This window comes from Streptomyces sp. NPDC057694, assembly GCF_042799415.1.
In the GTDB taxonomy this organism is placed as follows: domain Bacteria; phylum Actinomycetota; class Actinomycetes; order Streptomycetales; family Streptomycetaceae; genus Streptomyces.
In genome coordinates, this window is record NZ_JBHVIX010000014.1 from 157,618 (window position 1) to 203,210 (window position 45,593).

The following is a 45,593-nucleotide window of genomic DNA, read 5'->3' on the forward strand; positions in this document are numbered from 1 at the left end:
CCACCCATGGGACTATCCCCCCCGCTCGGTCCACCTTCACCTCCTCCACCTTCCTCCCTCCTTCTCCCTTCCCCGTCCCGCCCCCTGTTCCCACCCGCCCCCTCGGCCCGGGGCGGATTGGGCCGGCCAGGGTGGTCGTGGGCGAGGCTCAGCCGGAGGGCAGCAGCGCGGTCACGGTGTCGCGGACGAACGAGGCCGCAGTGACCACACCGGGGATGCCGCCGCAGTGCTCGAGGAGATTGCGCAGAATGTAGCGCAGGGTCCGCGGGTTGGAGACGGGATCGTCCAGGTGGGGGATGATCTCTTCGAGGTCGGCCAGAGCCGTGTCGATCACCTCCACCTGGTCCGGGTACTGCCTGCGCAGATCCTCCAGCCGGGCGCGCAGCTGATCGACACTGCTGCGCGCATCCTGTACAGCCTGAGAAACGATGTTGTTGGTCTGGCTGGCGTTCTTGGAGAACGGTGCGGCCTGGACGGGGCCGTTGATGGTGCCGGGGTTGGAGACGCCGAAGTTCGCACCGGTCAGGTTCGGATCAGGCATGGTCACTCCTGTCGCTCATGCGGACGGACGCGCGCCGGCGGGCGCATTGTTCATCGAGGGACTGTGAGAGAAAGGCGCGGCCTGGACCGGGCCGGACATGGTGCCGCCGTTCATCACGCCGAAGTTGTAGATGGCGGCGGACTGCTCGCGATAGGACGCGATGTCGACGTTGTGGTCGCGAAGGAAGATCTCCGTGGAGTCGAAGACCCGGCGCTGCATCATCTGGACGTAGTAGCGGGCGTCGTCGTGCATGTGCATGTCCTCTATCGACCGCACGCTGTACACCTCACGCAGGCTCACCGGCCCTTTGCCCGGATCGAGTTCGGGACGTGGCCGGCGCTGGCGGCGCACCAGACGGTGCAGTCCGTCGAGAATGTCGCCGACGGCGTTCAAGCTCGCGCGGACGAGCCAGCGCGGCTTGGCCACCTGTGCGGCCACGAGGCTGCCGACCGCGGGGTTCAACGGCGTCATCACATGCGGGCGAACCGTCACCCGCAGGAAGCCCCCCTGGTAGGCGACGTGCACCAAAATGGCGACGACCAGTTCACCGTTCCACGCGGTCACCCTCGACCAGATGTAGCGCCGCGCCACCTCTTCGGGCGGCGGCTTCACCGTGCTGCTGGAGGCCAGTTTCTGCAGTTGGTCCCACGTTTCCTCGTCGATCGTGTCCCACCGGCTGATGTGGATACCTGCGATCCCCGCGACCTGCATCCGCGGCTGCGGATGGTCACGGTGATGCTGCGGCGCGGGATTGCTCAGCCGCTGCTCCACGTGCCGGTGCAGATCCACAGCCTCGAAGCGCTTCAGCCGCTTGCGGGCCACCGGCCGGTTCTGCCGCTGCAGTGCATCGAGCACAGCACGCGCGACCTCCTGCATCTCCGCCAGCTCATCCTCGGCGCCCGCCGAGAAACCGGCTGCAGGGTCCTCCTCCTCGTCCTGACCCTCCGGAGCAGGCTCCACGTCGATCCCGATGACCGCCTCCGGCCAGGCCTGCAGCCCCGCGCCCACGAACCGGTCCCGCGTACTGTCCAGATCCCGCACACGGTCATGCGCATACGGCAGAGCCGGCGCCGCCGGCCGCACCGGCACCCCCGACAGCACCCCCGCCAACACGGCGTTGAGCTCTTGCTGCGCCACCACCCGATCACCCAGGAAAAGCGCCCACACACCGGCCAGCGCCGCCACCAGGACCCACAACGGCTCGATCGCGCCCAGCCCCACGGCGACGGCCGCCACACCCGACACCGCGACGATGCCGCCGATCCGGCGGCGGCGCCGGCCCAGTGCGCGATCGGTGGCACTGAGGACGGGAGCCTGGTCGAACGCATAGACCGGCAGCGGCCGCTTCTCCTTCTTGATCCGCTGGCGCACCCATACCGCGTAGTCGTCGCCCAGCACCACCGTCGGAGCCGCCGGCGGTCCGGACTCCTCCGTCGGCGCAGCCGGTGGCGGGAGCAGCCACCGCAGCCAGTGCCGCACCTTCGCCTTGAGCAGCTTCCAGGCCTTCTTGACCTCGTCCTGCAGGACGGCGACCCAGTCCCGGCGCACGAACGCGGCCGCGCTCAGCTTCCGCGTGATCTGTTCGGTATAAGCGCCGTGCGCGACCAGCGGGCCATCGCCCACCGTCCCCACCGGCACGGCCGGTGCCGAGAAGAACGCATGATGCTCCGTGTACGACAACGAGCCCCCCCCAGCCGTAGCGCCCGCACCCGGCCATGCGTCATATGCCAGTGCGTGTGAGAGGCATCGTGCCTGCGACGCGCACGGCGATCCAGACCGCAAATCCACACGGACCGGGCACTCGTGCAGCCTGTCGAGAAGATGACCGAAACATTCCCCCCATCCCACAAAATGATGGACCGTCAACGAATGACGGACGCGCGCCCGTGATGATCGATTGATGTCGACACGCGATGAGGAAGAACTCACCGCCGCAGGCCAGGCCCTGCACACGGAAGAAGACGCCCTGGTGAACGCACCGTGCTCCTATCTCGCCCCGGACTCGGTCACCGGGTGGCCCGTCCGCGGCCGCATCGGCCGCGCCGCGCACCTGATCGGATGGGTTGAACACTGCGCCAAAGAACTGGCCAACTCTGCACTAGGGCTGTCCCGCGCCTTCACCGTCCGCCTGCACCAGTCCGGCTACGTGATGCCGTCGGGCAGCCGCACCGACTCGCCCGGCATCCGCCGCGACGTCATCCAGCGCACCGACCACACCGAAGAACGCTCCTACGGATCCGCATCCACCGGCGGCTTCGGCGCAGCCGACTTCGCCCGCCGCGTCGACGCGGCCGGCGGCGACGTCACGGCCGCCGTGCAGCAGTGGCTGATCGAGACCGGCCGCATCCAAAGCGACGCCCACATCATCCACCTCGAAGTGCGTACCTGGCGGCCACGCTGACCCTTCTGGCCAGGCTGCGTAAGCAGGTTCTTACCCGCAACCCAGCTGGACTTTTTCGGCACGGAGGTCTGAGAGCCTCTTGTTTACCGCGTTGATCTGTTTTGCAAGGTCTTTCATCTCAGCACGGTCTTCGGGGTTCTTAGGGTCCAGGACATCCCTGGCCCGCCGGAGGGCGTCGATTTCCGTACTTGCCGCGGAGATGTCGGCGCGCAGCTGCCCGCACGCCGAGGGTTCGGTCAGAGTGATTGTGACTAGCGGCGTACTCGTTCCGAACCACTCCACTCCGTCCTGCACCATGCGCCACTGCATCGCGACCCTGGAGGCGGCAGGTGCCTTGAGGCTGACGGAGAAGGTCACTTCGTCGCCGGGAGCGACGGGGCCAGGCAGATCTGCACGGCCCGTCCCCCACACCGTGTTGTCCTGGGGGGCTTGAGTGCCGAGGCGGTACTGCTCCTCGGGCCGCCATGTTGTTGTGCCCGTGTTGCGCAGTGTGAATGTCGCAGAGAAGGCGTCATGAGCGCGGACACTCGCGGGCACCGACTGCGTGACGAATACGGCGTCGTTTAGCCGTCCCATCCAGGGGTGCAGCTCCAAAGTTGAGCTCCAACGATCCATGCCATCAGGCATGGGGCCGCCGAGAACACGGCGAGCAGCCAGCAGATCTTTGAGACGCTGCTTCCCGGCGTCGATCGCGACTTGGGCGCTGGCGTCCGGAGCGGGAGTGCCGTCGGCCGGGTGCGTGGGGTCCTGCTGCCCGAACCGGCGGTTCTCGGCACGCCATGTCTCCAGTCGCGTTAGCGCGATGTCGGTTGCCGACCTCCAGCGTTCGCTGCGGTGGTCGGCACCGTCGAGTGTGTCTGCCGCACGCATCCAGCCGTAGTCCCGGTTGATCTGGATCAGCCCGGGGTCAATTGTGGTCAGGTCGTGAATGTCGACGTCTGGGGCGATCACCACGGTGCTGGGTGCAGGCGCACCCTCCTTCGCGCGAACAGACAGGTCGTTCAGGGTGACCTCGTTGAGGACCACTTCGACCATGGACCTGCTGAGCACATCGGCGAACCCGACACCCGCATAGGCTCGCGGAGCCTTACTGACGAGCGTCAGACGCGATGCGCTCACCACATAGATTTCCTCGGCTCCCGCGTCTGCAGCGGCTTGCGCCGGAATGATTTCGCGAACGCCGCCGTCGACGTAGCTCTCGTCGCCCAAGGAAACTGTGCGGAAGAGCGCCGGGATGCTGGCCGAGGCGAGTACACCCTCGCGGATGTCAACCACGAGCGGCACCTGGGGCTGCGCGGCGACGCAGTCCCGGAAGGCCATCCTGGCTTCATTCAGTGCCGCTTGCGCCTTCTTCACTTCGACTATGATCGTGGGCTTTTCCTTCGGTGCGGCTTGCTGCAGTTGATGTTGGTGCTCCCGAAGTTCTCGTTCCCGGTTATCCATCTCGCTCTGGAGCGTGCGGCAAGCTGTTGTCAGTTCTCCTGCCCACTGAGTTGGCGATCCGTCACGCTCCAGGACCGCGCCGCTCTCGGTCACGTACCGAAGATTCCCGCTCTCGAGAGCGACGGTGGCCATCCGCAGCTTCTTGCCCGTCGCCGCCCAGGCCTCGATTGCCGCCAAAACGACTTGGGAGTAGAGACGTTCGCGAATGGGAGTGAGGTTGAAGAGGCTCTTCGCGTCGACAACCAAGCGGAGCGACTTGAGCAGGGCCTGCCCGTCCCCGAGGAGGAACGCAGCGTTGTTGAAGAAGTTCAACACGGGCGCAAGGTCACCCCAACTGGCGCCGGCCTGTGTTGGGCCGGAGATCCCCAGGCCGCTGGAGCGCCCCGTCAGCGATTCACGGACGCGGGCGTCCATGTCCGGGTCGTACAGCCAGGGCTCCTCCTCGTACATGTCCGCATTCGACTGGAGAGATGCCCACAACCGCTCGAGTCCCTTCAGCCCCCGCTCGGGATGATCCGGATCCTCGCCCTCCGCGAGTTTGACGGCGTTGACCGACCCCACCGAGGTGCTCACGAGGATGTCGGGCCGTACGCCCCTGTCGTAGAGCAAACGGAGCACTCCGACCTCGAAATCCCCTTTGGCCCCTCCACCGCTTAGGCATATGGCGACGGACATCCCCCACCCCCTTTGTGCCCTTTCGGGCGTCTCGGAAAAGTCTGCTGCAAGTGGCGGTGCGAGGCCAGGCCGGAAGGGCACCTTTCACTAACCGGCCCGCGAGAGGGCGCCGTGTTCGAGCCGCCCTGCAAGGTGAAAGGTGAACCTGATCCAGTGGTGCTCCGCGACCTCTCTTTGAGATCTGGGCCAGGGCTCGCATCTCGTGAACAAAACCACCAGAGCCAGAACCCGGCGAAGCACCACCGGCCCCGTGCCGTACGGGAGGACGCGACGGTCTGGTTCATCCCGGCGGTGTCGCCGACGGCGACAAGCCGGGCAGCGATCTCGGCCCCGGTCAGGCCCGCACGGCAAAGCCGCGAGACCGCCTGCGGCGCGGTCAGGGCCAGAGCGTTCCACCGACCGTGAAGCGGCGCCTGGCTCACGGGAAGCGGACGTCAGGACTTGCCGTACTCAACCGGGCCGCTCGGACTGCCCCGTGGGCGGGCATGCGGCGCATCATGAACGGATACACGACGACCACGGCCCGTCCATCCGGCAGCTGCCTGCGCGCTTGCGCCGTCGGCCCCGGCTGGCACCGACTGCTCGGAGACCTTCACGAACAACTCCAGGCCCAAGACCCGGGCTATCAAGTCGGCGATCTGAAGGAGAAGCTCGGCGCTGTGCGGATCCAGATCATCGGGGGGTCCGACACAGCTCGCCCCCAAGTGCAGTCGCTCGTCGCAGATTTCGAGGCCCGATCGGCCGTCGTCTGCGAAATCTGCGGGGCGCCCGTGTGCCGTCGGCGCCACAACGACGCCCCGTCCGGCTGGATATCCCAGCGCCGCGGCGTACAGGTCCAGCTGTGCGCCGGTGACGGTTAGTGAGGTTGAAGCGGTGTTGTCGCCGAGCCTGACAGGCCGTGCTCGTCGCGGTATGCCCGATGTATGAGGTATCCGCAGGGTGGCGGGCTGACGGACCAGCGTCGGGCCTTCCGCGAGGGAATCCGCATGCAGGCGGCCGAGATGTTCGCTGAGGGGCAGGAAAACACCACCATCGCGAAGCGGCTGCGAGTGGATGTCCGGTCGGTGCAACGCTGGCGCCGCACCTGGCAAATGACCGGGTCTGACGGGCTGCGGTCAGCGGGTTCGCCCGGCCGTCCCAAGCTGAGCGAGAAGCTGTTCGCCACGCTGGAGGAGGAGTTGGACAAGGGCCCGGTGGCGCATGGCTTCAGTGACCAGACCTGGACCCTGGCCAGAATCAAGACCCTGATCGGACGGCGGTTCCATAGGACGATGACGCTGTCGGGGATCTCCCAGATGCTGCGGCGCCACGGCTGGTCGCATCAGGCACCTGCCCGTCGTGCAGCCGAGCGCGACGAGGGCACGATCGCCGGCTGGGTGAGGGAGACCTGGCCCCAAGTGGAAAGGCCGCGGCGGCCCCGGGAGCCTGGCTCGTCTTCGAGGACGAAGCTGGCTTCTCGATGACGCCGCCGACCCGCAGAACCTGGTCCAGGCGCGGCTGTACTCCACTGGCCCGGGTACGGGGCCGCTCACGACGTCGGATCTCGATTGCCGCGCTGGCGCTACCGGGCTGGGCAACGGTCCCGGCTGATCTACCGGCCGAAACACCATGTGGCGTGGAAGCGCAACACCCAACGGCGCAGCTTTACTTGGCACGACTACCGCAACCTCCTTGTCTCCGCCCATCAACAACTGAGCGGACCCATCGTGCTGGTCTGGGACAACCTCAACGTGCACAAGGACGCCCGGCTCCGGGCCTTTGCCGGGGCCCACGAATGGCTGACGATCTTCTACTTGCCGCCTTATGCCCCCGACCTCAACCCGGTCGAGGGCATCTGGTCCGTCCTGCGGAAAACCACCCAGGCCAACAGGGACTTCACTGATCCCGACACCCTTAGCCGAGCGCTCCGCAGCGGCCTCCGCACTATCCAGTACCGCAGCCAGACCATCGACGGATGTCTCACCGCGACCGGCCTCCACCAGACGACAACACCGCTTCAACCTCAGAACCCGTCTTTGAACCTCGCCAGCGCCCGAGCAAGGCCGCCTTGGCGCGGGCACCGATCCTGTCACGACCATCATCGGCATGTGGGCAGTCGGAGAGGCGGACCCCGGACATCCATCAACCACACTGCCTTCAGCACCAGTTGGGTAAAGTCGCAGCCATGCGCCTCACTGTTCTGGGTGGTTGTGGCGCCTGGCCCACCGTGCGGCAGGCGTGCAGCGGCTACCTCGTCGAGCACGACGGATTCCGGCTTCTGATCGACCCTGGCTACGCGACGTTCCCACGCCTGCTGGACCACATCACACCCGACCGTGTGGACGCCGTTCTCGTCAGCCACGGCCACCCCGACCACTGCGCCGACCTCAATCCCCTGCTGCGCGCGCGGGCACTGAGCGCCACTCCTCCGTCACCTCTGCCACTGCATGCTCCGTATGGCGCGCTGGACGCCGTGCTTGCGCTGGACAAGCCGAGCATGCTGGCGTCCTCCTATACGGTGCGATCGTTTTGGCCGGGCGAGCGGTTCGGCATCGGTCCGTTTGCCGTCGACACCTGGAATCTGCCGCACTTCGTGCCTAACGCGGGTCTGCGCCTGAGCGCGGGCGGCGCTTCTCTCGCCTACACCGGTGACACCGGGCCCAGCCCCGACATCAGCCGGCTCGCTGACGGCGCGGACCTGTTCCTGTCGGAGGCGACCTACCTCTACACCGTCCCCGACCCCAACGATGCCCCCTACCTGCTCACCGCGCGCGGAGCCGGACAGTACGCGGCTCGCGCCGGGGCTGGGCGGCTGCTGCTCACCCATCTGTGGCCCGGCACGGATGAGAACGCTGCGCTCAAAGCAGCCAGAGATGCCTACAACGGGCCTGTAGCGGTCGCCTCCACCGGCCTCGCTGTGGATGCAGCCGCATGCTGACTGCTGCACAACCCGCACCCTGCCAGATGTGCCCTCGCTGCAAGCCACGGCCGTCACCGGACTGATGTCCTGTAACAGTCTGTCCTCGAACCCTGAGCAGGTTTGGCCTCAACGAGAGCATCACCTGGGGAAGTTCAGAAAGCGCCATCAGCCGTTGAGGTAGCGGAACTGGGCATCCCTGTCGGGGTGCTGGGCACCTTCGATGGTCTTGGCGTTGGCCTGCAGGCTGAAGCCTTCCTCCCGCAGCAGGCCGGCGACGGTGTCGGCGGAGACCCGGTGCCCCTGGCGGGTGAGCTCCGCCGCCAGCTTCCGGGGCGACTTCGTCGTCCAGCGCAGCGGCGACATCGGGTCGCCCCGCTCGTCGGGCTCGACCAGCGCCAGCAGTGCCGGCCGCAGCCCAGAGTCCAGCTCGGCCGCCTTCTTCCGCCCTCCGCCGGGATGGCGCACCCGCCTTAACGGGGCCTGACCAGAGTCCAGTTCAGCCGCCCCACGCGAGACCATGGCCTCCCGGACCCCGGCTGCAGCGGCGACGATCCTGATGCCGCCATGCCCCAGCGACAGTGCTTCCGCCCCTATGGCCAGCCGACGCTGCCGCTCGTCCAGATGCGGCAACAACACCTGGAACTTCGCCGCCAGAACGGCCTCGATCCCCTCCGGTCTCCCTATACCAGACCAACGAGCCCCACAGCTGGAAGCCACGACTTGCTTCCCGTAAGCCCTTAGGCCGTACGCCGACAAGTGCGCGATCACCAGAACCCCGTCGAGATCCACGGTCACCGTCCCGCCCGCATCAGGCGCTTTCCGGTCGGCCAACCGCCAGACCTGCAGGAGGACGTCGGCCCGCGCGGAACGGATCGCGGTCAGGGCCTTCTCCCCGGAGGCGGCGAGGGTGTCGATGAGACGGGAGACTGTCGGGTCGGAGGCCACCGGCCGAACACCGCCGACTCGGCCCGCAGCATCCCACATCGGTCAGGCAGTCCCCGCCCAGCGCGACCGCCATAGCCACGTCCAGTCTTGCCTGGATCGTGCACGGCCCGAACCTTCTGCCACGGCGTCAGCGCCGAAGATATCGCGGTGTCCAAGCCGGCCTTGCGGACCGTCTCGACCAGCAGCACGCCCCCGGCCTCCGAGACCACCACCCGGCCACCACCCTCGATGCGGACAGGCGGATACGGCCCGATACTCTTCTTCACTTGAGAAGTGCCTCCGACTGAAGCAGGAACAAGGACCTCGACAATCCTCATTCTTGCTGGTCAGAGGCACTTTTCGCTTACTTGACCACCCGTCGGACGGCCCGCCTCATGAAAGCGCGAGGTTAGAGGGCTCTCGTCTCACAAAGAGACCCTCCGTGCCTAACTCTCCTAGTTCTCTACATCGAGATTATGCCAATTTGCGGGCTTTTCAGTGGGAGCTTCTACGGGCAGTGCGTTCGCTACTGAGAGCGTCGCTGAAGCGTGGGTTCCTCCGGACGAAGTGTGGGCCGAGGGAGCGGCCGACAAAACGATGCATACCGCTGCGGCGGTGAGTCCGGATGCGACGATGATCTTAATAATGTGCATTTGCAGTACCTCCTGCATCAGATAGGACTGCGAAGCCAGCGAGAGGGAGAGGCTGGCCTACGGTCCTCCGTTCGGGCACGTCTCGCCGGTGGGTATCGGCCGACCGGGATGGTACCCGATCAACATGGAGGCGCGTGCCGCCGGTCGAATTTCCGCCCGCCCGGCGACACGCAGCCACACGCCCCATCCAGTGTCGCGGGACAGCACAGTTGATCTGTGCTGCCCCGTGAGATCTGTGGTTCGCCCTGCCCCTCCTGTGCTGACGCCCGCAAGGGCGGCTGTCATTTCGTGCCGGGCGTTGTGCTGGCGCGGTATTCGGGAGCGTCCGCGGTGTCGGTGAATTCCAGAAGGTGCTGGCCCGCCAGGCGCTGGAGGGCGGCGCGCACCTCGGCGGGGGTGGTGTAGAAGAACTCGCGGCGCAGATTGACCCGGTTGACGCGGCGGTCCTCGAACTCCTGATGCAGCTGTCGTTCCAGGCTCACCGCGTCCTCACTGAAGATCAGTGCGTGGACGTCGAAGCGGAACGGCACCGAGGCATCCCCGAGTTCATTGACCCGGTCCATGGGATCCAGCCGACGGGTCAGCCCGATCTTGACCATACGGTCGCCGAAGGCCCCGATGTTGGAGATGACATACACATAGCCCGCCCGGATGTTCGCCTCGCGGGCCTCCACGGCCCGCAGGTCCTCACCTAGCTGGTGCAGCTTGTCCTCCAGTTCGGCGATTCCGGCAGGATCACCAGTCCCGGCGCGCAGCCGGCGCAACGCACTTTCGTAGTGACTGCGTTCTTTCTCCAGGCGCTGCCGCTCACGTTCGATCTCCCGCTGCAGGCGTTCCTCCTCGCGCTGGCGGGCCCGCAGCTCGCGCTGCTCCTCCTTCTCCGCTTCCTTGCGTGCCAGGTGATCGGCGGTCAGCTCCAGTTCCTGCACGCGCAGCCTGTGATAGTCATCGCTGATGCGGATGTGCATGGTGGCCCCGAGCCGCGCAATCGTCTCGCGAGTCTTGCTCAGCCGATCAATCAGCGAAGACAGGCGATGCGGTTTCATGCCGCGTACCGCGGTGTCGGCCTCGGCGTTGTAGGCGCGCAGCATCAGCTTGGAGAAGTCCCGCACCATCTTGCGGCCCTGCGTAAGAGAACCATTGACGGTCCAGTCCTGCGCCGCCAGCACCGCTGCGTTGTCCCGCGCCAGCTGCTTATACCGTGCTTTCAGCCCCTCCAGCTGCCCGGCGTAGGCGACCGCATCGGCCAGAGGATGCCGGTACTCGTAGATACCGGCCTCCTGCAGCATCCGCACCTCGTCGATGACCACCAGATCCGCCTGCGCGGAGGCCGCCTGCCGCCGCGCCTGCTCGGCCTGCTGCGTCAGCGCCTGTGCCTGGCTGCGCACGTCGACCAGTGCCTGCGCAGCCTGCTCCGCCGCGTGCTCCACCTTCGCGTCCAGCACCGCGTCGATCCGCTGCAACTCCTGCAGCTTCTCGCTGTGAGCCTGTTGCAGTCGCCCCTGCTCCGCGGCGATCGTCGCACTGTCTGCGCCCATTACTCGGGCCAGCTGGTCCGTTAGCTGATCCACTTGCGTCTGCAGAATCCGAGCCCGCTCTTCGCTGTTGGCAAGCTCGCCGGTCAGGCGCTCGGCTTCGGCCTCGGCCTGCTTGCGCCGCCGCCCGAAGAGTCCTCCAGGAGCAGTGCCAGCCGTTCCAGAGCCCGAGATCGGGGCGGCGGGCGGCGCCGCAGGTTCCTCTGGCACCCATAATTGCCACCCTTCAGGCACCGGCCAGGAAGGATCCGGCTGCCAGCCGGGCGGAGGGACCCATCCCGGAGCGGGTGACGGCCAGCCGGGCGGAGGGTTGAAGCGATACGCCATGCAGATCTGCTCCCAGGTGCGGCGGCACCCGGGGAACCTGTCCTGGCGAATCTTCCCCGAGGCCGGTGATGCGTATGGAGAGTATTCCTGACGGACGCCCTGGTTGTACGAGGCTGGAAACGCTGAGAGATCCGAGGTGAGCAGCCGAGTCAGCGACGTGCTTGGGGTATGACGCCATTTCAGTTGGGGTGATCTTGCTGCAGTCTGGGGTGATGGCTGCTGTGCTTGTCGAGCGGATGGCGCCGGTGTCTGCTTCCCGCATCCGCAAGGCTCTTGCCTGACAGCTACTTCCTTCTGCAGGAATGGGCCGATCGGCCACTGAGCGCATTCACCAGCGCAAGCGCCCTGCTCCTGTGCCGCACAGCTGCGACCCACCTCGTCCGACGCGCACGCGGCGGTGGTATCGACGAGGCCTCCCATTTCCTCGGGATCAGCGCCGATGGCTATGAACGTGAGTTGGGGAGTCGTTTCGCGATGAGTGCGGGCGGTCTCCTTCCGCACTCTGAACGTGCGGAACTGGGAGCGAATGGTCGACGCATGGGCGGCCGACGACGACGAGGCCATGGATGCCGCGTGGTTCGACGACATCACCGCCGACCTCGGCTTCGGCTACGGCGCCTACGAATACGTCATGAACATCGGCTTCGCCGCCTGAGTATCGGTGATGCAACGTAGACAGCCTCCACGGGTGTCCGAACCGGTTCAAGCACCGCCCCGGCCGGTTCGGATCCGATCCGGCGGAGGGGTCCATCGTGGTGGCTGCCCGTAGCCGGCTCAAGCACGACGCCGCCGCACCGCCCGACGTAGCCGTGCCCGCCGAGAAGCCGACGACGGCCACGCCGTATCTCACCCAGCTCCGCATCTTCCCCGCCAGGCATGGGAAGTTGCCTGTGCTGGGCCGTTCACTGCGGATCACCGGTGGCCGCAGAGGCCTGTTCCGGTGGGTGGGATCGGGGGAGACTGGCGGGATGTCGGGGATGGGTTCTCGCGGACGGTGGGCGCTGGTGTCGGTCGGTGTGATGGTCGTGGTGCTGGGGGCGGTGCCGTCCGGGGGGCCGGCTGTCGCGGACGGTGGTGGCCGGCTGGTGGATGTCAGTGATCCGGTGTTCTACGTCCCGCTCGGGCCGGCCACCGGGCAGACTCCGCAGGACGCGGCCGTCCGTTTCCGGTACACCGGGGACGGCTCGGGCGGCGGGCGGGCCGGGAAGGTGCGATTCGACGTGCGCGGGCTGGCGGGCGTCGCGGAGGTCACGGGCGTTCCGGACGGGTGCACGGGGGAGAAGACGCCGGTCGTCACGTGTGGGCAGACCATCTCGGAGGGGCCCGAGCCGTACCGCGCCGACACGGTCCAGCAGCTTGGCCTCGCGGCCGTCGCCGGTGCGAAGGCGGGGGAGACGGGAGTCCTGCGCTACACGCTCATCTCGGACGACGGCAGCCTCAAGGGCTCCGGGAGTCTCGACGTCGTCGCGGGCAGCCCGCGGCTCCTCGTCTCCGACACCGGCCCGCGGACCGCCGAGCGCGGCGAGGACCTCTCTATTCCCCTCTTCGTCCGCAACGCGGGCGACGTCACGGCCCGCGGCCTCTACCTCAGCCTGGATCCGACCGAGGCCATGGCGATCGTCGGCCGCGCCGCCAACTGCTGGTACGGGAAAGCGCAGATGTACTGCGTCCTGCCCGACATCCGAATCGCCCCCGGCCAAACCGTCAGGATCGATCCGCCCTTGCGCGTCACGCCGCGCCCCGAGGCCGTCGATCCCCTTGTGTCGTACGCGGTGGGCCTCGGCACGGAGTACGTCAACCGGGACCCGCTGCCCGACTACACCCGGGGCAAGGGGGCGCCGTTGCGCGCCACGCCCGCCGCCGCGCCCGACGACGTCGACTTCCTGGACCCCTCCAGGGCGCAGTTCGACGTGACGGTCGCCAACACGTCGGACTACGCGGCCATCGGCGCCGACATCACCGGCCGGGTGGGCTCCCGGGTGAACGTCGTCGTCGGCTACGTCAACAAGGGCCCCGGAGTGCCGAGGGACGCGGCGGTGAAGGCGGTCTTCACGGTGCCTCCGGGCGCCAAGGTCGTCGCGCCCCCGTACGACCCCGAGCTGGACGAGGAGATGCTCCCCCAGCACTGCAAGACCTCCGACAGGGACCGCACGTACGTCTGTGAGCTGTCCGACGGGCTGAGGAAACCGCAGGAGTTCGCGTTCGCCCTGCGGATCACGGGCGACGATGACCGGCCGGGCAGCGTGACGGTCCGGCGCTCCGGGAAGGCGCCGGAGGATCCCGTCTCCGCCAACGACCGGGCGCCGGTGCGGCTGACCGTCACAGGCCCGGCCCCCGCGACAGCCGCCACCGCGCGCTCTGACACGAGCCCGGTGGTGTGGGCGGCCGCGGTCGGCGGCACCGCGGTGCTGCTGACCGCGGGGCTTGTCCTGCTGCGCCGCCGCCGCGAGGCCGCACGCACGAAGGACACCCCGTAACTGCCGTGTGCTTCAACGGAGGTGCTGGGCGAGGCCCACGATGACGCCCTCCGGGCCGCGGACGTAGGCGAGCAGGTAGTGGGTGTCTGAGAAGTTCCGTTCAGGGCAGGTGAGTTGGTAGTTCCTGCGCTGATGGAGGCCGGGATGGCCGGGGAACGGCGCGCGTATCCGACCGATCTGTCCGAGATGGAGTGGGCGGTACTGGAACCGCTTGTGCCGCCGCCGAAACCGGGCGGCAGACCACCGAAGCACCCTCGCCGCGAAATCATCGACGCCCTGGCCTACTGGGTGCGGGCCGGCTGTGCCTGGCGGCTGCTGCTGCACGACTTCCCGCCATACCAGACCGTCTACCACTACTGGCGGCAGTGGCGCGTCGAGGGCCGTTGGGAAGAGATCCTTGCCGCGTTGCGGACCAGGGAACGTACTGGCCAGGGCCGTGAACCCACCCCGAGCGCCGGAGTGGTGGACAGCCAGAGCGTCAAGGCCACCGAACGCGGCGGCTGGCACGGCTACGACGGCGGCAAGAAGGTGCTGGGCATCAAGCGCCACCTCCTCGTCGACACGCTCGGCCTGGTTCTGGCGGTCGGTGTCAGCCCCGCGAACATCAGCGACCGCGACGGTGCCGCCGTGCTGCTGGCCCGGTGCGCAGGCAAGTTCCCGTGGCTGCGGCACGTGTGGGCTGATCAGGGCTATCGCGGCCGTGACTTCTTGGACTGGGTTCAGCAGGAAACCGGGATCACCATCCAGATCGTGCAACGCAAAGACGGCAGGTTCCGGCGAACCTGGGCCAAAGCCGACGCGCCACCGCGCGTGGTGCCGATGTTCGCGGTGGTCCCGCGGCGCTGGGTGATCGAGCGGAGTTTCGCCTGGCTGGGCCGCTACCGGCGGCTCTCCAAGGACTACGAATACCTGGCGAGCAGCCAGGAGAACGCGATCTACCTGGCCACGATCATGCTGCTACTCCACCGCGCAGCGGCAAGATCCCTGCCCTGAACGGAACTTCTCAGACACCCACTAGTCACGTTGAGACGCTGATGAAGCGGTGGGCGGCGAGCGGCGAAGCTCTGAAACGACGCTACTTCTGGTGCTCGGACGGGCTCATCGTCCGCGACGCCGGCATCAGCAACATGATCCAGGTCCTCACCGGCCTGGTCGAGAACGGCGAGTTCACGCAGATCCTGCAACGCCTCGAGGACTGACCCCACTCAGCCCGCCACTCTCATTCTGAAACGATCAGTTAGGCCTTCTGGTCCTGCGCAGCCATCCGGCGTGCATGCCCGAGGACAGACAGCCTGATCTCGGAATCGGATGGCGGTTTTCCTGAATCGCCCGCTGGCCTGGGGAGACGGCGGTGCGTTCCGTTCCTGCCCGGTCGCACCATCTTGTCGCTCGCTGCGGCGTCAGATGTGGATCTGGGCGGCTGGTGCCCGCTAGAACGGCACGCCAGTTCCTACCGCGCCTTCGTCTTCCGCAGGTGGCTGCGGACCGCGAAGAAGACGGCAACACACAGAGCGAGGAACCAGACCAGCAGTTCGCGCGCGCCGAACCCGGCACCGAAGGTCGTCAGGATCGCCAAGAAGGCGAGCATGAAAAGAACCAGAGTCAGTACCAGTTGCTTCATCGGGAACTCCTCACGAGGCACCGCTGCCCGCAATTCCGGGAACTGGAGGCTGCCCAGCTTTCCATGCACGCAGGACCTGAACGCACGCCGGCACCGACTCAACCTCCATCCGCCACGCTGCTGCAGCAGCCGGACCGAGTGTGAACGCCTACATCGTCCGCGCCGCACGCCGCGCCGCCACCCTCGACACCGCCCAGCAACTCGCCGCGCTCGGCCTCGGCCAGGACCTCGGCGGCGAGGACGACACTCTGTGAACCCGGTCCTGATCGACATCTTCACCGGCCTGGACGAGGCGTACGGGGCCGTCCTGGCGATCGTGCTGGCACCCGCCCGGCTGCCACCCCGACACCGCCATGTCGGTAGAGATCACAACTCCGGTGCACTGCACAGATCGCCGCGAAGCGGCGACTGCTCATCGAGCACCGGCGGATGGTGCGTCACCCGCGACGTACCGGGCAGCATCCAGGGGCGTAGGTACGGCTACACCACCCCGCGCCTGCTGGCTGACCAGGTTCTGCGGCGGCGGGGTCTGCTCGGTGTCCACGTCCATGCCGTCGACCTGCTCGCAGTCCGCGCCGATCGCCGCCGTGGAGTCAGCCCATGCTCCGGCCACGATGCAGCGCGCTGCGAGGGACAGGGCGGAGGCTCAGGTTTCCGCCCTCAACGACTCCCTCTTACGCGTCGACGTTGCCGTTGTTCGGCGCCGGCTCCAGGCCGAACTCACCGTCGCGCGCGCCGAGCACGAACGCGGTCCACTCTGCCTGGGTGTATCGCAGCACGGTCTCCGGCTCCAGCGACGAACGCATTGCTACGGCGCCGCCCGGCAGATACGCGATCTCTACGCGCTCCTCGTCCTGCTCGGTACCGGGTGCACTGTGCCACTCGACACCGGAGAGGTCGAGCGTGTACAACGCGTTCCTTTCAAGCTCCTTACGGTTCTTCGTCTCTGTCGGTGTCTCTTTTGGCACCTCCCCTGTCGTCCCTCCGGTGCGGCCGCTACCTGACTTCGTCGACTCCGTGACGGAGGCCAGGGCTACGCCCCCGTGTCCGGGCTGCTCGGTTCCGGTGGTCTGCCGGGACGGGGTGCTGCCGGCTGCCGTCGCTAGTCGCGTCCAGGCTGAAGGGGAGGATGCAGCGGACGCTGAACGGGCTTTCACCTGTGCCAGACGCGCGGCCAGTGCCTCGGGTGAGTACGCAATGTCCTCGACCGCGGAGCCGAGAAGACGGGCAACCTGGTCACTTTCGTCCTGACTCATTGGCTCCTCCCTCCCCTTCCTGCTGTACCGCAGTCTCTGCCATCAGACTGGCCAGGGTCCGGCGGCCGTCGTGAAGTTGCGACTTGACCGTTCCTTCGGCTATCTCCAGCGTAAGGGCAATGGCAGCGACCGGCAGGTCGACGATGTGATGCAGCACGATCACCTCACGTTGTCCTCGGGGAAGCTGCTCCAAGGCGCGTACGAGGTCGATGCGTTGCTCTGCTCGTGTCAGTTCGCGGCCCGATGTGTCGGCGAACACCGGAGCTTTCCGGTCCAGGATCTGTGCGCGCCTCCTGGACGTGCGGCAGTGCTGAAGCGCCAAGGCGGATGCAGTCTTGGCCACCCAGGCCAGTGGGTTGTCGTAGCCGCCGATCTCGTTCCACTTCTGGTGTGCGAGGCCGAAGGCTTCCTGCGCGAAGTCCTCCGAGGCGGTGCGGTCCAAACCCAGCAGCATCAGCGCACGGACGGTCCGAGGGAAGCCCATGGTGAACAGCTCATCAAAATCGTTGAGGCGCGCAGGCGCTGGTTCCTCGGAGAGTGATTCGATCATGATCCGGTCACGGGGTCGGGAAGGGAGGCGATCGTCGGGTCAGCGAAGATCCGGATGTCGCAGGCCATCGGATCGTGGTGCACGAGCAACTGAGCCGCGCCCGGGCGGGTATACCTGAGCACCTCGACCAGCGTCGCACGGCGCTCCCGCTCGTACAGCACTGTCGACAAGATGCGCACGACGCCGGGACCCAGATTCACCACGAGCACGGTGCAGATCATCAGGGCAGTGAGGTCCATGGGGCGGATTCCTTCCCACAGCAAAGGGGGCGAGTGGAGGTCCACGACGTCGTCACTGGTAACTGCCACCACCCTGCGCCCCGGTTGGGTCCGCGCGCCAAGTTCCGCGGATGAACCGTCGTCGCTGACTACGCTGAGCACAGGCGTACCTTCCCGACCCGCGCTGCAACGCGGGCCCACTCGGAGACCTTCCGGATCATTCGGGAAAGTACGCCCTCCGCATGCCCTCCCAGAACTGATCCACAAGTCCTGAGCATTGCTCGAGTGAAACCTCCTGGCAGCCTTCAAAGACGGACGACCGCCGACGGCGCTGAAGGCATGACCGAGCCTCCAGGCGGGGGCCAGGGGTGGACGTCACCGTCGGCGGCGTCCCGGGAGCAACGGTCACCGGACCGGGACTGACTATCGTGCCGTCCGTGTCCGCGCATCAGCGTGGCCGACGCAGTGTTGCGGGACTCGACGTCGGTGACGACCGCTGTGGCGCCTGCCTGCACGAGCCGCTCGCAGCACCGCTCGACCAATCGGCGGGCGAGGCCCTGACCCCGGTAGGCGGGGTCGGTGGCGATCCATTCGAGGTTGCCCCAGTCGGCGCGCTGGTCGAAGCCCATCGAGCCGAGAACGAACCCGGCGAGCCGCCCGTCCGCGCCCCGGTCGAGGGCAGCCCAGCAGGAGGAGTCGATCGCGTCGAGGTGGTGCGCGACCGCCGACAGGGACCAGGACGTGTACGGCTTCAGTGACGTGTCGAAGACGCTGTGCCTGAGGCCGAGGACATCAACCACCCGCTCGACGGGCAGCGGCACAAGATGCGTCCAGGAATCCGCGAACCCGCGCACTTCGCTGATGGACGCTGCAGGGTTGCAGCGTGCTCGGCTGACCGGCATGAGCGTGCGCGGCGAGGACCTGGTGTCGGCCGCCGTCGCACCGCAGCAGATCACCTTCGACCCGGTCCGGGAGGCGAGACTGCGCGCGGAACAGGTCATCGACCGCGTCAACCGCCGCTTCGGGCCGGGCGCGGTCGGTCCTGAGGCCGTGCTAGGCAAGGCCTCATGAGGTCCGACGACCTGCTGCTCGGATCTACCGGGCGAGGGTGATCTTCACCGGTTTGTTGGGGCACTGGGCGAGTTCGTCGTACAGTTCGGTCTTCTCGGCCGGGTCGATGGTGAGTTGCCAGCGCATTTTGGTGGCGATCCAGTCGGTGACGTACTGGCAGCGGTCGCCGGCGAAGGGCGGTAGCCAGGTGGCCGGGTCCTGGTCGGCCTTGGACCGGTTGGTTTTGGCGGAGACGGCGATGAGGGAGCGGTCGTCGCCGAGGTCGTTGGCGTAGGCCTCGCGCTCCTTGGCGGTCCAGGTGCCGGCGCCGGAGTCCCAGGCCTCGGCAAGCGGCACGAGATGGTCGATGTCGAGCTTCCCGGCCTCGTCGATGTAGGTGTTGTCGTAGGCGCTGAACCACTCACCACCACTGATCGTGCAACGACGTCTGCAGCGGGCCCATTCCGATCACTGCGGCATCGTCGACGCCATCTTGGACCGTAACCCCGAGACGGCCGCCCGACTGGCCCACGAGCACGTCGCCACCGTTCAGGCGGAGCTGCAGAAAGCCTCTGGATTTCGCCGCTGACAATCGATTGCTTCTCGGTGAGGCGCAGCCCGCGCCTCAACCGGTGAATGCCTGGTCGCTGTCGCGGTGCGCGCCCCAGCCATGCCAGCGTTCGACCTCGATCCAGGCGCTGACGCGGGTGCGGACCCGGTCCGGGTAGGGCTTGCCCGTGTAGTGAGTGGCGATGCGGTCGGCATCGACGAGACCCTCGTCCTCATACGTCTCGACGACGCGGCCGATGAGCGTGACGTGGGTGTACCAGTCGTCACCGTCGAGGACGGTGAGAGTGATCAGCGAGTCGCGGCGCAGGTGCTTCAGGCGGACGCGGCCCTCGTCGAGGCTGATCAGGGCCCGGCCGTTCTCCCACACGTACCAGGTGGGGGTGGACACGGGCGCGCCGTCGGAGCGCAGGGTGGCCATGATTGCGGGGTTGGGGCCGCGCAGCAGTTCTTGGGCCTCGGGCGGCAGGGGCGGCCTGGACATATCGTGCTCCTTCTCAGCGGTGTGGGGCGGGGCGAGGGCGTCGGGTGCGTGCTTACGCCGAGGCGGCGCGGACCACTCCGTCCAGCCACGCCTGGTGGCCGTTGAGCATTGGATTGGGGCGTTCGTTCGCGAGGGCGGCCGCGGGCTCGCCGATCTGGCTCTCCTGGGTCAGGATGCGCACCCGGCCGCCGGGCAGGTCCTCGACCAGCCAGGCGTGCAGTACGTCCAGCCGTTGCTCGGGCTTTCCGTCCTGCTTGGCCGTCCAGGACAGTCGGCCCGGGACGTCCTGGTCCGGGGTCTGGAATTCGACGACCCGGGCGGCTAGGGGCGGGAAGCCGAACGTGCCGAAGCTGAAGGCGAGTTCGCCCGACAATTCTGGCCCGCCGCTCTCGGGGAAGGAGATGTCGGCGACGTTGTCGTAGTACGACTCCCAGGTGGAGGTGTCGGTCAGGTAGTGCCAGACACGGGCGGCCGTCAGCCCTTTGACGATGACCTCGTTGGAGACGAAGTTGTCGCCGGTGCCGGGGAGGTACTTCTCGGGCCAGTTGATCGCGTTCTGCGTGGTCATGGGGTGTCCTTGATGGGGTTCGAGTAGGGGGTCAGGCGAGTTTCTTGAGCAGTTCGGCCGCGAGCGGGCCGGACGAGGCGGGGTTCTGGCCGGTGACGACATGGCGGTCGACCTCGACGTGCGGAGCCCAGGGCTCACCGACCTCGACCTGCAGTCCCGCCTCGGTCAGCCGGTCCTGGAGCAGCCACCTGGCCTTCGCCGCGCTGCCCGCCAACTGCTCCTCGGCGTTGGTGAACGCGGTGATCCGGTAGCCGGCGAACGCGTTCGCGCCGTTCGCTCCCACCGCCGCGAGGAGGGCGGCCGGTCCGTGGCACACCACGCCGAGCGGCACACCGGCCGTCACGGCTCGGGTGAGGAGGCGGCCGGAGTCAGCGTCGACCGCGAGATCCTCCATCGGGCCGTGGCCGCCGGGGACGTACACCGCGTCGTAGTCGTCGAGTCGCACATCGGTGAGCGCCATGGGGCTGCGGAACTCCGCGGCGGTCTCCACGAGGGCCCGCACCGCGGCTGCCTGCTCCACCCCGCCGTTCGCCTCCGGCGCGAGACTGGCCGGGTCCACGGGTGATACGACACCGCCCGGAGTGGCCACCACGACCTGGTGTCCCGCGTCCTTAAAGGCCTCGTAGGGCACGATCGCCTCGTCGGCCCAGAAACCGGTGCGGTGCTTGCTACCGTCGGCCAGCGTCCACGCGTCGGCGCCGGTCATTACGAAAAGGATCTTCGCCATGTGCTCTCCTGTGCTCCTCAGTACATCGTTGCCCTGGGGCGTTCCGTCTGTGCGGTGACAGTGCCGAAGGTAGGCGGGGGACTCATCCGAATGCCAATAGGTGAACCGATATCCGCTATAGAACATCCGATGTCAAAAGGCGCTACGCTCGGGTGCATGAGCGACCAGAGCCTCGCCGCTGAGGAACGCCCGGCCGCGGGCGGGAAGCGGCTTCCGCCCCATGCGGACCTGAATCTGCTTCGCACCTTCCTGGGCGTGTACCGCTCGGGCTCGTTCACGGCGGCAGCACCCGGGCTGGGGCTGTCCCAGCCGACCGTGACCGCGCAGATGCGCACCTTGGAGCAGCAGACCGGGTGGGAGTTGTTTACCCGGCTGCCGCGCGGTGTGGAGCCCACGCCGTACGCGCACGAGCTCGCCACGCAGATCGCCGGTCCGTTGGACTCGCTGGCGGTCCTGGAGGACTCCGGCGCCACGGCGGCACCCGTTCATCTGGCCGGGCCGTCGGAGCTGCTGTGTGTGCGGGTACTGCCTGCGCTGGCGCCGTTGGTCGCCGACGGTGTCCAACTGCGGGTCACCCAGGGGCTGCCGGAGCCGCTCCTGGACGACATGCGCGCGGGCCGACAGGACCTGGTGATCACCACGCGCCGTCCGCGCGGCCGGGCGCTGGAGTCGGTGCCGCTCGCCGACGAGGAGTATCTGCTGGTCGCGAGCCCGGCGTGGGCGGAGCGCGTCGAGAGGGCCGACGACCTGTGCGCGGCGTTGAGCGCGGTGCCGATGGTGACGTACGCCGAGGACCTGCCGATCCTGCGGCGCTACTGGCGCACCGTGTTCGGAAAGCAGCTCACCGCCCGTGCCGCGGTCACCGTGCCGAACCTCTATGCGGTGCTCTCGGCGGTCAACGCGGGGGCGGGCTACAGCGTGTTGCCCCGCTCGCTGTGCGAGGAGTACCTACGTGCCGACCGCCTGGCCCTGCTGCACGATCCGGAGGAACCGCCGCTCAACACGTTGTTCCTCGTGCAGCGCCCCGGGGCCGGCACCAATCCCGATCTGGTCCGCGTCCGCGACCGCCTCCGGCAGGCCGCGCTCGACTGGTAGGTGCCGTCCGGGGGGCAGCCGAAGACGAGCTCAACGTTCTTGTCCACGCAGCACCGCAGGACGGCGACCAACTCGCTGATGTCTTCGATGCGCCGTCGTTGGACGGGGTTCCAGTCGTCAGCGTGACGTCGGTCGAGGATGGCTTCCAGCCGGGGCGGCATGGCAGCGCATTGGGCGGGCGTGAGGCAGGGGCCGTCGTCGTCCGGATGGTTGAGGAGCGGCGTCAGTGTGGTGTAGACGCTGGACCACTGGCGTTCTCCGCCGAACCCGTCCATCTCGGCGAGCGCGAACCCCTCGGCCTGGGCCAGCCACTTCCTGAACATGCCGAAGCCGGAGTAGGACCAGGAGACGTCCGGGCTTGCCACGTAGTCGTCATTTGGAAAGAGCATGAGCCCCATCGCGTCTCCCTTGCGTGCCCGGTATAAGGGATCACCGGAACCGAACGCCGGGCCACAGCCGGCGGCCAGGACATCTACGCCGTCACCGCGGGCGAGATCTTCGATGCTCCCGGCTTTCTGCGCGCGCTGGCCCCGCGCATCGCCCTCGACCTGCACCCACAGAAGCCGATCGGAACGTCTTTTGTAGGCTGAAGCAAGGGGGTTCGGGGGGCTTGAACCTCCCCGGACCCGCCTTCCGTTCACGGCTCCTCGTGCCGCCCCAGAACGTAGCTGAAAGAGGTGAAGGCCCGTGCGGGCTCTCGTACTGGATCGCCCCGGCGGTCCCGACACACTCCGCATCGCCGAGCTGCCGTTCCCCGAACCGGACGTCGGACAGGTCCGCGTCAAGGTGGCGGCATGCGGGCTCAACCCCGTCGACTACCAGCTCGCCAGGGACGGGCACCGGGACTGGACGTGGCCGCATGTCCTCGGACTCGACGTGGTGGGGACCGTCGATGCACTCGGCCCCGGCGTGACCGGGGCACGGCTCGGCGCACGGGTCGCCGTGCATGCCGACCTGCGTCGCCCGGGCGGCTTTGCCGAATACGCGGCTGTGGACGCGGCCGCCTTGGCCGAGGTGCCCGCCGGGGTCGACGCGGTGACGGCCGCGGCGCTGCCGTGCGCGGGTATGACGGCGTATCAGGCGGTCGTGCGACGACTGCATATCGGAAAGGACGACACGGTCCTGGTCACCGGGGGCGCAGGCGGCGTCGGAGGCTTCGCCGTGCAACTGTCCGCCCGCGCCGGAGCCCGGGTGCTCGCCACGGCGTCCGCTCACAATGCCGACCTCGTAAGGGCGCTGGGCGCTGACGAAGTCATCGACTACCGGACACAATCCGTCCCGGAACGGGTACGGGAACTGACCGGCGGCCGTGGTGTGGACGCTGTCGTCGACACCGTCGGGCCTGAGTCCGCCACCGCATACCTGCGCCTGCTGGCCCATGGCGGCGGGCTCGCCGCGATCGCCGGACGCCCCGACCTCACCGCGGTTGAGCCGTTCACTATGGCGCCGTCCGTGCACGAGATCGCCCTCGGCGCGGCCCACAGCCACGGCGACACACGCGCCCGCGCGGACCTGTCCGCCATGCTCACCGAGCTGCTGAGCCTCACCGCGCAGGGCCACCTGGACCCCCGGGTCATGCGCACGCTCACCCTCGACGAGGTCCCGTCAGGCCTCACCGAACTGGCCGGACGTCACGTGCGCGGCAAGTTGGTGGCGGCGGTGGCATGAACCGTCTCCAACGCACCCGCCTTCAGCCGGCGTTGATGACCAACGCCTTCACCTGGGTCCAGTCCTCCAAGTAGTCGGGCCCCATGGACCGGCCGAAGCCGCTGTGCTTGTAGCCGCCGAAGGGGGTGCCGATCGATCCGTCGGGGCCGCCGTCACCCACCGTGTTGACGGCTATCTGGCCGGCCTGGACACGCCGGGCGAGGCGGATCGCGCGCCCGATGTCCTGGGTCCAGATGGTTGCGGTGAGTCCGTAGCGAGTGCCGTTGGCGATCGCTACGGACTCTTCCTCGTCGTCGTAGGCGAGGACGGACAGAACGGGGCCGAAAATCTCCTCCTGGGCGATGCGCATGTCGGGGGTGACCCGGTCGAAGAGGGTGGGTTCGACGAAGAAGCCGTCGTCGTACGGGGCCCCGGTGAGTCTGCCGCCACCCACGACGACTTCAGCACCTTCTTCACGCCCGATGGCCAGGTAGTCCAGTACGCGTTGCTGCTGGCGGGCGTTGATGAGCGGGCCCATGTCGACGGGCTGGTCCCACAGGCCGACCCGGACGGCACGGAAGTGCTCGGCGAGCTCCGCGACCAGCCGGTCGTGGAGGGAGGAGTGGACGAGGACGCGAGAGCCCGCGGCGCAGACCTGGCCGCTGTTCATGATGATGCTGCGCACGATCGCGGGCACGGCCTGGGCGAGGTTCGCGTCGGGCAGCACGATCTGCGGGGACTTGCCGCCGAGTTCGAGCTGGAGCGGGATGAGGTTGCGGGCGCATGTCTCCATGACCGCGGTGCCGGTGGCGGGCGAGCCGGTGAAGCTCATCTTGCGGATGCCAGGGTGGGCTGGCAGGGCCGCACCCGCTTCGGCGCCGTACCCGGTGACGACGTTGAGGACACCAGGCGGAAGGCCGGCCTGCGTCGCCAGCCGGGCCAGGTAGAGGGCGGTGAGCGGGGCGTCCTCGGCCGGTTTGAGGACGACCGTGTTGCCGGCTGCGATGGGGGCCGCGGTGTTGAAGACGGTCATCGGGCCGGGCGCGTTCCACGGGATGATGGCGCCGACGACGCCATACGGTTCTCGCAGGGTCAGGCCCAGGACGTCGGGAGAGCGTGTGGGCAGGGTGTCGCCGAAGATCTTGTCGGCCTTGCCCGCGAGGTAGGTGAGTCGTGCGGCGATGGGGGAGGGGCCGACGGGGTGGCCGACCTCGATCGCCTCCAGGCGGTTGATGGTGTCGTCGTGCTCGCGCACCAACTCGGCCCAGCGGTACAGAAGGTCGCCGCGTGTGGCCGGGCTCGTGTCGCGCCAGGCGGGCAGCGCTTCCTCGGCGGCGCGTACGGCTTGGTCGACGTCCTCCGCTGTGCCGCGCGGGACGCGGGCCAGCAGGGCGCCGGTGGCCGGGTTCAACACGTCGATGGTCGACTTGGTAGCGGCGGGCACCCACTCTCCGGCGATGAGGTGCGTGCTGTCGGGCAGTAGCGCGGCGATGTCGAGCGGGACGGGGGTGGTGGTCATCTGAGTCCTTGTGTCGGGGAGTTGAAGGGTGCGGGACGGGCGGTCAGGCGGCTCCGGCCGGCGTCTGGACCGCGATCTCTTCGTGGCGGTGGCAGGCGACAAAGACCCCGTCGTGGTCTACGAGTTCGGGCTGGGTGGACCAGCAGGTCTGCTCGGCGAACCGGCAGCGGGGCGCGAAGGCGCAGCCGTTGCCGGCCCGCCCCTGTGCCGGGGTGGCCGTGACCGCACGGCGCCGTTCGGCCTGCCGACGGCGTTGGGCCACGGGGTCGGGGACCGGCGCCGCTGCGAGCAGTGCACGGGTGTAGGGATGCGCGGGCCGTTCGGCGATCAGCGCGGCCGGTCCGTGCTCGACGATCCGGCCGTTGTAGAGGACGACGATCGTGTCGCTGAGGTAGCGGACCACTGCCAGGTCGTGGGAGATGAACAGATAGCTCAGGCCGCGCGTGCGCTTGAGCCGGGCCAGGAGGTTGAGGACCTGGGCCTGGACCGAGAGGTCGAGGGCGCTGACCGCCTCGTCGCACACGAGGAAGTCGGGTTTCATCACCAACGCCCGCGCGATGGCGATGCGTTGGCGCTGGCCGCCGGAGAACGCGGCGGGATAGCGGTGCAGGGCGCCCGGCGGGAGACCGACGTCGTCGAGAGCGCGCAGCACGCGTTCACGGATCTCGTCCGGCGGCAGGGCCAGGTTGTAGCGCAGGGCCTCGGCGAGGGTGTCGCCGATCGTGTGGGCGGGGTTCATCGAGCCGTACGGGTCCTGGAAGACCACCTGCATACGGCGGGCGAGGAGTCGTCGGTCGGCGCGGGAGCTGTGCGTGATGTCCGCGCCGTCGAACTCGATCGTCCCCGTGGTCGTGGGGACGAGGCCGAGCACCGTGGCGCCGATGGTCGACTTGCCGGAGCCGGACTCGCCGACCAGGCCGACGGTCTCGCCGCGCCGCACGGTCAGGTCCACGCCGCGTACGGCATGAACGTCTCCGCCGCGCAGCCGGGAGCGGTGGTAGGTGACGCCGAGTTCGCGCACCCGGAGCAGGGGAGTGTCTGCGGTCTGTTCAGTCATGGGTCGGTCCTCCGGCCTGTGCGAGCGGGCGGATACAGCGTGTCGACCGTTCGAGCTCGACCAGATGGGAGACCACGACGGGCTTCTCCTTACAGGCGTCGGTCACCCGTGGGCAGCGGTTCTGGAAGTGGCAGCCGACCGGCCACTGCGTGGGCGGCGGCACGGCGCCTTCGACAGAGGGCAGCGGCTGGCCGGGCAGGGCGTGATGGGGGTCGGAGCCGAGAAGCCCGGCCGTGTAGGGGTGGGACGGCGCGGCGACCAGTGCGGTGACTTCGGCCTCCTCGACCACCTCGCCCGCGTACATCACCACCGCGCGGTCGCACAGGTCGGCCAGCACACCCCAGTCGTGGGTGATGAGGACGATCGCCGTGCCGGAGGACCGGAGGTCGCGGAGCAGATCGAGAATCTCGGCCTGTACGGTCACGTCGAGCGCGGTGGTTGGCTCGTCGGCGATCACCAGGGCCGGGTCGCCGGCCAGCGCTATGGCGATGCCGACGCGCTGGGCCATGCCGCCGGAGAGCTGGTGGGGGTAGCTGTTGGCCACGCGGGCCGGGTCGGGAAGCCGTACCTGCGCGAAGAGTTCGAGCACACGCTCCCTGGCCTGCTTGCGGGAACAGCCGGTGTGCAGACGCACGGCTTCGGCCACCTGGGCGCCGGCGGTGAAGGACGGGTCGAGACTGGAGATAGGGTCCTGCGATATCCAGCCGATCCGGCGCCCGCGGACCCCGCGCAGGGTCGCCGCGTCCGCCCGGGCCAGGTCGGTGCCCTCGAAGAGGAGAGTGCCGGCGGTGACGCGGCCGCCCGCGGGCAGCATGCCGAGGAGCGCGGTGGCGGTGACGGTCTTGCCGCAGCCGGTCTCCCCGACGATGCCGAGGACTTCTCCCGCGCGCAGGTCGAAGGACACGTCCCGGATGACCTTGGTGGGCGTGCCCTCGATGCGCAGGGCCACCGTCAGACCGCGCACCGACAGCAGGGCGTCGGCGTCCGGTTCCTCCGCTGCTGCCTCGGAGGTGTCGCCGCGCGGCCACGTCGTGCGCCGGGACGGAGCCTTGTCGGCTGGTGGCGCGTACCGCTCGGCCAACGTGTCGCGCAGCCCGTCGCTCAAGAGCCCCAGCGCCAGAATGAAGCTGATGATCATGAAGCCGGAGGGGACCAGGAGCCACGGATCGACACCGATGTTCTTGGACGCCTCGGCGATCATGCTGCCCCAACTGGCCTCGCTGGTACCGAGACCGAGGAAGCCGAGCCCGGTCTCCAGCAGCACCGCGTACGCGCCGAACACGGAAGCCTGCACGAGGACGACTCCGGTGACGCGCGGCAGGACGTGCCGCCGGATGATGACCCGGTCGCGGATCCCGCCCGCGACCGCGGCACGGACGTACAGCTCCTCCGTCACACCGAGCGTGGCCGAGCGGACGACCCGCGCCAGCAGTGGCGCTGCGAGCAGGCCGTTGGCGGCCATGGCCGCGCTCTCGTTGTTGGTGAACACCGAGAGGACCACAAGCAGCACGATGATCACGGGGACGGCGGAGACCAGATCGGCGGTCTTGATGACCAGCCGGTCGAACCAGCCGCCGCGGTAACCGGCGATCATCCCGGCCGGGACCCCGAGCGCCAGATAGACGACCAGGGTGATGACGACTCCGAGCAGGGTGATCTGCCCGCCATGCAGCAGTCGGCTGAGTACGTCGCGGCCCAACTCGCCGGTTCCGAGCCAGTGATGGCCGCTGGGGCCCTGGAGCGCGGCCGTCAGATCCTGCTCGTCCGGGTCGTAGGGGGAGAGCGCTCCGGCCAGCACGGTGGCCAGGACGACGAGGAGGAGGTAACCGGCGGAGACCGCCGCCGCGGGCTTGCGGAGCAGCCGTGCGGCGAAGCCGCGCCGTGTGCTCGTCATCGCCGGGGCCTTCATGTGCGTACCTTCGGATTGAGCATCGTGTACACCACTTCGATCAGCAGGTTGATCAGCATCACGGTGACCGTGAAGACGAGGGCGACGCCCTGCACCATGGGAATGTCCTGGGTCTGCGCGGCGGAGACGGCCAGGCCGCCGAGCCCCGGCATCACGAACAGGGTCTCGGCGAGCATGGTGCCGCCGAAGAGCGTCACCACGACCACGCCGAGGACGGTCACGACGGGGGCGGCGGCGTTGCGCAGCACGTGCCGGAAGACGACCGACCGCTCCGGGACACCGCGCGCCCGCAGCACTCGCACGTACTCCCGGTCGAGCTGGGTCAGCACGCCGTCACGGGTCTGCTTGGCCACCGGTGCGGTGGCCGGCACGCCCAGGGTGAGGACCGGCAGCACGAGCGACTCGAACCACTGCACCGGAGAGTCCGTGAACGGGACGTACCCCGACACTGGGAAGAGCGGCAACTGCACGGCGAAAGCCGTCATGAGCACTAGGCCGAACCAGAAGTTGGGCACGGCGAGGCCGACCAGTGAGAGCCCGTCCACGGTCCGCCCCAGCCAGCCGCCCTTGAGCGCGCTGAGGACGCCCACGGCGACTCCGGCGACGGCGGCCACCAGGATCGCGCCCCCGATCAGTGACAAGGTGGTCCCGAGGCGGGACAGCAACTGGTCGCTGACGGGGACGCCCGACGTGATCGAGTCGCCCAGGTCGCCGGTCAGGGCTCCGGTCAGCCAGTCCCAGTAGCGCACCGGCAGCGAGTGGTCGAGACCGAGCTGGGCATCAAGTGCCCTGACCTGGTCGGGACTTGCGTTGGTGCCGAGAATGGTGCGGCCCGGATCGCCCGGGACGAGGCTGGTCAGAACGAAGGTCAGAACCGTGACGCCGAACACCACCGGGACGGCTCCGAGCAGCCAGCGGAAGAGGATCCTGTGCATCTCACCTCACTCCTCTACTTGGTGGCGTAAATGGCCAGCGGGTTGATGAAGGGAGAGCCCGCGCTGACCTTGGCCCCGCTGATGCCGGGGCGGACGTAGTAGTTGACCGGGGTGAAGGCGACCGGGGCGAACCAGGCGTTCTTCACCAGGTACTCCTGCATCTGCCGGTCAAGGTCGGCGCGTTCGTCCGCGTCGGTGGCGGCAGCGGCCTTGTCGAAGAGCTCGGTCAACTCGTCCGAGGAGCTGCCGAAGCCGTTGAAGACCTTGGAGCCCGGCATGAACAGGTCCAGGCCCTCCAGATACATCGGCTCCACGGTGAAACCGCCGGAGACCGCCGGATACTTGCGGTTCGTCTCGTTCTCGACGAAGGACGTGATGCTGGTGACCGAGGTGACCTTCACCTTGATGCCGACCTTCTTGAGCTGGCCGGCGATCGCCTGCGCCATCGTGTCGAAGCCGACGAACGTGGCCGCGAGCACCGGCAGTTCGAAGCCGTCCGCGTAACCAGCGTCCTTCAGCAGCTTCTTTGCCTTCGCAGGGTCGTACGCGTAGTAGTCGGCGAACTCCTCCGAATAGCCGTCGGCGCCCTTGATCACAGTCTGCGCGGTCGGCGTCCCGGCGTCACCGAGCAGCGCCTTGGTGACCGCGTCCCGGTCGATGGCGTAGTTGATCGCCTGGCGGACACGGACGTCGCCGAGAGGCTTGCACACCTCGCCCTCGCGGTCGATGAGGCTGAGCCCCTGCATGATGCACGGCAGGCCGACGGTGGACATGCCGGCCGCCTTGGCCGAGGCGGCCGAGGTGTAGTCGCCCTTGTAGACGTCGAGCTCGCCCGTCTTCATGGAGTTGATTCCGGTCTGGCCGTTCTGGACGATCCGGATCACGATCTTCTTGAAGTGCTGCTTGGACTTGTCGTAGTAGGCCGGGTTGGCCGTGTATGTGTAGTGGTCGCCCGCCACGCTGTCGGAGGGCTCGTAGATGTAGGGACCCGCGCCCTGACTCGTCTTCGTCGGCGTCAGGTTCTTCACGTCGGCCAGGCCCTTGGGGCTGATGATCTGGCCGATGCCGTAGGCCTGGGTCAGCAGGGTGGGCAGGATCGGGTTGGACTTGGTGAGCTTGATCGTCAGGGCCAGCGGGCCGGTGGCCGTGACGGTGGCGTCGGCCAGATAGTGCGCCTGGTTGCCCTGGGCCTTCTTCGCGTAGTCGAGGGACGCCTTGACCGCGTCGGCGGTGACCGCGGTGCCGTCGGCGAACGTCACGCCCGGACGGAGGGTGACGGACAGCTCCTTGTTGCCGGTGCCGACGTACTTCCACGACGTGGCCAGCGCGGGCTCCACCTTGCCCTCGGGGGAGAGGTAGAACAGCGACTCGTAGGCCAGCATCGTGAAGTCGACGAAGCCGAGGTCGAGGGAGCCCGGGTTGAGTGTCGGGGGAGCCTGCTGCTCGGCGATGGTCAGTGTGTCGCCCTTCACGGCCTTGCCCGTGTTCTGGGCGCCTGCGGTGCCTTTGCCGCCACCGCAGGCGGCGACGGAGAGCGCGAACGCGGTGGTCAGGAAGCCGCGGCGGGTGAGTCGGGCGGTCCGCTGCGCTCTCGCGTGGGGCCGGTCGGGACGTGCGGAAAGGGAATCGGGGTGGAGCATGTCTTCTCCTTGCGCCACGGGTGGATCCGCCATGGCGGCGGGGCCGCAGAGGGCGGGCAGCTGAAGGTGATGAGAGACCTCCGCATGTGCCGGGCGCGTGTGGGAGCAGGGCCCGGGTGGCGCCCGCGAAGGGGATCCACCGGTGCACGGACGAGGAGGGGTGTGAACCGGCCGACGGAGGACCGGAGGAGAGGAGACGGGGCGGGTACGTCGCTGGCTACCGCCGTGCGGTGACGGCCGGGGAAGAGGCCGTAGGAGACCGACGGTCTTCGGGGTGAGCGGCGACGAACCGGAGGTGCTCCCGCTGCTCGCGAGGATCAGACTCAGATGCTGAAGTACTGCTGGCTCACCGGGGGCTGGCCGGTGAACCCGGGCATGGACGTCTTTCGGCCGCGGTGCGGACGATACGCGAATGGCCCGGTGCCGTAACCCTGCTGAAACGGCGTCCCGGTGTCCAGCGTTCGCGCAAGACGAATCGGGTGTCGGACGCGCAAGCTAAGCGTGCGGATCATGCAACGGTGTCACTGATGTGCTGGCGCAGGGGTGGCCTCAGCCCAGCAGGCCGTGCAGTGCCTCCGCCGTCGTCCGCGCGGCGTCGACCTGGCTCAGCAGGGCCTCGCGCGTTTCCAGGAAGGTGACCGTTGAGACGTTGACGGCACCGATGACCGAGCCCTTGACGTCACGGACCGGCACGGCGAGGCAGCGTACGCCGGGCTCGTTCTCCTCGTCGTCCAGCGCGAATCCCTGCTCGCGGACCTTGGCGAGTTCCGCGCGCAGTTCGGCCGGATCGGTGAGCGAGTGCTCCGTGCGGGGCTCCAGGCCCAGGCGCTCCACCAGGGCGGTGAGCTGTGTGTCGTCGAGGTCAGCCAGGACGCATTTGCCGATCGCGGTGGTGTGCAGAGGCAGTTGCATGCCGACGCGGGACGAGTCCTGTACCGGGTTCGTGCCCGCCACCTTGATGAGCAGAGTGACCACGTCGCCGGTGCGTACGCCGATGTGCACGGTGTGGCCGATGCGTCGGCCCAGCACCTCCAGCTCGGCGCGCATCACCTGGTCCTCTCCGCAGCCCTGGGTGATGCGGGCGGCGAGCGCGCGGATCCGCGGCCCGGGGCCGTAGCCGCCGGCGCCGTGGGAGGCCAGGAAGCCGGTCGTCACCAGGTTCTGAACGATGCGGTGCGCGCTGGCCTTGGGCACTCCCGCGGCTGCGGCGATCTCGCCGAGCCGGTGCGGATGGCCGGGTGCCGAGGCGGCCTCCAGCAGATTGAGGGCTTTGTCGGTGGCGTTGCCCGCGAGCGAGCTGCGTCCCGAGAGGCCGCCCGTCTGTGAGTCCACCGAAGTTTCGTTCCCGGCCATTGACAGGCTCCTGTCCCAGGGTTTCACTGAGCAGCGTTCCACAACAGAGTACACCATTCTACGTAATGGAACGTCCGGGTGGTGGAGGCGGAGGGCTGCCGCACCCACCTCGGAGGCCCCGGACGTACCACGCACCGTGAACATCCCGAAAGGACAAGCCCCGTGGCAGAGAAGGTCCACAAGGTACGCACGACGCCCGAGCAGATGGCACAGATCGAACAGATGTGGATCGACGAGGTCCGCGAGGACCAGGAGCTCACCACCTTCGGTCTCTACCCGCAGCCCTCCCGCGGCGGCGCGGACGCCCAGGGCAGCTATCAGCTCTACCTGCCGCCCCAGTACGAGACCGAGCCGGCCCGGCGCTTCCCCGTCATCTACTGGCTGCACGGCGGTTTCGGCAATGCCCGTCAGGGTTCCGAAATGGTTGCGCGGATCGACAAGGCCATCCGCAATGAGGTGATGCCCCCGGCGATCGTCGTCGTCCCGCAGATCCTGCCGGTCGGCTGGTACGTCGACTCCAAGGACGGCGCCCGCCCGCTCGCCCAGATCACCGCCTTCGACCTGGTCCAGCACATGGACTCCACCTACCGCACCATTCCCGAGGCTCAGGCCCGTACCGTCGAGGGCTTCTCCATGGGCGGCTTCGGCGCGCTGCACCTGGGCCTGAAGTACCCGAAGGTCTTCGGCAAGGTGTCGGCGGTCGCCCCGGCGATCCTGCGCGACCTGAAGGACGAGCCGGCGGACCGGGTGAACAACACCTACTTCGGCGATCAGGAGTACTACGACCTCTGCCACCCGTGGAGCCTGGTCCTGGCCAACGCCCCCGAACTGCGGCGCACCAGCCAGGTCCGGCTGCTGTCCGGCCGGCTCGACACCCGCCTGGCGCCCACGATCCGTGACCTGGACGCCCGCTTCACCGCCCTCGACGTGGACCACGACTTCTTCGAGTTCCCGGACGCGGACCACGAGTACCCGGACATCATGGACGGCTACGGAGACACGTACTACGCCTGGTGGCGCACCGCCTGACGGACCCTTGGCCGCCACCACCGCCTCCCCGTGTCCTCGAAAGGTCCCGCTCCATGCGCCTGACCCCACTGACCGGCCTGACCTCCCAACAGACAGAGCTCCTCGAGACCATCGTCGGTCCGGCCGTCGAACCACCCCCGCCCTTCCTCGCCTGGGCCCGCAACATGGAACTCGCCCACTGGGTCGAGAACCTGGGCCGCTACTGCCGCAACGAGTCCCGATTCCCGCAGCGGCTGAGGGAGCTGAGCGTGCTGATCTGCGCCCGCCACTTCGACAGCCAGGCCGCCTGGAACGCCCACATTCAGCAAGCCGTCGAAGAAGGTGTCCCGGCCGAGTGCCTGCACCGCCTCGCGCGCGGCGAGGACCCCGGATTCAAGGCCGAGGACGAGCGCGTCTTCCATGCCTTCGCCCACGAGATGCTCTACGACCACTTCGTCACGGACGCCACCTATGCCGAGGCCATCGCCCTGTTCGGCGAAGCGGGTGTGCTCGACCTGATCGGCTGCATCGGCAGCTTCAGCATGTCCGCGATGATGCTCAACACCTTCCACATCCCGCTGCGGCCGCACCTGCCCCGCCCCTTCGCCGACGTCGACGGCTTCCGACGAGTCCCCGCGGACGACTGACCAGCCCGCGGGGCGCCCCGGACACAAGGAAGGTTCACCTCGACATCGAAAGGGTGTGGCCGATGCCGCATTCCCCCCTGCAGCCGCTCGACGGACCGCTCGACAGTGAGAGCGCGGCGCGCGGCGCGCGCCGGTTCGTTCTCGGCGGCCCCTTCGGCGCGGAGCCCGCCGAGGCCACCGCCGCACGCCTCGCCCACTTCGCCGACACCGGCGGCGTCCTCGTCGAGACCTCGCACAGCTATGCCCGCGGCCGGGCCGAGGAGGCCGTCGGCCAATGGCTGCGCGGCAACCCCGGTGCCCTCAGCGTGCTCACCAAGGTCGGGCACGACACAACGGGTGAGGACATCCCGCTGCGCAGAGACACCGTGTTCGAGCATGTGCAGTCCGCGCTGCACAAGCTCGGCGTCGATGTCATCGACGTACTCCTCTACCACTGCGACGACCTCGGCCGCTCCGTCGCCGAACTCGCGGACACCCTCGTGGGGCTCGTCGACGCCGGACACGTCCGCCGGGTCGGCGTCTCCAACTGGCGGGCCGAGCGCCTGTCGCAGCTTGCCGACGCACTGAATGAACGAGGCCACACCCTCGTGGCCAGCTACCAGTTCAGCCTCGCCGAACCCGACCCGACGCTCCTGGAAGGCAGCCTGCACGCCGACGACGCCGTACTCGACGTCGTATACGCGCACCGCCTGCCCCTGATCAGCTGGTCCTCCCAGGCCCGCGGCTACTTCGCGCGCAGCGGCCCCAAGGAACACCACGGCAAGCCCGATCCGTACGACACCGAGGACAACCGCGCCCGACGGCAGCGATGCCGGGACCTCGCGGAGCAGCTCGGCACCCGGCCCGAGACCGTGGCCCTCGCCTGGACGCTTCAGCACCCCGGCGTGTGGCCGTCCATCGGACCGAGAACGACCGCCCAGATCGACAACTCGCTCCACGCGTGCCGCATCGCGCTCACCGCGGAGCACACGCACTGGCTCCGGCACGGCCGGTGAACCCCCAGCGTCCGGCCGGCCCAGGAGCCTCCCCGCGCCTGGCCGGCCGGGTGTCCACGAAGGTCGCCGTCTGCGGGGTGTTCGTCGCCGCGAACTTCATGGCGATCATGGACACCACCATCGTCAACGTCGCCCTCCCCGCCATCGGCCACGACTTCGGCGTGGACCTCTCCGGCCTGAGCTCCGTCAACATTGGCTACCTCGTCGCCCTCGCCGTCTTCATCCCTGTCTCCGGCTGGCTCACCAACCGCTTCGGCACCCGGCGCACCGTACTGACCGCGCTGCTCCTGTTCACCGTGGCCTCGGGGCTGTGCGCAACTGCCGACTCGCTCGAAGCGCTCACCGGCTACCGCATCCTCCAAGGTGTCGGCGGGGGACTGCTCGCCCCCGTCGGCATGACGATGATGCTGCGTGCCTTTCCCGTGGCCGAGCGGCTGCGCGCACAGCAGTACGTCATGCTGCCGACCACCGTCGCTCCCGCCCTCGGACCCGTCCTGGGCGGCTGGCTCGTGGACACGGCCTCCTGGCACTGGGTGTTCCTCGTCAACCTGCCCGTCGGAGTACTCGCGTTGCTCTTCGGAGCGGCCGCCCTACCGGACTTTCCCGGCCCGGGGACGCCCCGGTTCGACGCGCTCGGCTTCGTTCTCGCGGGCGGTGGACTCGCCGCGGTCCTGTACGCCCTGACAACGGCTCCGGATCGGGGCTGGGGAAACGGCGGCACACTGGGTCCCCTGGCCGGCGGAGTCGCGTCCCTGGCCGTGATGGTGGTGTGGGAGCTCCGCTCCCGGCACCCGCTGATCGAACTGCGCGTCGCGAAGGACCAGTTGTTCCGCACGACCCAAGTGGTCCTGCTGCCCACCGGAGCCGCCTTCATGGGCGTCCTCTACCTCTATCCCCAGTTCCTGCAGACAGGTCTCGGATACGGCGCTCTCCACTCCGGTCTGGCCACCTTCCCGGAAGCACTCGGCATGCTGACCGCTTCCCAGATCGTGCCCCGCGTCCACGACCGACTCGGCCCCCGTCTGCTGATGGTCGTGGGCGGCATCGGGGCAGCGCTGATCATCTCCGTCCTCGCGACGCTGATGACCACGCCGCACCCCCTCGCCCTGTACCCCTCCATGTACCTGCTCGGGACGTCCGTCGGTCTCCTCTTCGCGAGCGCCCAGAACGCGGCCTTCGTCACCATCCCGCCCTCGCGCACGGCCGATGCCACCACGCTGCTCAATATGCAGCGCCAGACCGCGGGCGCTTTCGGAGTGGCCCTGGCGGGCACGCTCACCGCCTCACTCGCCCGGCCGACCGGAGCCACCGGCGCCTACCCGACCGCCTTCCTCGCCCTGGCCGGCCTCTGCCTGGGCGCCTCCCTGCTCGCTCTCCGTATAAGCGACCGCAGGGTTCGTGAGGCATACGAGGCCGACGCCCCGGCATCCAGCAGCGCCAAAGCCTCGCGGCTTGGTCGGAATGTGGAGCGATGACGCCGTACCCGAGCGGGGATCGGGGCCGAGGCTGCCGACGTCCTTGGCTATGCCGCGACATGTGCGCTCAGGACCTGTCGAGGGTGCTGCTCCCGCAGGAGGGGATTCGGCTGATGGCGGCTCTACGAAGCGGTTGTGGACGGCCTCTCAGCCGAACTTCGAAAATGATGAGATTGTCGATGAAATTGTTGACGATTTTTAGTGTTGAAACCTAGCTTCAAGTCCCGTCGCCGAGAGCTAGGAGCTCACCAGAATGAAGCGCAGGACCGTCATCACAGGACTAGCCGCGGCCGCTGCCGTGCCGGCCACGACCGCACTCACCGCTGGTACGGCGCACGCGAGCACCGGATCGAAGGCGTCTGCGTCAACCGCGGCCTCCGCGAACCGCAACGTCTCACTGCTCTTCGACCGTGACGCCTACTCAGTCCTGACCACCTCGGTCACCACCGGCAGTGGTGACCACACGGTCACGTACCACTTCTACAAGGCGCTCACCTACGTGGCGAAGCCGGTCGACGCCGCCTACCAGAGCCTCAACATCAGCGTCCCGGTCTCTATCGACGGCAAGGCGGTCGACGCCTCACATGCGCCGATCATGCTGGCCAACACCATGGGCGGGTACTCCGCATCCTCGGTCGCGGCCGCTACCGGGGTCGGGGCCAATAACGGTGGCGGTCCGCCAGCCGGCGGCATGCCCACCGACGCCACTGGCGCGACCGCCTCGCCCAGCGCATCCAACTCCACCGGCACCACGCCGGACGCCGGAAACGCCGCAGGCCAGGGCAACACCGCGCACGAGAACAACGCCCTGTACGCCCTGGCGAACGGATGGGTCGTGGTGGAACCGGGCGTTCGCGGCCGCGAGAACGTCACGTCGGACGGCACGTACTACGGCAAGGCGCCGGCCTGCATCGTCGACCTCAAGGCCGCTGTCCGCTACCTGCGTTTCAACAAGCACCGTATTCCGGGCAACACCGACTGGATCGTCTCCAGCGGCGGCAGCGCCGGCGCGGCCCTGTCCTCACTGCTCGGCGCCTCCGGCGACAGCGCGCTCTACCACTCGTACCTGAAGGAGATCGGTGCGGCGGACGAGAGCGACGCGGTCTTCGCCACCACCGCCTACTCTCCGATCGCCGACCTCGAGCACTCGGACATGGCCTACGAGTGGATGTTCGGCAGCCTCCCCCTGCAGAACGGCTCTGTCGTCGACCAGACGTACTCGACCCAGCTGCGAGACGACTTCGCGGACTATCTGAAGTCGCTACGACTGCGGGGCGTCAAGGGCTACGGCACGCTCACCGCGGACAACTATGCCGACTACATGGTCAAGGTGTACCTGGAGCCCTCGGCGACCGAGTACCTGGCGGGCCTGTCGGCCGAGGACCGTGCGGCTTACCTGGCCGACAACACCTTCATCAACTGGTCCGGTGGCAAGGCCCGCTTCAGCTGGGACGGCTTCCTCTCCCATATCGGCAGCCGCAGCAAGGACGTGCCGTCGTTCGATGCCCTTGATCTGAGCAACCGGGAGAACGAGGAGTTCGGCGACGCGACCACGAACGCCCGGCACTTCACGCTCTACAGCCTCCGTGAGGCCACCGGTGACGCCACGGCGCCGCTCGACGTGGACCTGCCCAAGAAGATCAAACTGATGAACCCGATGTACTTCGTCGGGCAGCGCAACCCGGGGCGTTCGAGGCACTGGTGGCTGCGTACTGGTGCCCTGGACACCAACACCTCGCACCCCATCGTGCTGAACCTCGCTGCAGGCCTCAACAGTCTGGGCGACGACGTCAACTCGTACCTCTACTGGGACGGCGGTCACGCAGTGAACGAGGACGCCGACGACATGATCGCCTGGGTGAACCGCCTCACCGGTCACCGCCTCGCGTAACCCTGATGGGAGAGACGACGCCATCGTCAGGCGATACCGGTGCTCCGCGTACCGGTCTGAGAAGGAGGAAGTAACTGATTCCTCAAGTCGTCTGTCAAGTCGCGACGGCGACGGGAGGTGTGAGTTCGTAGCATCGCCGGTCTCGCAGGAGGTCCCAGAGACCATGGACGCGGCGTCGCTCCGGCGGAGATCCGGGCGACGATGATCGACGTCGTGGTCCGTAGGCCCTTTCGGTGCAGGGCGGCAACCCGCCCTGCACCGAGTCCTGTTGTCCGGCGCGAACCGAGCCCTCTCGGCTGAGCGTCCGGTCCGGCAGGGTCTACTGGTCCGCTGTGATCGGCATCTACGGAGCCCGCCTCGGGGCCGAACCGCCCGCCGCCTGCGGCAGGCCGAAAGGCTGCCCGGAGCCTACGGATCCCGCCGTCCGTCAGCCGCCGTTTGCGAGGACGTGCCGCTCCCGGCTGGCGAGTACCCCCGCCCACAGCTGGAGGGCGAGCAGGCCGATGAGCGCCAGGAGGGGGACGGTCCAGCCGCTCGTCGCGGTGTAAAGCGCGCCGAGGCCGATGGGGCCCAGTCCGGCCAGGAGGTAGCCGAGCCCCTGGGCCATCATGGAGACGTGTCCGGTGTGCCGGGCGTCGGGCGAGCGCTGGACGATGTAGGTGAGGGACAGGCTGAGGGAGGCGCCCTGGCCGAGCCCGAGCATGGTCATCCAGAGGTACGCCGCTGAGGTGGGGGCGGTGGCCAGACCGGCGAAGGCGCCGGCGGTGAGCACGGCGGCGACCGCGACGGGGAGCCACACCGGGCGGATCCGCCTGGCGAGCGCGGGCGTCACGAGCGAGCCGGCCATGCCGATGAGGGCGGAGTACGACAGCATCCAGCCCGCCGTGTGGGCGTCCGCGCCCGCGTCCCGGAACAGGGTCGGGACCCAGGTGAGGGCGGCGTAGTAGCTCATGCTCTGCAGGCCCATGAGCGCGGTCACGGCGAGGGCGACCGGGTCGTGGAGGAGGGATCGGAGGGAGGGCTCGCCAGCCTCCGGCGGGGCGTCGGTGGCGGCGTGGGTCCGGGGGTCCCGGGCGGGGGCCTGCCGCAGTTGCGGGACGAGGACGAGGAAGGCGAGGAGGGCGGGGATCGCCCACAGTGCCAGGGTGGGCCGCCAGGCGCCGACCCGGGACAGCAGCGGCACCGTGGTGCCGGAGGCGACGGCGGCACCGACGGAGAGCATCGTGGAGTACAGCCCCATCATGAGGCCGACGTGACCGGAGAAGTCCCGCTTGATCGCCGCGGGCATGAGCACGTTGGCAATCGCTATCGCCGCGCCTACGACAACGGTCCCGGCGAACAGACCGGCGAGGCCGGGCTGGAGCCGCAGGGCGATGCCGGCGGCGAGCGCGACCATCGTGGCGGCGAGGAGCCGGTGCAGGCCCAGGCGGCGACTGAGCGCCGGGGTGAGAAAGGCGAAGACGCCGAACGCGATGACGGGGATGGTGGTCAGGAGGCTGACGACGACTTCGGAGAGTCCGAGGTCGGCGCGGAGGTCCGAGAGCACCGGGCCGACGGAGGCGACGCCGATGCGAAGGTTGAACGCGGCTAGGAGGAGGCTGAGGGCGAGGACGGCGACGCGGATACGGCGGCGTGGCCGTGGGCGCGGTGCCGGTGCCGCCGGGGCGGGGGCGGGGTCTTGGAGACGGACGGGGTGGTTCATGCCTCCAGTTCAACTGGAGGCCGTGTGGGCGGCCAACTGATAATCTGCCGGGATATGCCTGAAAACCGCCAGGAGCCGCACGACCAGTTGCTGCCGCTCGACCGCTCGCTGCGTGAGCACGTCTTCAAGCTCGGCCACGACGAGCGCACCCCCGAGCACGTCCATGCCCGCGGACACCTGGTCTACCCGGCCACGGGCGTGCTCTCGCTCGTCACCTTGCTGGGTTCGTGGATCGCCCCGTCGAACCGGGTCGTCTGGATCCCCGCGGGCTTCGAGCACCGTCACCGCGGGCACGGCGAAACGGACATGCGCGTCGTTTTCATGGCACCGAGCCTGGCCACGCTGCTGCCCCCGCACCCCGCGGTGCTTGTCATGACGCCGCTCGCGCGGGAGGCCACGCTGGCGCTGACCGGATCCGAACGCCGCTCCGCGGGCGCGCGCTCCCGGCTGCGTCGGGTGGTCATCGACGACATCACGACCGCGCCGGAACAGCCACTGCACCTTCCCGAGCCCCACGACGACCGCCTGCGCGCCGTCGTGGCCCTGGTCGAGGAGAACATGTCGGCTCCGCTCACTCTGGGCCGCTTGGGCCGTCAAGTCGGTGCCGGCGAGCGCACGCTCAGCCGCCTGTTCCAGCAGGAGACCGGCATGAGTTTCCCTCAGTGGCGCACCCAGCTCCGCGTCCACCACGCTCTGCTGCTTCTCGCCAGCGGTGTCTCGGTTATCAACACGGCGACGGCCTGCGGCTGGGCGAACCCGAGCGCGTTCATCGACGCTTTCACGTCGCTGGTGGGGCAGACTCCGGGGCAGTATCAGCGGTCATTGCGGGGCGATACGAGGTAGACGGGCACCCCCGATGGAGCCCCGGCACCCCGGTGTTGTCCTTCTGGTATCGAGTCCCGGGCGGTCGGTCCCGGGCCGGCAGCGGTGATTTTGAGGGTTGCGGGGCCTGCCGGGGTGTGGGTGGTGCGCCACCAGGTGCCGTCCAGTTCCTGCCGACAGGTGGGATCGCTTCTGCCGCGGCGCAGCACCCGCAAGGTGCGGGAAAGGTCGTAGGGGATGGGCGGTGCCCAGATGCGGCGGGCCATGCCTTCAGGCTAGGCGTCGGCCGCGCTCCCGGATCCCGGAGCGGTGAGGAACGGGGCCGTGACGCGCGTCAGACCCGCGCGGGGGTGGCAGCGGGTCTGAGGGTGATCACCACGGGGGACGTGGTTTCCCAGTGAAACGACCGCAGTCGATCCCGGATACGGCTCCCAAGAGCCTTTAAGCGGCGCGGTGGCCTCCGTGACGGCGGCGAGCCGGCGCAGGTACGGCGACGGCCGCCTCGTCGGCGATGTCGTCGAAGTAGCCGTCGCCGTAGGCGGGGGCTACGAACAGGTTTTGCCACTGCGGCTTCGGCCCGGCAGTTTCCGCATTGCCCACCGTCTCCACCCGCCGGTGCTGCACCATTTCGCGCACGCGATCCCTCACTCATCCATGAATTTCGAGCGGCCGCGGACTTTCCCACGCGGCCCCGGCTGCAGGGCAGCCACCAGTGACAGTGTCCTGTCGCACCCCAGAACTAACATCACATCCCTGACCGACGCACCCGACTTCCCCGCGCCGCTCATCGACGCACAGCGGGAAATCCTCCAGATTCAGACCGACCTCCATGCGCTGCAGACCAAGCTGGCCTGGTCGCGCGAGCCCAACGACGCCATGAAGATCGATGGATGGCGCCCCTTCGAGCGGCCCGCGACCGACGGCTGGAGCGAGCAGGACGCCATCAGGGTCGACGAGCTGCGCGGCCGGGAGCGGGAACTTGCCACGTTCATCGTCTGCCACCGGCACTGGAGCTCCTTCAGCGGTCCCGATCGGGTCACGCAGCGCAGCGTGCTCAAGCATCTCCCTCAAGCTCAGCCGTTGCACGACGTGGATGCCGGCGCGGACGCGCCGCAGGTCGTCGAGGCAGCCTGAAGCCACAGACCCGCTGCGCCCCGACATGCCTGCCCGGTGTCCGAAACGCGGCGCATCCACTGCTGCGCGGGGACGAAGCACCGACCCTGTGGCTAACGTGAGGCCCGATCTTCACGACAACGGGGGTGTGCGCATGCTGCCAGGGAGAGGACGGGCTCTCTACCGCGGAGTCCTGAGCACTGCGGCGGTGCTTGTCGCCTTGGGACTGACCGGGTGCGGCCAGAGCGCCACCGCTGACAAGGACCACGAAGCTGCCTCTGCCGGTGACACACCCGTTGGCGGCCAATCTCCCAGCACCTCAATGACGCCCGGCGCCTGTCCGACGTTGTCCGACCGATCAGACGCGCCGCTGACCACAGCCCCCTCCGGCGTGACGTGGTCGGTGTTCAAGACCGCGGCTCTGCCTCGGGCGAAGGCCGCCGGCCCTGCCGTCATGGAGCACGATCTGGCGCGGTGCTACGCGCACACCCCCACCGGCGCCCTGATCGCCGCGGTTCAGATCTCCAGCAGGAGCATGACTGCGGACAACTGGCAGGACGTTTTTGAGCGGCAGACCTACGGCGTCGACCGGGCCTCGACGCTCAAGCAGTTGAAAGATCAGTTCGGCGAGGCGCCGCTGCCTGCACCAGAGCCCGGTGAGCTGGGACAGGTGGCAGGTTTCCGCTATGTCACCTACAACCCGCAAACCGCCGTGGTCGAGGTCCTGTACCGATACCCGGACGGCTCGCATCAGTTCCAGCCGATGACCACGCGCTGGCACGGCGGGGACTGGCAGATCGAGATCAACAACAATGTGAAACGCCGTGACGCGTCGTCGACCGAGGAGTTCGTTACCTGGGGCGGTGTGTGAAAACGCTGGAGCGCGCGGGACGATAGCTTCCCGAGGTTCGAGGAGTTCGGCTCCGAACATCCGGGCTGGAGTTCTGCGAACAGGAGGAGGCCGTCTCGTCCCAGCAGTCCGCGCAGCACGTTGAACCGGCTGACAGCGGCCGTGCACCGGCGGCGGAGCCGCAGCTGACAAAGGTGCGGTGCGGGCCGCAAGTCTCGTCGATGGCCCGCACCGCAGGAACAGGGTAATAGCCGCGCCCTTGCCTCCTCTGCGAGTTCAGCGCTCCCGGGCGGTCAGCGGGCGAAGGTGACGGTCAGTGGGGCGTTCGGGCACGAGGCGAGTTCCTTGTCCAGGGCCGTCTTCTCCGCGGGGTCGACGGTGAGCTGCCAGCGCATCTTGGTGGCGACCCAGTCGCTCACGTAGGTGCAGCGGTCGCCCTCGAAGGGCGGCAGCCACTCGGCGACGTCCTTGTCGCCCTTGGACCGGTTCGAAGTGCGCGGGTTCGCGGATTCCTGGACGCGTTCGAGTGGGAACTGATGGCGTAAGGCACGGTAGTCATGTTTGAGGGCCTGGTTCCCTCCCTCTGGCTGTAAAGGTGTGAACGGGCTTTGGCCCACTTCCTGTGGAGCAGGCCACGAGCACCTCCGTACGGTTCCGTAGGAGGCGCTGTACCTGCGCCGTATCGGCCCGGCGCCGCTCGACAAGCCCGATGTCGCGCAGCTCCACAAGAAGTGGGCCAGAGCCCGTAGAGACGTGCACAGTCAACAAGTCCCGGCCCCACAACGTGCCTCAGCCCAAGGCCAGATCGACAGCAACGACTGGCTAGGGCTTGCGTGTAGGGGTCTTCCGCTTCGGGTGCTCAGGGCTGTGGGGTGTCGTCGTTGAGGTGCAGGTGGTGGGCGAGGACGTCGCGGGCGACGTCGAGGAGGGGTCGTTCGTGGCTGAAGGCGTGGCCGCGCAGCAGGATCAGGGCGTGGTCGCAGTCGGTGTCGAGTTGGGCGGCGAGCATGCCGGTGGCCTGGTGGACTTCGGCGAAGTGCAGGCCGGGATCGTCCAGGAGCGCGGTGGGTGCGAGGTCGGTGGCGGTGGCGATGGTGAGCTGGGCCAGGGTCTCGGCCAGGCCGAAGGCATCGGCCAGTTGTTCGTCCGACATGGGTCCGGGGTGGATGCGGTAGCCGCTGAGGGCGCCCAGGCCGATGATGCCGATCCGCAGGGGGAAGGCGAACACGGCGTGTACGTCGAGGGCCTGGATGGCGGCGGGCAGGCCCGGCCACTGCTCGCCTGTGTATTGCGCGATGTCGGGTATCAGCAGCAGAGTTCCCAGGCGTGCGGCGTCGAGGCTGGGCCCCTGGCCCTGGACCTGTTGGAGGTCTTCCAGCGTGCCCGTGTGCTTGCCGTGGGACTGCATGAGCTGGGCCGGTCCGCCGGTGGGGGACAGCAGTAGGCCCAGTCCGTCCAGGCCGAGCATGGTGGCGAAGTCGGCCAGTGGCAGGGGGATCGGGTCTGGACCGGTGTGGGAGTTGAGGGCCTGCAGGTAGGCGGTCATGACCGGATGCGTCACTGTGCCCGCCCCCTTCCGGGTGTGGTGCAAGTCGGCCGGACCGCAGTGTGCTCGTGCGCGTCTGCGTTGGGGCAGGGGTTCGTCACTGACCGGGCCGGCGCAGCAGCGAGGGATCGACCGCGCCTTGCAGCACTTGCCGGGCGACCTCGGTGAGCCGCATCTGATGAGTGCGCGCGAAGCGGCGCATCCGGGCGAAGGCGTCTTCGACGCCGGTGTCGAGCCGGTGTGCGAGGTAGCCCTTGGCCTGCTCGATGATGATGCGGGAGTCCAGGGCCCGCTGCAGTTGTGTGTTGATGGTCATCTGTTCGCTCACCGCCCGCTGTTGCAGGACGCCGATGGTGGCGGTGTCGGCCAGCGCCTGGGCGAGCTTGAGCTGCGAGGGGCCCAGCGGGCCGGGCTGGTCGCGGAACAGGTTCAGGGCTCCGATCACCTGGTCGTGCAGCCGCAGCGAGCAGGCCACCACCGAGGTGAAGCCGAGGCCCACGGCCCGTGGCGCGAACCGGGGCCAGCGCCTGCGCGCGTTCGCGGTGTTCAGCGGCGCATGAGGGACCTGATGCCTGGTCAGGTAGCAGTCCCGGCAGGGGCCCTCGTCCCATTCGATGCTGGCCACCTCCAGCAGGCGGGTGCGCTCGTCGGAGGCGGCCGCGTCCACCAGCCGGCCCTGCGGGGTGGCCAGCAGGACGCCGGCGGCCGTCACATCCAGCAGGTTGACGCAGTACTCGGCCAGCGTGTGCAGGAAATTGATGACGTCGAAGTCCCGCACCAGCGTGTCGGCGAGATCCACGAACGCCACCGCCAACTGCTCTTCATGCGGCAGTTCAGCCATATACCGGCCCACCCTCACAGCGACTGGAAACGCTCTCCCGCAGACCGCTCACGGGCTGTTTCCGTCCAGCTTCCTCCCCGGCCGCGCATCGGCGCCAGAACACCTGCCGGATACAGGCAGTGACGAAACGTTCCGTGGCCCCTCCACCTGCCCGAACAGCCATGCCCAAGACACACTCGCTGGCCGATGGTGCCGGAATCGGCGTACACAACCTGGTGCCGCACGCCCGCCCTGCGCGTGGCCAGGCAGGACTACGGTGTGTGAGTACCATCGTCGGCCACCGTATGGCCGCTTCTGGCAAGGTCCCCGGTCCCCGGACGCTCCCAGTCCTCCGCCATCAAGGAGTCCGCGTCCTGGAATTCAATCCGGCAGCCAGCCCATCATCCTGAACTCACCTCCGCGGGGCCGCCTCCGCGATCCCGGGGCCGGGCCCATACCCACGGGGGCATGGGCCCGGCCTCCCACCCCTTCCGGCCTGTTCCAAACCGGGGCTACTCCCGCATGCCCCGGAGCCGGAGGGGCGCTGGGGGGGGGGGGGTGGGGGGGGAGGAAAAGGAGGAGGGCGGGAACACGAACCCGCCGACGACCGCCCGGGACAACGCCCCTCACACAGGAACAACAACAGCATCCCA

At 68.4% G+C, this 45,593-nt stretch carries 40 protein-coding genes and 6 pseudogenes; 21 read left to right on the forward strand and 25 right to left on the reverse strand.

Going from position 1 to position 45,593, the window contains the following annotated elements; all coding sequences use genetic code 11:
* Positions 1-148: 148 nt before the first annotated feature.
* Positions 149-541, reverse strand: a complete 393-nt coding sequence (locus ACFVDP_RS27495; protein WP_383494994.1) for a hypothetical protein — start codon at positions 539-541, stop codon at positions 149-151.
* Positions 542-556: 15 nt separating this feature from the next.
* Positions 557-2,221: a hypothetical protein gene (locus ACFVDP_RS27500; RefSeq protein WP_383494998.1), complete on the reverse strand. Its 1,665-nt coding sequence runs from the start codon at positions 2,219-2,221 to the stop codon at positions 557-559.
* Between the two features lie 220 nt (positions 2,222-2,441).
* On the opposite strand from ACFVDP_RS27500, the gene ACFVDP_RS27505 reads away from it, so the two are divergent.
* Positions 2,442-2,942: a helix-turn-helix domain containing protein gene (locus ACFVDP_RS27505; protein WP_383495001.1), complete on the forward strand. Its 501-nt coding sequence runs from the start codon at positions 2,442-2,444 to the stop codon at positions 2,940-2,942.
* A gap of 30 nt (positions 2,943-2,972) precedes the next feature.
* Here ACFVDP_RS27505 and ACFVDP_RS27510 read toward each other — a convergent pair whose 3' ends face one another.
* A complete protein-coding gene (locus tag ACFVDP_RS27510) occupies positions 2,973-5,060 on the reverse strand; it encodes a patatin-like phospholipase family protein (protein ID WP_383495004.1) in 2,088 nt (695 codons plus the stop codon).
* A 497-nt stretch (positions 5,061-5,557) separates the two neighbouring features.
* Between ACFVDP_RS27510 and ACFVDP_RS27515 the strand changes: the two genes are divergently transcribed.
* The 4 genes and pseudogenes from ACFVDP_RS27515 (at position 5,558) to ACFVDP_RS27530 (ending at position 7,977) form a co-directional block, all read left to right on the forward strand.
* Positions 5,558-5,920 (forward strand): hypothetical protein, encoded by a 363-nt coding sequence (locus tag ACFVDP_RS27515; RefSeq protein ID WP_383495006.1) that lies wholly within the window; start codon positions 5,558-5,560, stop codon positions 5,918-5,920.
* A gap of 63 nt (positions 5,921-5,983) precedes the next feature.
* Positions 5,984-6,523, forward strand: coding sequence for a winged helix-turn-helix domain-containing protein (locus ACFVDP_RS27520; RefSeq protein ID WP_383495010.1), 540 nt, complete (start codon positions 5,984-5,986; stop codon positions 6,521-6,523).
* A pseudogene (locus ACFVDP_RS27525) lies at positions 6,520-7,036 on the forward strand (transposase); the annotation flags it as partial. The gene ACFVDP_RS27520 and the pseudogene ACFVDP_RS27525, both read left to right, overlap by 4 nt.
* A 188-nt stretch (positions 7,037-7,224) precedes the next feature.
* Positions 7,225-7,977, forward strand: a complete 753-nt coding sequence (locus tag ACFVDP_RS27530) for an MBL fold metallo-hydrolase (protein ID WP_383495013.1) — start codon at positions 7,225-7,227, stop codon at positions 7,975-7,977.
* Between the two features lie 153 nt (positions 7,978-8,130).
* Here the strand turns inward: ACFVDP_RS27530 and ACFVDP_RS27535 are convergent.
* From ACFVDP_RS27535 to ACFVDP_RS27545, 3 genes and pseudogenes are all read right to left on the reverse strand, one after another.
* A pseudogene (locus ACFVDP_RS27535) lies at positions 8,131-8,613 on the reverse strand (ISAzo13 family transposase); the annotation flags it as partial.
* A gap of 102 nt (positions 8,614-8,715) precedes the next feature.
* Positions 8,716-9,170, reverse strand: a pseudogene (locus tag ACFVDP_RS27540) (transposase); the annotation flags it as partial.
* A 647-nt stretch (positions 9,171-9,817) separates the two neighbouring features.
* Positions 9,818-11,281 carry a DUF4041 domain-containing protein gene (locus ACFVDP_RS27545; RefSeq protein ID WP_383495016.1) on the reverse strand — a complete coding sequence of 488 codons (1,464 nt, stop codon included), beginning with the start codon at positions 11,279-11,281 and terminating at the stop codon, positions 9,818-9,820.
* 598 nt (positions 11,282-11,879) lie between these two features.
* On the opposite strand from ACFVDP_RS27545, the pseudogene ACFVDP_RS27550 reads away from it, so the two are divergent.
* The 4 genes and pseudogenes from ACFVDP_RS27550 to ACFVDP_RS27565 all read left to right on the forward strand — a co-directional run.
* A pseudogene (locus tag ACFVDP_RS27550) lies at positions 11,880-12,053 on the forward strand (transcriptional regulator); the annotation flags it as partial.
* Positions 12,054-12,153: 100 nt separating this feature from the next.
* Positions 12,154-13,875, forward strand: a complete 1,722-nt coding sequence (locus tag ACFVDP_RS27555; protein WP_383495019.1) for a hypothetical protein — start codon at positions 12,154-12,156, stop codon at positions 13,873-13,875.
* A 144-nt stretch (positions 13,876-14,019) separates the two neighbouring features.
* Entirely contained in the window at positions 14,020-14,868 is an 849-nt protein-coding gene (locus ACFVDP_RS27560; RefSeq protein WP_383495022.1) for an IS5 family transposase, read from the forward strand.
* A 23-nt stretch (positions 14,869-14,891) separates the two neighbouring features.
* Positions 14,892-15,074: pseudogene (locus ACFVDP_RS27565) on the forward strand (hypothetical protein); the annotation flags it as partial.
* Positions 15,075-15,325: 251 nt separating this feature from the next.
* Here the strand turns inward: ACFVDP_RS27565 and ACFVDP_RS27570 are convergent.
* The 5 genes from ACFVDP_RS27570 to ACFVDP_RS27590 form a co-directional block, all read right to left on the reverse strand.
* Positions 15,326-15,496, reverse strand: coding sequence for a hypothetical protein (locus tag ACFVDP_RS27570; RefSeq protein ID WP_383495025.1), 171 nt, complete (start codon positions 15,494-15,496; stop codon positions 15,326-15,328).
* Between the two features lie 674 nt (positions 15,497-16,170).
* Complete coding sequence (locus ACFVDP_RS27575; protein ID WP_383495178.1) at positions 16,171-16,464, reverse strand: DUF397 domain-containing protein; 294 nt, start codon at positions 16,462-16,464, stop codon at positions 16,171-16,173.
* Positions 16,465-16,732: 268 nt separating this feature from the next.
* Positions 16,733-17,302 carry an RNA polymerase sigma factor gene (locus ACFVDP_RS27580; protein WP_383495028.1) on the reverse strand — a complete coding sequence of 190 codons (570 nt, stop codon included), beginning with the start codon at positions 17,300-17,302 and terminating at the stop codon, positions 16,733-16,735.
* Entirely contained in the window at positions 17,299-17,541 is a 243-nt protein-coding gene (locus tag ACFVDP_RS27585; protein WP_383495031.1) for a hypothetical protein, read from the reverse strand. Before ACFVDP_RS27585 ends, ACFVDP_RS27580 begins: the two co-directional genes overlap by 4 nt.
* A 284-nt stretch (positions 17,542-17,825) precedes the next feature.
* Positions 17,826-18,374 (reverse strand): GNAT family N-acetyltransferase, encoded by a 549-nt coding sequence (locus ACFVDP_RS27590; RefSeq protein ID WP_383495034.1) that lies wholly within the window; start codon positions 18,372-18,374, stop codon positions 17,826-17,828.
* Between the two features lie 7 nt (positions 18,375-18,381).
* Here ACFVDP_RS27590 and ACFVDP_RS27595 point away from each other — a divergent pair, with 7 nt between their 5' ends.
* Positions 18,382-18,591 (forward strand): hypothetical protein, encoded by a 210-nt coding sequence (locus ACFVDP_RS27595; RefSeq protein WP_383495037.1) that lies wholly within the window; start codon positions 18,382-18,384, stop codon positions 18,589-18,591.
* A gap of 24 nt (positions 18,592-18,615) precedes the next feature.
* Here the strand turns inward: ACFVDP_RS27595 and ACFVDP_RS27600 are convergent.
* Positions 18,616-19,014, reverse strand: a pseudogene (locus ACFVDP_RS27600) (HNH endonuclease family protein); the annotation flags it as partial.
* On the opposite strand from ACFVDP_RS27600, the gene ACFVDP_RS27605 reads away from it, so the two are divergent.
* Complete coding sequence (locus ACFVDP_RS27605) at positions 19,007-19,159, forward strand: FCD domain-containing protein (RefSeq protein ID WP_383495040.1); 153 nt, start codon at positions 19,007-19,009, stop codon at positions 19,157-19,159. The pseudogene ACFVDP_RS27600 and the gene ACFVDP_RS27605 overlap by 8 nt on opposite strands.
* Positions 19,160-19,195: 36 nt before the next feature.
* On the opposite strand, the gene ACFVDP_RS27610 is transcribed toward ACFVDP_RS27605, so the two are convergent.
* Genes ACFVDP_RS27610 through ACFVDP_RS27620 form a run of 3 tightly spaced genes read right to left on the reverse strand, consistent with a single transcriptional unit; the run spans position 19,196 to position 20,916 of the window.
* Positions 19,196-19,621: a PPOX class F420-dependent oxidoreductase gene (locus tag ACFVDP_RS27610; RefSeq protein ID WP_383495043.1), complete on the reverse strand. Its 426-nt coding sequence runs from the start codon at positions 19,619-19,621 to the stop codon at positions 19,196-19,198.
* Positions 19,622-19,673: 52 nt separating this feature from the next.
* Complete coding sequence (locus ACFVDP_RS27615) at positions 19,674-20,189, reverse strand: SRPBCC domain-containing protein (RefSeq protein ID WP_383495045.1); 516 nt, start codon at positions 20,187-20,189, stop codon at positions 19,674-19,676.
* 31 nt (positions 20,190-20,220) lie between these two features.
* Positions 20,221-20,916: a type 1 glutamine amidotransferase domain-containing protein gene (locus tag ACFVDP_RS27620; RefSeq protein WP_383495048.1), complete on the reverse strand. Its 696-nt coding sequence runs from the start codon at positions 20,914-20,916 to the stop codon at positions 20,221-20,223.
* A 156-nt stretch (positions 20,917-21,072) separates the two neighbouring features.
* Between ACFVDP_RS27620 and ACFVDP_RS27625 the strand changes: the two genes are divergently transcribed.
* Together ACFVDP_RS27625 and ACFVDP_RS27630 are read left to right on the forward strand one after the other, a co-directional pair.
* Positions 21,073-22,011, forward strand: a complete 939-nt coding sequence (locus ACFVDP_RS27625) for a LysR family transcriptional regulator (RefSeq protein WP_383495051.1) — start codon at positions 21,073-21,075, stop codon at positions 22,009-22,011.
* A gap of 687 nt (positions 22,012-22,698) precedes the next feature.
* Positions 22,699-23,679: a zinc-binding dehydrogenase gene (locus tag ACFVDP_RS27630; RefSeq protein ID WP_383495054.1), complete on the forward strand. Its 981-nt coding sequence runs from the start codon at positions 22,699-22,701 to the stop codon at positions 23,677-23,679.
* Between the two features lie 22 nt (positions 23,680-23,701).
* On the opposite strand, the gene ACFVDP_RS27635 is transcribed toward ACFVDP_RS27630, so the two are convergent.
* From ACFVDP_RS27635 to ACFVDP_RS27660, 6 genes are all read right to left on the reverse strand, one after another.
* A complete protein-coding gene (locus tag ACFVDP_RS27635; RefSeq protein ID WP_383495058.1) occupies positions 23,702-25,177 on the reverse strand; it encodes an aldehyde dehydrogenase family protein in 1,476 nt (491 codons plus the stop codon).
* Positions 25,178-25,220: 43 nt separating this feature from the next.
* The gene (locus ACFVDP_RS27640) at positions 25,221-26,234 is read right to left on the reverse strand and encodes an oligopeptide/dipeptide ABC transporter ATP-binding protein (RefSeq protein WP_383495061.1); all 1,014 of its coding nucleotides are present in this window, start codon (positions 26,232-26,234) and stop codon (positions 25,221-25,223) included.
* Entirely contained in the window at positions 26,227-28,143 is a 1,917-nt protein-coding gene (locus ACFVDP_RS27645) for a dipeptide/oligopeptide/nickel ABC transporter permease/ATP-binding protein (RefSeq protein WP_383495064.1), read from the reverse strand. The genes ACFVDP_RS27640 and ACFVDP_RS27645 overlap by 8 nt, the downstream gene beginning before the upstream one ends.
* Positions 28,140-29,078, reverse strand: a complete 939-nt coding sequence (locus tag ACFVDP_RS27650) for an ABC transporter permease (protein WP_383495067.1) — start codon at positions 29,076-29,078, stop codon at positions 28,140-28,142. Before ACFVDP_RS27650 ends, ACFVDP_RS27645 begins: the two co-directional genes overlap by 4 nt.
* Positions 29,079-29,092: 14 nt before the next feature.
* On the reverse strand, positions 29,093-30,718 hold the full coding sequence (locus ACFVDP_RS27655) for an ABC transporter substrate-binding protein (RefSeq protein WP_383495070.1): 1,626 nt from the start codon (positions 30,716-30,718) through the stop codon (positions 29,093-29,095).
* 549 nt (positions 30,719-31,267) lie between these two features.
* A complete protein-coding gene (locus tag ACFVDP_RS27660) occupies positions 31,268-32,071 on the reverse strand; it encodes an IclR family transcriptional regulator (RefSeq protein ID WP_383495073.1) in 804 nt (267 codons plus the stop codon).
* Positions 32,072-32,233: 162 nt separating this feature from the next.
* Between ACFVDP_RS27660 and ACFVDP_RS27665 the strand changes: the two genes are divergently transcribed.
* From ACFVDP_RS27665 to ACFVDP_RS27685, 5 genes are all read left to right on the forward strand, one after another.
* Complete coding sequence (locus tag ACFVDP_RS27665) at positions 32,234-33,100, forward strand: alpha/beta hydrolase (RefSeq protein WP_383495075.1); 867 nt, start codon at positions 32,234-32,236, stop codon at positions 33,098-33,100.
* A 53-nt stretch (positions 33,101-33,153) separates the two neighbouring features.
* Positions 33,154-33,726 carry a carboxymuconolactone decarboxylase family protein gene (locus ACFVDP_RS27670; RefSeq protein WP_383495079.1) on the forward strand — a complete coding sequence of 191 codons (573 nt, stop codon included), beginning with the start codon at positions 33,154-33,156 and terminating at the stop codon, positions 33,724-33,726.
* 62 nt (positions 33,727-33,788) lie between these two features.
* Entirely contained in the window at positions 33,789-34,721 is a 933-nt protein-coding gene (locus ACFVDP_RS27675) for an aldo/keto reductase (RefSeq protein ID WP_383495082.1), read from the forward strand.
* Positions 34,718-36,196 (forward strand): DHA2 family efflux MFS transporter permease subunit, encoded by a 1,479-nt coding sequence (locus ACFVDP_RS27680; protein ID WP_383495085.1) that lies wholly within the window; start codon positions 34,718-34,720, stop codon positions 36,194-36,196. Before ACFVDP_RS27675 ends, ACFVDP_RS27680 begins: the two co-directional genes overlap by 4 nt.
* 253 nt (positions 36,197-36,449) lie before the next feature.
* Positions 36,450-38,087: a subtype B tannase gene (locus tag ACFVDP_RS27685; RefSeq protein WP_383495088.1), complete on the forward strand. Its 1,638-nt coding sequence runs from the start codon at positions 36,450-36,452 to the stop codon at positions 38,085-38,087.
* A gap of 427 nt (positions 38,088-38,514) precedes the next feature.
* On the opposite strand, the gene ACFVDP_RS27690 is transcribed toward ACFVDP_RS27685, so the two are convergent.
* Complete coding sequence (locus tag ACFVDP_RS27690) at positions 38,515-39,789, reverse strand: CynX/NimT family MFS transporter (RefSeq protein ID WP_383495091.1); 1,275 nt, start codon at positions 39,787-39,789, stop codon at positions 38,515-38,517.
* 54 nt (positions 39,790-39,843) lie between these two features.
* On the opposite strand from ACFVDP_RS27690, the gene ACFVDP_RS27695 reads away from it, so the two are divergent.
* The 3 genes from ACFVDP_RS27695 to ACFVDP_RS27705 all read left to right on the forward strand — a co-directional run bounded on the left by ACFVDP_RS27695 (position 39,844) and on the right by ACFVDP_RS27705 (position 42,595).
* Positions 39,844-40,632: a helix-turn-helix domain-containing protein gene (locus ACFVDP_RS27695; RefSeq protein WP_383495094.1), complete on the forward strand. Its 789-nt coding sequence runs from the start codon at positions 39,844-39,846 to the stop codon at positions 40,630-40,632.
* Positions 40,633-41,073: 441 nt separating this feature from the next.
* Positions 41,074-41,745, forward strand: coding sequence for a hypothetical protein (locus ACFVDP_RS27700; protein ID WP_383495096.1), 672 nt, complete (start codon positions 41,074-41,076; stop codon positions 41,743-41,745).
* 433 nt (positions 41,746-42,178) lie between these two features.
* Entirely contained in the window at positions 42,179-42,595 is a 417-nt protein-coding gene (locus ACFVDP_RS27705; RefSeq protein WP_383495099.1) for a hypothetical protein, read from the forward strand.
* A 272-nt stretch (positions 42,596-42,867) separates the two neighbouring features.
* Here ACFVDP_RS27705 and ACFVDP_RS27710 read toward each other — a convergent pair whose 3' ends face one another.
* The 3 genes from ACFVDP_RS27710 to ACFVDP_RS27720 form a co-directional block, all read right to left on the reverse strand.
* Entirely contained in the window at positions 42,868-42,993 is a 126-nt protein-coding gene (locus tag ACFVDP_RS27710; RefSeq protein ID WP_383495102.1) for a hypothetical protein, read from the reverse strand.
* A gap of 440 nt (positions 42,994-43,433) precedes the next feature.
* A complete protein-coding gene (locus ACFVDP_RS27715) occupies positions 43,434-44,120 on the reverse strand; it encodes an ANTAR domain-containing protein (RefSeq protein WP_383495104.1) in 687 nt (228 codons plus the stop codon).
* Positions 44,121-44,217: 97 nt separating this feature from the next.
* A complete protein-coding gene (locus tag ACFVDP_RS27720; protein ID WP_383495107.1) occupies positions 44,218-44,961 on the reverse strand; it encodes a GAF and ANTAR domain-containing protein in 744 nt (247 codons plus the stop codon).
* Positions 44,962-45,593: the final 632 nt, after the last annotated feature.

Excerpts from the sequence above, each read along its gene's own strand:
- ACFVDP_RS27635 (WP_383495058.1), bottom strand. The coding sequence starts at position 25,177 with ATGACCACCACCCCCGTCCCGCTCGACATCGCCGCGCTACTGCCCGAC.
- ACFVDP_RS27570 (WP_383495025.1), bottom strand. The coding sequence starts at position 15,496 with ATGAAGCAACTGGTACTGACTCTGGTTCTTTTCATGCTCGCCTTCTTG.
- ACFVDP_RS27595 (WP_383495037.1), top strand. The coding sequence starts at position 18,382 with ATGGACGCTGCAGGGTTGCAGCGTGCTCGGCTGACCGGCATGAGCGTG.
- ACFVDP_RS27660 (WP_383495073.1), bottom strand. The coding sequence starts at position 32,071 with ATGGCCGGGAACGAAACTTCGGTGGACTCACAGACGGGCGGCCTCTCG.
- ACFVDP_RS27695 (WP_383495094.1), top strand. The coding sequence starts at position 39,844 with ATGCCTGAAAACCGCCAGGAGCCGCACGACCAGTTGCTGCCGCTCGAC.
- ACFVDP_RS27715 (WP_383495104.1), bottom strand. The coding sequence starts at position 44,120 with ATGACCGCCTACCTGCAGGCCCTCAACTCCCACACCGGTCCAGACCCG.
- ACFVDP_RS27520 (WP_383495010.1), top strand. The coding sequence starts at position 5,984 with ATGAGGTATCCGCAGGGTGGCGGGCTGACGGACCAGCGTCGGGCCTTC.
- ACFVDP_RS27640 (WP_383495061.1), bottom strand. The coding sequence starts at position 26,234 with ATGACTGAACAGACCGCAGACACTCCCCTGCTCCGGGTGCGCGAACTC.
- ACFVDP_RS27615 (WP_383495045.1), bottom strand. The coding sequence starts at position 20,189 with ATGACCACGCAGAACGCGATCAACTGGCCCGAGAAGTACCTCCCCGGC.
- ACFVDP_RS27620 (WP_383495048.1), bottom strand. The coding sequence starts at position 20,916 with ATGGCGAAGATCCTTTTCGTAATGACCGGCGCCGACGCGTGGACGCTG.
- ACFVDP_RS27580 (WP_383495028.1), bottom strand. The coding sequence starts at position 17,302 with ATGATCGAATCACTCTCCGAGGAACCAGCGCCTGCGCGCCTCAACGAT.
- ACFVDP_RS27560 (WP_383495022.1), top strand. The coding sequence starts at position 14,020 with ATGGCCGGGGAACGGCGCGCGTATCCGACCGATCTGTCCGAGATGGAG.
- ACFVDP_RS27690 (WP_383495091.1), bottom strand. The coding sequence starts at position 39,789 with ATGAACCACCCCGTCCGTCTCCAAGACCCCGCCCCCGCCCCGGCGGCA.
- ACFVDP_RS27505 (WP_383495001.1), top strand. The coding sequence starts at position 2,442 with ATGTCGACACGCGATGAGGAAGAACTCACCGCCGCAGGCCAGGCCCTG.
- ACFVDP_RS27585 (WP_383495031.1), bottom strand. The coding sequence starts at position 17,541 with ATGGACCTCACTGCCCTGATGATCTGCACCGTGCTCGTGGTGAATCTG.
- ACFVDP_RS27685 (WP_383495088.1), top strand. The coding sequence starts at position 36,450 with ATGAAGCGCAGGACCGTCATCACAGGACTAGCCGCGGCCGCTGCCGTG.
- ACFVDP_RS27610 (WP_383495043.1), bottom strand. The coding sequence starts at position 19,621 with ATGTCCAGGCCGCCCCTGCCGCCCGAGGCCCAAGAACTGCTGCGCGGC.
- ACFVDP_RS27675 (WP_383495082.1), top strand. The coding sequence starts at position 33,789 with ATGCCGCATTCCCCCCTGCAGCCGCTCGACGGACCGCTCGACAGTGAG.
- ACFVDP_RS27515 (WP_383495006.1), top strand. The coding sequence starts at position 5,558 with ATGAACGGATACACGACGACCACGGCCCGTCCATCCGGCAGCTGCCTG.
- ACFVDP_RS27655 (WP_383495070.1), bottom strand. The coding sequence starts at position 30,718 with ATGCTCCACCCCGATTCCCTTTCCGCACGTCCCGACCGGCCCCACGCG.
- ACFVDP_RS27495 (WP_383494994.1), bottom strand. The coding sequence starts at position 541 with ATGCCTGATCCGAACCTGACCGGTGCGAACTTCGGCGTCTCCAACCCC.
- ACFVDP_RS27645 (WP_383495064.1), bottom strand. The coding sequence starts at position 28,143 with ATGAAGGCCCCGGCGATGACGAGCACACGGCGCGGCTTCGCCGCACGG.
- ACFVDP_RS27720 (WP_383495107.1), bottom strand. The coding sequence starts at position 44,961 with ATGGCTGAACTGCCGCATGAAGAGCAGTTGGCGGTGGCGTTCGTGGAT.
- ACFVDP_RS27705 (WP_383495099.1), top strand. The coding sequence starts at position 42,179 with ATGGAGCACGATCTGGCGCGGTGCTACGCGCACACCCCCACCGGCGCC.
- ACFVDP_RS27530 (WP_383495013.1), top strand. The coding sequence starts at position 7,225 with ATGCGCCTCACTGTTCTGGGTGGTTGTGGCGCCTGGCCCACCGTGCGG.
- ACFVDP_RS27650 (WP_383495067.1), bottom strand. The coding sequence starts at position 29,078 with ATGCACAGGATCCTCTTCCGCTGGCTGCTCGGAGCCGTCCCGGTGGTG.
- ACFVDP_RS27510 (WP_383495004.1), bottom strand. The coding sequence starts at position 5,060 with ATGTCCGTCGCCATATGCCTAAGCGGTGGAGGGGCCAAAGGGGATTTC.
- ACFVDP_RS27670 (WP_383495079.1), top strand. The coding sequence starts at position 33,154 with ATGCGCCTGACCCCACTGACCGGCCTGACCTCCCAACAGACAGAGCTC.
- ACFVDP_RS27625 (WP_383495051.1), top strand. The coding sequence starts at position 21,073 with ATGAGCGACCAGAGCCTCGCCGCTGAGGAACGCCCGGCCGCGGGCGGG.